This window comes from Variovorax sp. P1_H2, assembly GCF_056405295.1.
Genome location: NZ_JBFUCJ010000001.1, coordinates 55,761 through 112,559, shown reverse-complemented (window position 1 = coordinate 112,559; position 56,799 = coordinate 55,761). Strand labels below are relative to the sequence as shown.

At 67.4% G+C, this 56,799-nt stretch carries 54 protein-coding genes and 2 pseudogenes (2 of these 56 running past the window's edge); 15 read left to right on the top strand and 41 right to left on the bottom strand.

Translation table 11 applies throughout. From position 1 onward, the window contains the following. Positions 1 to 29 carry the 3' end of an ABC transporter ATP-binding protein gene (locus tag AC1D2E_RS00570; protein ID WP_478195584.1) on the top strand. Its footprint begins 844 nt before the window's first position, so the window shows 29 of its 873 coding nt (coding positions 845–873); its start codon lies off the left edge, out of view; the stop codon is at positions 27 to 29. Positions 30 to 153: 124 nt separating this feature from the next. Here the strand turns inward: AC1D2E_RS00570 and AC1D2E_RS00565 are convergent, their stop codons facing one another. From AC1D2E_RS00565 to AC1D2E_RS00550, 4 genes are all read right to left on the bottom strand, one after another. Then, positions 154 to 1,386 (bottom strand): class I SAM-dependent methyltransferase, encoded by a 1,233-nt coding sequence (locus AC1D2E_RS00565; RefSeq protein ID WP_478195583.1) that lies wholly within the window; start codon positions 1,384 to 1,386, stop codon positions 154 to 156. Positions 1,387 to 1,391: 5 nt separating this feature from the next. Further along, complete coding sequence (locus tag AC1D2E_RS00560; RefSeq protein WP_478195582.1) at positions 1,392 to 2,873, bottom strand: arylsulfatase; 1,482 nt, start codon at positions 2,871 to 2,873, stop codon at positions 1,392 to 1,394. Positions 2,874 to 3,466: 593 nt separating this feature from the next. After that, positions 3,467 to 4,657, bottom strand: a complete 1,191-nt coding sequence (locus AC1D2E_RS00555) for a cation:proton antiporter (protein WP_478195581.1) — start codon at positions 4,655 to 4,657, stop codon at positions 3,467 to 3,469. Between the two features lie 124 nt (positions 4,658 to 4,781). After that, positions 4,782 to 5,105 carry a cell envelope biogenesis protein TolA gene (locus tag AC1D2E_RS00550; RefSeq protein WP_478195580.1) on the bottom strand — a complete coding sequence of 108 codons (324 nt, stop codon included), beginning with the start codon at positions 5,103 to 5,105 and terminating at the stop codon, positions 4,782 to 4,784. Positions 5,106 to 5,348: 243 nt separating this feature from the next. On the opposite strand from AC1D2E_RS00550, the gene AC1D2E_RS00545 reads away from it, so the two are divergent. Together AC1D2E_RS00545 and AC1D2E_RS00540 are read left to right on the top strand one after the other, a co-directional pair. After that, complete coding sequence (locus tag AC1D2E_RS00545) at positions 5,349 to 6,971, top strand: arylsulfatase (protein ID WP_478195579.1); 1,623 nt, start codon at positions 5,349 to 5,351, stop codon at positions 6,969 to 6,971. 6 nt (positions 6,972 to 6,977) lie between these two features. Then, entirely contained in the window at positions 6,978 to 8,345 is a 1,368-nt protein-coding gene (locus AC1D2E_RS00540) for an anaerobic sulfatase maturase (protein WP_478195578.1), read from the top strand. Positions 8,346 to 8,521: 176 nt separating this feature from the next. Here the strand turns inward: AC1D2E_RS00540 and AC1D2E_RS00535 are convergent. Beyond that, positions 8,522 to 8,695, bottom strand: a pseudogene (locus AC1D2E_RS00535) (MBL fold metallo-hydrolase); the annotation flags it as partial. A 53-nt stretch (positions 8,696 to 8,748) separates the two neighbouring features. Here AC1D2E_RS00535 and AC1D2E_RS00530 point away from each other — a divergent pair. From AC1D2E_RS00530 to AC1D2E_RS00510, 5 genes are all read left to right on the top strand, one after another. Then, positions 8,749 to 9,150, top strand: coding sequence for a hypothetical protein (locus AC1D2E_RS00530; RefSeq protein WP_478195577.1), 402 nt, complete (start codon positions 8,749 to 8,751; stop codon positions 9,148 to 9,150). 14 nt (positions 9,151 to 9,164) lie between these two features. Further along, a complete protein-coding gene (locus tag AC1D2E_RS00525) occupies positions 9,165 to 9,356 on the top strand; it encodes a hypothetical protein (protein WP_478195576.1) in 192 nt (63 codons plus the stop codon). A 62-nt stretch (positions 9,357 to 9,418) separates the two neighbouring features. Continuing rightward, a complete protein-coding gene (locus AC1D2E_RS00520) occupies positions 9,419 to 10,234 on the top strand; it encodes a creatininase family protein (RefSeq protein WP_478195575.1) in 816 nt (271 codons plus the stop codon). Positions 10,235 to 10,345: 111 nt separating this feature from the next. Continuing rightward, positions 10,346 to 11,461: a YncE family protein gene (locus tag AC1D2E_RS00515; protein ID WP_478195574.1), complete on the top strand. Its 1,116-nt coding sequence runs from the start codon at positions 10,346 to 10,348 to the stop codon at positions 11,459 to 11,461. A gap of 37 nt (positions 11,462 to 11,498) precedes the next feature. Next, on the top strand, positions 11,499 to 11,639 hold the full coding sequence (locus AC1D2E_RS00510; protein WP_478195573.1) for a hypothetical protein: 141 nt from the start codon (positions 11,499 to 11,501) through the stop codon (positions 11,637 to 11,639). A gap of 9 nt (positions 11,640 to 11,648) precedes the next feature. Here AC1D2E_RS00510 and AC1D2E_RS00505 read toward each other — a convergent pair whose 3' ends face one another. The 32 genes from AC1D2E_RS00505 to AC1D2E_RS00350 form a co-directional block, all read right to left on the bottom strand. Then, entirely contained in the window at positions 11,649 to 13,055 is a 1,407-nt protein-coding gene (locus tag AC1D2E_RS00505; protein WP_478195572.1) for an amidase family protein, read from the bottom strand. A 10-nt stretch (positions 13,056 to 13,065) separates the two neighbouring features. Then, on the bottom strand, positions 13,066 to 14,349 hold the full coding sequence (locus AC1D2E_RS00500) for an aspartate aminotransferase family protein (protein ID WP_478195571.1): 1,284 nt from the start codon (positions 14,347 to 14,349) through the stop codon (positions 13,066 to 13,068). A 12-nt stretch (positions 14,350 to 14,361) separates the two neighbouring features. Then, a complete protein-coding gene (locus tag AC1D2E_RS00495) occupies positions 14,362 to 15,441 on the bottom strand; it encodes a phosphotransferase (protein WP_478195570.1) in 1,080 nt (359 codons plus the stop codon). A gap of 56 nt (positions 15,442 to 15,497) precedes the next feature. After that, complete coding sequence (locus AC1D2E_RS00490) at positions 15,498 to 16,526, bottom strand: histone deacetylase family protein (RefSeq protein WP_478195569.1); 1,029 nt, start codon at positions 16,524 to 16,526, stop codon at positions 15,498 to 15,500. Between the two features lie 16 nt (positions 16,527 to 16,542). Continuing rightward, complete coding sequence (locus AC1D2E_RS00485) at positions 16,543 to 17,250, bottom strand: GntR family transcriptional regulator (RefSeq protein ID WP_478195568.1); 708 nt, start codon at positions 17,248 to 17,250, stop codon at positions 16,543 to 16,545. A gap of 37 nt (positions 17,251 to 17,287) precedes the next feature. Next, positions 17,288 to 18,196 (bottom strand): DMT family transporter, encoded by a 909-nt coding sequence (locus AC1D2E_RS00480; protein ID WP_478195567.1) that lies wholly within the window; start codon positions 18,194 to 18,196, stop codon positions 17,288 to 17,290. Beyond that, positions 18,193 to 19,557: an aspartate aminotransferase family protein gene (locus AC1D2E_RS00475; protein WP_478195566.1), complete on the bottom strand. Its 1,365-nt coding sequence runs from the start codon at positions 19,555 to 19,557 to the stop codon at positions 18,193 to 18,195. The genes AC1D2E_RS00480 and AC1D2E_RS00475 overlap by 4 nt, the downstream gene beginning before the upstream one ends. A gap of 13 nt (positions 19,558 to 19,570) precedes the next feature. Beyond that, positions 19,571 to 20,509: a 2-hydroxyacid dehydrogenase gene (locus AC1D2E_RS00470; protein WP_478195565.1), complete on the bottom strand. Its 939-nt coding sequence runs from the start codon at positions 20,507 to 20,509 to the stop codon at positions 19,571 to 19,573. Continuing rightward, on the bottom strand, positions 20,509 to 22,161 hold the full coding sequence (locus tag AC1D2E_RS00465) for an ABC transporter ATP-binding protein (RefSeq protein WP_478195564.1): 1,653 nt from the start codon (positions 22,159 to 22,161) through the stop codon (positions 20,509 to 20,511). The genes AC1D2E_RS00470 and AC1D2E_RS00465 overlap by 1 nt, the downstream gene beginning before the upstream one ends. Then, a complete protein-coding gene (locus AC1D2E_RS00460) occupies positions 22,158 to 23,006 on the bottom strand; it encodes an ABC transporter permease (protein ID WP_478195563.1) in 849 nt (282 codons plus the stop codon). Before AC1D2E_RS00460 ends, AC1D2E_RS00465 begins: the two co-directional genes overlap by 4 nt. After that, on the bottom strand, positions 23,003 to 23,977 hold the full coding sequence (locus tag AC1D2E_RS00455) for an ABC transporter permease (RefSeq protein WP_478195562.1): 975 nt from the start codon (positions 23,975 to 23,977) through the stop codon (positions 23,003 to 23,005). The genes AC1D2E_RS00460 and AC1D2E_RS00455 overlap by 4 nt, the downstream gene beginning before the upstream one ends. A gap of 18 nt (positions 23,978 to 23,995) precedes the next feature. Then, positions 23,996 to 25,564, bottom strand: coding sequence for an ABC transporter substrate-binding protein (locus AC1D2E_RS00450; protein ID WP_478195561.1), 1,569 nt, complete (start codon positions 25,562 to 25,564; stop codon positions 23,996 to 23,998). A gap of 55 nt (positions 25,565 to 25,619) precedes the next feature. Beyond that, positions 25,620 to 26,411, bottom strand: coding sequence for a class II aldolase/adducin family protein (locus tag AC1D2E_RS00445; RefSeq protein WP_478195560.1), 792 nt, complete (start codon positions 26,409 to 26,411; stop codon positions 25,620 to 25,622). A 308-nt stretch (positions 26,412 to 26,719) separates the two neighbouring features. Beyond that, positions 26,720 to 26,833, bottom strand: a complete 114-nt coding sequence (locus tag AC1D2E_RS00440; RefSeq protein WP_478195559.1) for a carbohydrate porin — start codon at positions 26,831 to 26,833, stop codon at positions 26,720 to 26,722. 310 nt (positions 26,834 to 27,143) lie between these two features. Further along, a complete protein-coding gene (locus tag AC1D2E_RS00435; RefSeq protein ID WP_478195558.1) occupies positions 27,144 to 28,367 on the bottom strand; it encodes an acyl-CoA dehydrogenase family protein in 1,224 nt (407 codons plus the stop codon). A gap of 110 nt (positions 28,368 to 28,477) precedes the next feature. Continuing rightward, entirely contained in the window at positions 28,478 to 30,187 is a 1,710-nt protein-coding gene (locus AC1D2E_RS00430) for a flavin-containing monooxygenase (RefSeq protein WP_478195557.1), read from the bottom strand. 74 nt (positions 30,188 to 30,261) lie between these two features. Then, a complete protein-coding gene (locus AC1D2E_RS00425) occupies positions 30,262 to 31,071 on the bottom strand; it encodes an SDR family NAD(P)-dependent oxidoreductase (RefSeq protein WP_478195556.1) in 810 nt (269 codons plus the stop codon). A gap of 17 nt (positions 31,072 to 31,088) precedes the next feature. Then, the gene (locus AC1D2E_RS00420; protein ID WP_478195555.1) at positions 31,089 to 31,859 is read right to left on the bottom strand and encodes an SDR family NAD(P)-dependent oxidoreductase; all 771 of its coding nucleotides are present in this window, start codon (positions 31,857 to 31,859) and stop codon (positions 31,089 to 31,091) included. Between the two features lie 33 nt (positions 31,860 to 31,892). Then, entirely contained in the window at positions 31,893 to 32,894 is a 1,002-nt protein-coding gene (locus AC1D2E_RS00415; protein ID WP_478195686.1) for a branched-chain amino acid ABC transporter permease, read from the bottom strand. Positions 32,895 to 32,949: 55 nt separating this feature from the next. Further along, positions 32,950 to 33,834, bottom strand: a complete 885-nt coding sequence (locus AC1D2E_RS00410; RefSeq protein ID WP_478173668.1) for a branched-chain amino acid ABC transporter permease — start codon at positions 33,832 to 33,834, stop codon at positions 32,950 to 32,952. Positions 33,835 to 33,872: 38 nt separating this feature from the next. Next, positions 33,873 to 34,586 (bottom strand): ABC transporter ATP-binding protein, encoded by a 714-nt coding sequence (locus AC1D2E_RS00405; protein ID WP_478195554.1) that lies wholly within the window; start codon positions 34,584 to 34,586, stop codon positions 33,873 to 33,875. Further along, on the bottom strand, positions 34,579 to 35,349 hold the full coding sequence (locus AC1D2E_RS00400) for an ABC transporter ATP-binding protein (protein WP_478195553.1): 771 nt from the start codon (positions 35,347 to 35,349) through the stop codon (positions 34,579 to 34,581). Before AC1D2E_RS00400 ends, AC1D2E_RS00405 begins: the two co-directional genes overlap by 8 nt. Next, on the bottom strand, positions 35,346 to 36,227 hold the full coding sequence (locus tag AC1D2E_RS00395; RefSeq protein WP_478195552.1) for an SMP-30/gluconolactonase/LRE family protein: 882 nt from the start codon (positions 36,225 to 36,227) through the stop codon (positions 35,346 to 35,348). Before AC1D2E_RS00395 ends, AC1D2E_RS00400 begins: the two co-directional genes overlap by 4 nt. Positions 36,228 to 36,249: 22 nt before the next feature. Beyond that, positions 36,250 to 37,482: an ABC transporter substrate-binding protein gene (locus tag AC1D2E_RS00390; protein ID WP_478195551.1), complete on the bottom strand. Its 1,233-nt coding sequence runs from the start codon at positions 37,480 to 37,482 to the stop codon at positions 36,250 to 36,252. Between the two features lie 43 nt (positions 37,483 to 37,525). After that, on the bottom strand, positions 37,526 to 39,847 hold the full coding sequence (locus AC1D2E_RS00385) for an acyl-CoA dehydrogenase (protein WP_478195550.1): 2,322 nt from the start codon (positions 39,845 to 39,847) through the stop codon (positions 37,526 to 37,528). A gap of 39 nt (positions 39,848 to 39,886) precedes the next feature. Further along, positions 39,887 to 41,548, bottom strand: coding sequence for a 3-(methylthio)propionyl-CoA ligase (locus AC1D2E_RS00380; RefSeq protein WP_478195549.1), 1,662 nt, complete (start codon positions 41,546 to 41,548; stop codon positions 39,887 to 39,889). A 178-nt stretch (positions 41,549 to 41,726) separates the two neighbouring features. Then, a complete protein-coding gene (locus tag AC1D2E_RS00375) occupies positions 41,727 to 42,491 on the bottom strand; it encodes an SDR family NAD(P)-dependent oxidoreductase (RefSeq protein ID WP_478195548.1) in 765 nt (254 codons plus the stop codon). 4 nt (positions 42,492 to 42,495) lie between these two features. Next, entirely contained in the window at positions 42,496 to 43,539 is a 1,044-nt protein-coding gene (locus AC1D2E_RS00370; protein WP_478195547.1) for a tripartite tricarboxylate transporter substrate binding protein, read from the bottom strand. Positions 43,540 to 43,542: 3 nt separating this feature from the next. After that, a complete protein-coding gene (locus AC1D2E_RS00365; protein ID WP_478195546.1) occupies positions 43,543 to 44,247 on the bottom strand; it encodes a TetR/AcrR family transcriptional regulator in 705 nt (234 codons plus the stop codon). A gap of 43 nt (positions 44,248 to 44,290) precedes the next feature. Continuing rightward, positions 44,291 to 45,064: an enoyl-CoA hydratase/isomerase family protein gene (locus AC1D2E_RS00360; RefSeq protein WP_478195685.1), complete on the bottom strand. Its 774-nt coding sequence runs from the start codon at positions 45,062 to 45,064 to the stop codon at positions 44,291 to 44,293. Then, positions 45,064 to 47,184 carry an acetate--CoA ligase family protein gene (locus AC1D2E_RS00355; protein ID WP_478195545.1) on the bottom strand — a complete coding sequence of 707 codons (2,121 nt, stop codon included), beginning with the start codon at positions 47,182 to 47,184 and terminating at the stop codon, positions 45,064 to 45,066. The genes AC1D2E_RS00360 and AC1D2E_RS00355 overlap by 1 nt, the downstream gene beginning before the upstream one ends. A 13-nt stretch (positions 47,185 to 47,197) precedes the next feature. Then, positions 47,198 to 47,956: an SDR family NAD(P)-dependent oxidoreductase gene (locus tag AC1D2E_RS00350; protein ID WP_478195544.1), complete on the bottom strand. Its 759-nt coding sequence runs from the start codon at positions 47,954 to 47,956 to the stop codon at positions 47,198 to 47,200. Between the two features lie 83 nt (positions 47,957 to 48,039). On the opposite strand from AC1D2E_RS00350, the gene AC1D2E_RS00345 reads away from it, so the two are divergent. Next, positions 48,040 to 48,612 carry a nuclear transport factor 2 family protein gene (locus AC1D2E_RS00345; RefSeq protein WP_478195543.1) on the top strand — a complete coding sequence of 191 codons (573 nt, stop codon included), beginning with the start codon at positions 48,040 to 48,042 and terminating at the stop codon, positions 48,610 to 48,612. Positions 48,613 to 48,664: 52 nt separating this feature from the next. Here the strand turns inward: AC1D2E_RS00345 and AC1D2E_RS00340 are convergent, their stop codons facing one another. After that, a complete protein-coding gene (locus tag AC1D2E_RS00340) occupies positions 48,665 to 49,336 on the bottom strand; it encodes a TetR/AcrR family transcriptional regulator (protein WP_478195542.1) in 672 nt (223 codons plus the stop codon). A 170-nt stretch (positions 49,337 to 49,506) separates the two neighbouring features. Then, positions 49,507 to 49,714: pseudogene (locus AC1D2E_RS00335) on the bottom strand (DDE-type integrase/transposase/recombinase); the annotation flags it as partial. 62 nt (positions 49,715 to 49,776) lie between these two features. Between AC1D2E_RS00335 and AC1D2E_RS00330 the strand changes: the two are divergent. Continuing rightward, a complete protein-coding gene (locus AC1D2E_RS00330; RefSeq protein ID WP_478195684.1) occupies positions 49,777 to 50,469 on the top strand; it encodes an IS6 family transposase in 693 nt (230 codons plus the stop codon). Here AC1D2E_RS00330 and AC1D2E_RS00325 read toward each other — a convergent pair. Both AC1D2E_RS00325 and AC1D2E_RS00320 read right to left on the bottom strand, forming a co-directional pair. Beyond that, positions 50,429 to 51,235 (bottom strand): tripartite tricarboxylate transporter substrate binding protein, encoded by an 807-nt coding sequence (locus AC1D2E_RS00325; protein WP_478195541.1) that lies wholly within the window; start codon positions 51,233 to 51,235, stop codon positions 50,429 to 50,431. The two genes, AC1D2E_RS00330 and AC1D2E_RS00325, sit on opposite strands and share 41 nt — an antisense overlap. A 91-nt stretch (positions 51,236 to 51,326) precedes the next feature. Then, entirely contained in the window at positions 51,327 to 52,109 is a 783-nt protein-coding gene (locus AC1D2E_RS00320; protein WP_478195540.1) for an IclR family transcriptional regulator, read from the bottom strand. Between the two features lie 147 nt (positions 52,110 to 52,256). Here AC1D2E_RS00320 and AC1D2E_RS00315 point away from each other — a divergent pair, with 147 nt between their 5' ends. The 5 genes in view from AC1D2E_RS00315 to AC1D2E_RS00295 are tightly spaced (at most 22 nt apart) and all read left to right on the top strand, a layout consistent with a single transcriptional unit that may run on beyond the window. Further along, positions 52,257 to 53,570, top strand: a complete 1,314-nt coding sequence (locus AC1D2E_RS00315; RefSeq protein WP_478195539.1) for an ABC transporter substrate-binding protein — start codon at positions 52,257 to 52,259, stop codon at positions 53,568 to 53,570. Between the two features lie 22 nt (positions 53,571 to 53,592). After that, complete coding sequence (locus tag AC1D2E_RS00310; protein WP_478195538.1) at positions 53,593 to 54,489, top strand: branched-chain amino acid ABC transporter permease; 897 nt, start codon at positions 53,593 to 53,595, stop codon at positions 54,487 to 54,489. Further along, positions 54,486 to 55,430, top strand: coding sequence for a branched-chain amino acid ABC transporter permease (locus AC1D2E_RS00305; RefSeq protein WP_478195537.1), 945 nt, complete (start codon positions 54,486 to 54,488; stop codon positions 55,428 to 55,430). Before AC1D2E_RS00310 ends, AC1D2E_RS00305 begins: the two co-directional genes overlap by 4 nt. After that, a complete protein-coding gene (locus tag AC1D2E_RS00300) occupies positions 55,427 to 56,212 on the top strand; it encodes an ABC transporter ATP-binding protein (RefSeq protein ID WP_478195536.1) in 786 nt (261 codons plus the stop codon). The genes AC1D2E_RS00305 and AC1D2E_RS00300 overlap by 4 nt, the downstream gene beginning before the upstream one ends. Then, a protein-coding gene (locus AC1D2E_RS00295) for an ABC transporter ATP-binding protein (RefSeq protein WP_478195535.1) crosses the window boundary here: on the top strand, positions 56,209 to 56,799 show its 5' portion. 93 nt of this gene lie beyond the right edge of the window; only the first 591 of its 684 coding nucleotides appear in the window; its start codon is at positions 56,209 to 56,211; the stop codon falls past the right edge of the window. The genes AC1D2E_RS00300 and AC1D2E_RS00295 overlap by 4 nt, the downstream gene beginning before the upstream one ends.

Sequence of the window (56,799 nt, the reverse complement as noted above, 5' to 3'; positions counted from 1 at the left end):
TTCTCGGCGCCCGGTCGACCGATTCCTGATTGCAACCGCGGGTGGTGTTGACTGGAGCTGGCCGGTGTAGAGCACCCAGAGGGCGCTGCTGAAGTCCTTCACGTCAGGAAGGCATACGGGTCGGCGACCAGCGGGTCGAGAAACCGGTGCCTGTCACATCTGCCTCCTGATGCGAGAACGTGATCGGTCGAACACGACCTGGTCGTACCACCAGAGCCCCTCGAACAGCACGCGCGCAACGTTGCGCAGTGCGGGCTCCGGCGCGATCTCGGCGATGGTGCGCCGGCCGTCGACGGCTTCCACGAGCTTCTTCTGCTGCGCATTGACGGGAAGATAGAGATCGGTGAACGCGTGGTGCCTGTTGATGAGCACCGCGGCCGCGCCCGGCTGCAGCCGCTCCTGGACCATGACCGTGTCGGGCAGGCGCAAGGGCACGTAGTCCAGCCATGCATCGCCCTGGAAGCTGACAGGGGCATGGTCCGGCCGGTCGTCGCGGTATGCCACCACGCTGTGCCGGACCATCGACCCGCGAAAGAGTTCGACGGCGGCGTACTGATCTTCCTTCGGCAGCCGGGACAGCAGTGGCTGGTGCGGCGAGGACGCCAGGCCGCCGCACTCGGGCAGATAGGCCGCCTGCCCCAGCCAGCGGCCGAAGCGCAAGCCGCCGGCTCGCAGGAAATCGAACAGCTGCGGGACGGAGTAGGCCCGGTCCTGGGGGTGGAGCAGCGCGTCGGCGATTCCCGCCTCGCTCTTGAAGTCGGGCGCGCTGCGCAGCAGCGGCATCAGCGGGTGGTCCGGCGGCAGCGCACGAAGACTCGCCGCGAGCGCCTTGATCTCGTCGGCCGTCGTGCCGATGCCGAGCCGGCGGCAGTAGTCCTGCAGCAAATAGACGCCGGCGCGGCCGTAGGGCGCGTAGACCATGAGGTGCATCGCGCCGCTCGGCGCCAGCACATCGCGAAGGGCCCGCAGGCCCGCGTCGGGGTCCGGCAGATGGTGCAGCACGCCGGTGCAGACCACATGCTCGAAAGTGCGACCCAGCTCGGCCGCGCGCTCCACCGGGAGCTGGTGGAGCTCCAGGTTGTCGAGGCCGTACTTGCGCTTGAGCACGCCGGTCTTCTCGATGCTCGTCGCGCTGACATCGAGGCCGACCACCTTCGCGCGCGGCCAGCGCATCGCATGCTTGGCGGCTTGCGACGTGCCGCAGCCGGCGACCAGGATCGTCCGGTCATCGCGAAAGGGCTCATCCGGCCAGAACAGCAGGGTCTCGCTGCGCCGCCGGTCATCGCTCCCCGATGGCCGGTAGCGCTCCAGGTCGTCGACCGGCGGTGGGTAGGGGTGGCGCTCGTAGAAAGCGCTCACCTCCTGCGCCACCTTGCGGTCTCCCATCGCGCTCAAGAGTTGCCGTGACCCGACACCTGCGCCAGCACCGCGTCCAGGTTGAACGACGCGGGCTTCTGGCGCGGCGGGAACTTGGCGAAATCCGCGATCTGCCCCGCGATCACCGCCTGCATCTGGTACATCTGGGGCACGTGGTCGACCATCCAGTCCATGTAAGTGTTCGAGTTCAGTTCGGCCCGCTCGAACGGGTCGCGGCGCATGTTCATGATGTACGGCACGCGCAGCTTCACGAAAGGCTCGGCCCACTGCCTCATCGTGTTGGCGCGTTGCATCGCCAGATGGAACTTGTAGTCCCCCACGCGCACCGCAATCACGTCGCCGTCGTCGCTGAAGTACACGATGACGTTTCTCGCGCTCTCCTTCGCCGCGCCGGTCAGGTAGGGTATCTGGTTGTAGCCGTCGAGATGGACTTTGAACGTCTTGTCGCCCACCTTGCAGCCGTCGTAAAGCTGCTTCGTGACGTCCGCGTTGCCGGCGGCCGCGAGCAGTGTCGGGAACATGTCGATGTGGGAGACGATGCCGTTCAGCACCGAGCCGGCCTTGATCTTGCCCGGCCAGCGCATCATGCACGGCACCCGCCAGCCGCCTTCCCAGTTGGAGTCCTTCTGGCCGCGGAACGGGGTGCTGGCGCCGTCGGGCCAGGTGTCGTTCTCCGGGCCGTTGTCGGTGGAGTACATGACGATGGTGTTGTCGGCGATGCCGAGTTCGTCGAGCTTGGCCAGGATCTGGCCGATCTGCTCGTCGTGGACGACCATGCGGTCGCTGTAGGGGTCCTGCCCGCTCTTGCCGAGGTTCTTTTCCGCGACGTGGGTGCGGAAGTGCATGGCCGTCGCGTTGTACCAGAGGAAGAAGGGCTGGTCCGCCTTCGCCTGCTTCTCCATCCAGGAGATCGCGGCGTCGGTGATCTCCTCATCGATGGTCTCCATGCGCTTCTTGGTCAGCGGGCCGGTGTCCTTGATCGTCTGCCCGCCTTTGCCGTCGGCAATGCAGTGAAGCACGCCTCGGGGGCCGAACTGCTTCTTGAACTCAGGATCCTTCGGGTAGTCAGGAAGCTCCGGCTCCTCCTCGGCATTCAGGTGATAGAGATTGCCGAAGAACTCATCGAAGCCGTGCACGGTCGGCAGGAACTCGTCGCGATCGCCCAGGTGGTTCTTGCCGAACTGGCCGGTGGCGTAGCCCAGCGGCTTGAGCAGCTCGGCGATGGTCGGGTCTTCCTTCTGCAAGCCGACGGTGGCGCCGGGCATGCCGACCTTTGTCAGGCCGGTGCGTATCGGGTTCTGGCCAGTGATGAAGCAGGCGCGACCCGCCGTGCAGCTCTGTTGCGAGTAGTAGTCGGTGAAGGTCACCCCTTCTTCCGCGATGCGGTCAATGTTGGGCGTCCTGTAACCCATCATGCCCCGGCTGTTGTGGCTGATGTTCCAGAAGCCGATGTCGTCGCCCCAGAGAATCAGGATGTTGGGTTTCTTCGTGGTCATGTCGATGCCTTTCGGTTGAAAAGTTGAAGTGCATGGCAAGGTCGTTCAGCCTTGCTCTCCGTTCCGCATCCCCCTGTGACCGCGCTCCGGCCGAGCGCAGTTCCCGACTGAATCGCACGATTGGATCAAGTGGAGACGCGGCGCCATTGCCCCTACCTGCTGCCCGATGGCTCCGGCGGCGGCTTCACCATGTCGCCAGCGCCCCTCACCCGCATCGGCTTCTGCGAGGGTTGCTGAGCGATCGATGGTCCGGAAAAGGCCAGGACGGCGCCGAGTGCGGCTAGTCCGAAGTGGAAGCTCTTCATTTGACGTTTTCCTTGCGTACAGATCGCGCACAGTCTTCGCGCGCGGCGACTCCATGCGCAGCATTCTTCCCCGTCGCCATGCCTTGCGCCATCCCGGCGCGCACGCAACGCCACGTACGTGGCGGCGCGGTCGGAATTCATCGCACGCGCCTGGGCAACTCGAAGCTCATTCCAGCATCGGCCGGGCACGCCTCTTGCTTCTGAACTCCCGGGCCTGGCCACGCCCCGGCTGATTCAATACCCATAGGACCACCGTCGTGCGGCGGTTCAGTCCAACGGGATGGGCAGCTACTCGTCGCTCGCCCTCAGGGGGCCGGCCGCCGGAGCAGCCAACAGGGAACTCGCGATCGCCGCGAATAGCAGCAGCGCAAGCAAGGCGGCTGCGATCATCGCGGCGGCGATGTCTGGGTTCATTGCCTTGGTCTGGACACCCAATTCGGCGATGACGATGACGATGGAGAGCGACGGAACCGCCGAGGACAGGATGAACGTCAAGCGCTCGCCCTTTGCGAGCGCTTGACGGTAAAGCAGTACGGGCACGCCGCGAACGAGCAGGAACAGCGCCGTGAACGCGGGCACCAGGAGGATCGTCGTCAGATCGGCGCCGAGCGCCGCGACGTTGAACTTGATGCCCGCGCCGACGAAGAAGAACGGGTAAAACCAGCCGAACGCCACGGCGTCGACCTTCTCCCGGAATGACTCGCCGGACTCGCCGTGCGTGGCCTGGCCGATGATCATCCCGGCCGCGAAGGCGCCCAACATGCTGTCGAATCCGAACCGATCTGCAAGGAGGAACAGGCCCCCAAGCAGCAGAAGCGAAAGTCGCACGGGCAACTGCGTGCTCGCGTGGAGATGGCGGCTCAGGATTGTCAGAAGCTTCGGCGGCCTCGCGCGCACCCCGATTGTCGTCGCGGCGCCAACGATCGCAAGGAACACGACCAGGAATCCCATCTCCTGCCAAGTGCTGTAGCGTGTCGAAAGCACCAGTGACATTGCAATGATCGGTCCGAGTTCCCCCAGGGCGCCCGCAGCCTGCACCATCCGCCCGAGCGACGTATCGAGCTGGCCGCTGTCGCGAAAGATCGGAATGAGAACTCCGATTCCGGTTGTAGATAACCCGACCGCGACCAGCCACGGCGAATGCACTTGCGGCAGGACATGCAGCAACGCGATCGCAATGAGGGCGAGCAGCGCCGAGAGCATCCAGCCGGCCAGGGCCAACGTCAGGGGGCGGCCGCTGACCTCCTTGAAGTCAAGTTCCATCCCAGCCATGAAGAGCGTGACGGCCATGCCGAAGCTGAACATCGTGGTGATGAATCCCTCGAAGCGTGCGAGATCGAGTACCTCCGGGCCGATCACGATCCCGAGCAGCACTTCGAGCACGACAGTCGGCACGCGCACGCCGAGCGGAATCTCAGCCAGTAGCGGCGCGGCCACTGCGACCAGCAGCAGCCAGAAAACAGGATGGCCGGTCGTCATCTCGATCTATTTCGGGAAACGCTCATTTCGACATGCGCCGAAGCGTGCACCATTGCTGCAGCGAAGGCGGCCGAGGCCAGCCAACCTGACTGGGGGGCCAACTCAGCCCGGTCGTTTCGGATGCTTACTTGGCGCCCGGCATGTCAGGCGTGCCGCCCTGCTTGGACGTCGTCCGCGTTGGATGGCGGGCGTCACGGGTGTTGACGCGCGCTTCTCCGGCTGCAGCTGCCTTGCCTGTGCCGATGGCATCGTTCTCGGTYGACTGCGCCTCGTCGCCGACAGGTTTCTTCACTTTGCCCTGTGGCCGCGCATCGACCTTGGCCTGAGCTTTGTCCTGTTGCTTGCTGTTGGTGATCACCTGCTCCTGCGACGTCGTGCCCGCAGGGTTCTGGGCGTAGGCACCGGTTGCGAACAAGCCGGCGATCATGACGGCAGCCAATTTGCTCATTGTGCTTCCTCGGTCTGGATTGGTTGAAAGGACTTCATCGTGAATCGCGCGACGACTTGGCAATTGACAAAGATCAACTGCGTCGTCGATCTGACGAATTTGGCATGCGCGGAATTGACCAAAGACCAACAAGAACGACCTCCGTATACACGTCGGCATTTGATCCAACTCAATCGGCGTGCATCGCGTGCAAGGCGTAATCGCGCTTCAACAAGATGATCCAGCGCGATCCGAGGAGCACGCATGAACCCCGCCTTGACCCCCCGCAAACTCGTCGGCGCCCTGGTCGCCGCCGCCGCGCTCAGTGCCCTGCCCGCCTTGGCGCAGACGCCCGCGAAGCCGCCGAACATCGTCGTCATCATGGGCGACGACATCGGCATCTGGAACATCGGCGCCTACCACCAGGGCGTGATGGCGGGACGCACGCCGAACCTCGACAAGCTGGCGACCGAAGGCATGCGCTTCACCGACTACTACGCCGAGGCCAGCTGCACCGCCGGCCGCGCCGCCTTCATCACCGGCGAACTGCCGATCCGCACCGGCATGACCACCGTCGGGCAGGCCGGTTCGCCGGTCGGACTGCCGGCGCAGGCGCTGACGATGGCCACCGCCCTGAAGGCCTCGGGCTACGCCACCGGCCAGTTCGGCAAGAACCACCTCGGCGACCTCAACGAGTTCCTGCCCACGGTGCACGGCTTCGACGAGTTCTTCGGCTATCTCTATCACCTCGACGCCATGGAAGACCCGGCGCACCCCAACTACCCGCAGAAGCTGCTCGACCGGGTCGGCCCCCGCAACATGGTCCACAGCTGGGCCACCAGCACCGACGACACCACCGTGATGCCGCGCTGGGGCAAGGTGGGCAAGCAGAAGATCGAGGATGCGGGCACGCTCTACCCGAAGCGGATGGAGACCGTCGACGACGAGATCCGCGACCTGTCCTTCAAGTTCATCGACAAGGCCAAGACCGACGGCAAGCCCTTCTTCCTGTGGCTCAACCCGACGCGCATGCACGTGGTCACCCACCTGTCGCCCAAGTACGAGGCGATGCGCACGGCCGAGAATGGCTGGTCGCTGCAGGAGGCCGGCATGGCGCAGCTCGACGACGACGTCGGCCTGGTGATGAAGAAGCTCAAGGACATGGGCGTGGACGACAACACCATCGTGCTGTTCACCACCGACAACGGCACCGAGACCTTCACCTGGCCCGATGGCGGCAACACGCCCTACCGGGGCCAGAAGGGCACCATCTACGAAGGCGGCTTCCGGGTGCCGGCCATCCTGCGCTGGCCCGGCAAGGTGCCGGCCAACAAGATCGAGAACGGCATCATCTCGGGCCTCGACTGGTTCCCGACTTTCATGGCCGCCGCAGGGAACCCGAACATCGGCACCGAGCTGCTCAAGGGCAAGAAGGTGGGGGACGCCACCTACAAGGTGCACCTGGACGGCTACAACCAGCTGGACATGATCACCGGCAAGGGCCCGTCGAACCGCCACGAGATCTTCTATTTCGGCGAAAGCACGCTGGGCGCGGTGCGCATCGACGACTACAAGTACCGCTTCATCGAGCAGCCCGACGGCTGGCTCGGCAGCAAGGACCACGTCGATGCCCCGAGCATCACCAACCTGCGCCTCGACCCCTTCGAGCGCCTGGGCACGCCCAAGAATGGCACCCTCGACGGCGCGCAGGGCTTCTTCAACCAGTGGTTCATGTACCAGTTCTGGCGCTTCGTCTTCGTCCAGGAGCAGGTGGCGAAGCTGGCCCAGACCGCCATCGACTACCCGCCGATGCAGCGCGGCGCGAGTTTCAACCTCGATGCGGTCAAGGCGAAGATCGAGGCCGCACGCGCGGCGATGGCCAAGTAGGAACCCTTGAGCGAACTCGCAACGGCGCCTCAGGCGCCATCGGGCTTCCACCTGCTCGCCAAGCCGAGCGGGTCGACCTGCAACATCGACTGCGCCTATTGCTTCTTCCTTTCGAAGGAGGCGCTGTACCCGAACGACAAGCAGCGGATGTCCGAGCAGACGCTCGAGACCTACATCCGCCAGTTGCTCGAGTCGCACCGCACGCCCACCGTCACGGTGGCCTGGCAGGGCGGCGAGCCGACCTTGATGAAGCTCGACTTCTTCAGGCGCTCGGTCGAGCTGGTGCGCAAGTACCTTCGACCCGGGCAGACGGTGGAATACACCTTCCAGACCAACGGCCTGCTGATCGACGAGGACTGGTGCGAGTTCTTCAAGCAGCACGATGTCCTTGTCGGCCTCAGCGTCGACGGTCCGCGCGAGCTGCACGACCGCTATCGCGTCGACCGCCGGGGGCATGGCACCTTCGGCCTCGTGATGCGGGGGTTGAGCCACCTGCAGCGGCACGGCGTGAGGTACAACATCCTGTGCACCGTCCATGCCGCCAACCAGGCCCATGGCCGCGACGTGTACCGCTTTTTCCGCGACCAGCTCGATGCCCGCTGGATCCAGTTCATCCCGATCGTCGAGCGCGCCACCGAGCAGACGATCCAGATCGCCAACCAGGGCTGGAAGGCGCGTCCCGGCATGCCGCGGCTGTTCTACACCCAGACCGGCGACCGCGTCACGGACCGCACCGTAGGCTCCCTGCAATACGGGCAGTTCCTGGTCGAGGTGTTCGAGGAATGGGTCCGCCACGACGTCGGCCGGGTGTTCGTGCAGCTCTTCGATGTCACGCTGGAGGCCTGGCTGGGCCGCCACCTGCTGTGTATCCATGCGCCGACCTGCGGCGAGGGCCCTACGCTGGAGTCCAACGGCGACCTCTACGCCTGCGACCACTTCGTGGAGCCGGGCTACCTGCTGGGCAACATCCACCAGACGCACATGCGCGAGCTCGTGGCCTTGCCGGCCCAGCGCAAGTTCGGGCAGGACAAGCGCGACACCCTGACCGCGCAGTGCCAGCGTTGCGAGGTCCGGCAGGTCTGCAACGGCGGCTGCCCCAAGGATCGTTTCCGCATTTCCAGCGATGGCGAGCCGGGCCAGAACTACCTCTGCGCGGGACTGGAGCACTTCTTCAAGCACACGCGGCCCGCGATGCGCGTGATGGCGGGGTTGCTCGCCAGGCAACGACCGCCGGCCGACGTGATGAAGCTGATCGCCGTCGACGACAAGCGCCGCGACCCCTACCAGCCCTGCCCCTGCGGCAGCGGCAGGAAGTTCCGCTTCTGCCATGGCCACGGCGCGCCCATCACCTCGACTCCCCCGGTCCGCGCCTAGCCTGGGACACTTTTGCTGAGGCCCCATTCGCAGGGCTCGATGACGGTACGGCGCAGGTCATCCTGCAAGGCGGCCGCCTGCGAGAGAGGTGGCCCCGGTTGTCTGAACACCAATTTCCGGCGCCACCTCTTGGCCCGCCAAGCATTCCGAGCTGCCTGCGCTGAAGCTCCACTTTCTTACAGCAAATCGACAGGTATCTTCAGATACGAGGTGCCGTTCGCATCGGGAGGAGGCATGCGGCCGGCGCGCATGTTGACTTGCACCGACGGCAACATCAGCGCTGGCAGCGCAAGCGTGGCGTCACGAGCTTGACGCAGCGCCACAAAGTCGGCCTCGGCCGTTCCGTCTCTCGCGCCCGCCTACCGTTTGGTGGCGAAGAATCCTGGATAGACGCGATTCGCTCTTGTTCCAGATCAAGGCCAACACCGGCGCTGCACTTACCGTCGCTGTTGTGAAATCCGATTCCTTCGCCCACACATGGTATTCGTCGCCAGATCGGCCGTTGGCCGCGGGAACGATCTTCACGATCGTCGACGCAGCTCGGCGCCTAAGGGCAGTTGCGCAAGCGAGGGCACTGAGCGGCAGGAACCTGGCGTTGCTGGTGACGGTCACCGATCAGGAACCATCCACCCTCAAACGCGCCGCGCAAGACCTGGGCGCCCGGGTCTCCGAGCTCCGCTTCATCGAGACGGAAGAGTCGATGCAGCGCGACTTGGCATCAATGGCCCGGCTTCTACGTCAGCGCCCGAATCAACCATCCTTTTTCTCGGTGACGCGCAGACGAGGCGCGGCTGCGCTTTCGTAGCAGCAGCCAGGGAAATGGGCTTCAGCTTGAGTGTCGAGGATCGCGCCCGCGCCGCGTTGAACGAATCAGTTTTCGTGGTCGATGCCACGTACTCGCCCCTCTGGTCCTTGCATGGGCCAGTCACACCGATCGACGAGGCACGCCGCTCGGCAAATCACCGTTTCGTGATACAGGCGGTGCTGCTCGAGACGATCGCCAGGGCGTGAACGGGTCCGAGCGGAAGATCCCTCGACAATAGCGAATGCGTCGATTTCCAAGGAAGCCATCCATGCGTCTGTCTTTGCGTTGGGCCCTGGCCCCCGCCATCCTCCTGGCTTCGATGCACGCCGCCTGGGCCCAGGCGCCACGCAGCGTCGAACTGGAAGACCTGACGTGGACCGAGCTGCGCGACGAAATCCGCGCCGGCAAGACCACCATCCTCATCCCCATCGGCGGCACCGAGCAGACGGGGCCCTACGTCGCGCTCGGCAAGCACAACGCGCGGGTCAAGGTGCTCGCGCAACGCATCGCCGAGGGGCTCGGCAACGCCATCGTGGCACCGGTGATCGCCTATGTGCCCGAAGGCAGCTACGCGCCACCGAGCTCGCACATGCGCTTTCCGGGGACCATCACGGTGCCCGACGACGTATTCGAGAAAACGCTTGAGTCCGCGGCCAACAGCTTCAGGGTCCATGGCTTTCGCAACATCGTGTTCTTGGGCGACCACGGCGGCTACGCGAACGACCTGCGCAATGTCGCGGGCCGGCTCAACAAGAGCTGGGCCAGCGCGAACGCCCGGGCCGTCGTGCCCGCGGCCTACTACGGCACCAGTTCGACCGGTTACAACCAGATCCTGCTCGACCATGGCGTGCCGCACGACGAGGCCGGCACGCACGGGGGCCTGGCGGACACCTCGCTGCAACTGGCGATTGCCCCGAAGATGGTGCGCGTGGAAAGCCTCAAGAATGCCCCCAAGCCCGGGGCCGCCGATGGAATCTATGGCGGCGACCCGCGCCGTTCGACCGCGGCCCTCGGCCAACTCGGCGTGGACGCGATCGTTTCGCGGACCGTCGATGCCATCCGACAGGAAATCGCGGCCCGCTGAGGTGGCCGGATGCCCTGCCGCCTCACTGTTTGAATTTGACTTGCGGAGATACTCATGCGCTTGTTCCTTCGTCGTTCATCGGGACTGGTTTCAGCGACAGTGTGTTTGGCAATGGGCCTTTGCGCTGCCGGCAACGGCATGGCGGCATCTGCCGTCACAACCGTAGCGGGCATGCCGCCAGTGGTCGATGCATCCAACCTCTACGGCGAGGCGGCCGCCGGCCACCTGTCCGCCGCGGTCGCCGGTGCGCTCCCGCGCATTTACGTGCCCAACCTGCGCTCGAATGACGTCTACGTCATCGATCCCGTCACGCTCAAGGTGGTCGACAAGTTCAAGGTCGGCCTGAGCCCGCAGCATGTCGTGCCGGCCTGGGATCTGAAGACACTCTGGGTCGCCAACAACGCCGAGGGCCGGGCCGACGGCAGCCTGACGCCGATCGACCCGCTGACCGCCAAGCCRGGCAAGCCGGTGCAGGTGGATGACCCGTACAACATGTACTTCACGCCCGACGGCAAGGAAGCCATTGTGGTGGCCGAAGCGAAGGCGCGGCTGGACTTTCGCGACCCACGGACCATGACGCTGATGTCGAGCCTGCAGGTGCCCGGATGCAAGGGTATCAACCACGCGGACTTCTCGATCGACGGCAAGTACGCCCTCTTTACCTGCGAGTTCGGCGGCCGCCTGGCCAAGATCGACATGGTGAACAGGCAGGTTGTGGGCTACCTGGACATCGACAAGAAGGGCATGCCGCAGGACATCCGCGTGTCGCCGGACGGCAAGGTGTTCTACGTCGCCGACATGATGGCCGATGGCGTGCATCTGATCGACGGCGACGCCTTCACCAAGATCGGCTTCGTGCCAACCGGCGTCGGCGCGCACGGTCTCTACCCGAGCCGCGACGGCACGCGCCTGTATGTGGCCAACCGCGGATCGAACCACGTGCACGGCAGGCGCCACGGCAAGGGCAGCGTCTCGGTGATCGACTTTGCGACCCGCAAGGTGCTGGTGAACTGGCCGATTCCCGGCGGCGGCAGCCCCGACATGGGCAACGTCAGCGCCGACGGGAGGATGCTGTGGCTGTCCGGTCGCTTCGACGACGTCGTCTACGCGATCGAAACGACAAGCGGTGCCGTGACATCGATCCCGGTGGGCGCGGAGCCGCACGGGCTGACGGTGTGGCCGCAACCGGGGCGGTATTCGCTGGGGCATACGGGGAACATGCGATAGGCACGCCTGAAGCAAAGTTGCATCCATCTACGGGCCGGTGGCGCGCAACATCCACGGCATCGACGAAGCCGTTTCGCTCGACAGCATGAAACGCGTGGCCGCGACCATGGCGCAATTCATGGTCGACTGGTGCGGCCTCGAACCTGTCCAGGCGACGAACACGCGTTCGTCTTCGTAGCGATCGGGCTCAGGCGGCGCCGAGGTCAGCCGGCATCGGCGGCACGCCGCGCGCCTCGATGGCCTCGCCCGCGGCGAGACAGAGGTCTTCGCGAAAACGCCCTGCCACCAGCTGCACGCCGACCGGCGCACGGCCCGCCAGACCGGTCGACACGACCAGCGACGGCAGCCCGGTGAGCGGCAGTCCGATCATCGTCATCTGCGCCTCCCATACGCGCGCATACGCCTCGGCCCCTTGCAGGTCGAGATCGGTGGCGAAGGCCAACTCCGCGCACGCCGGCAGCAGCACGACCGGATAGCGCTCCAGGAACAGCTGCCACTTGCGCGTGATGGAGGCCCGCCGCACCAGTGCCGCGGAAAACTTCTCGAGCGTCATCGAGCGGGCGATCGCGGCCTGCCCGGTCAGCGCGGCGATGGCGCCGGCATCGCCCTCGCGTCGGGCGGCGGCCAGCAGGGCCTCGTAGCCGTCGCCCATCCACAGCGTGACCTGGGCGGCCACAGCCTCCTTGATCGGCGGCAGTGCATCAACCTCGTCGACCGTCCAGCCCGCATCGCGCAAGCGTTCGGCCGCGTCGAGCAGGGCAGCGACGACGGCCGGCTGCGTGGCCATCCCGTCGGGCCGCAGGCAGAGCGCCACGGTGCGCGGCGCGTCCGGCCCGGCCAGCGGCGCCGGCACCCACCAGGGATCGCGCGCGTCGGGCCCGGCCATGGCGGCGAGCGCGAGCCGCAGGTCGTGCACTGTGCGCGCGAGCGGGCCCGACACGGCGGTGATCTGGCCGCCGATGACCCGCTCGGGGCTCGATGCGTTGAATGCCGCGACGCGGCCCAGCGTCGGGCGCAGGCCGTGCACGCCGCAGGCGTAGGCCGGATAGCGAATGGAGCCCGCGATGTCGGTGCCGTGCGCGATGTGGCCGATGCCGGCAGCGACCGACGATGCCGCGCCACCCGACGATCCGCCGGGGGTGAGCGTCGCGTCCCTCGGATTCAGGGTGCGGCCATGCAACAGGTTGTCGGTGAACCAGCGGTAGCTGAACGCCGGCGTGTTGGTGCGGCCGACGATGACGGCACCCGCCTTCAGCAGGTTGTCGACCACGGGGCTGTTGTCGGTGGCGATCAGGTCCTTCTGGAAGCGCACGCCATTGCTGGTGGCGAATCCCTTCTGGTCGATGTTGATCTTGACCGTGACCGGCACGCCTGCCAGCGGCCCCGCCTCGTCGCCGCGGGCCAGCGCCGCGTCGATCGCGCGGGCGCGCGCCAGCACCTCGTCGGACCGGTGATCGACCACGGCGTTGAGCCGCGGATTGACGGCATCGAGCCGCGACAACGCCGCCTCGGCCGCTTCGACCGAGGACAGCTTGCGCTGGCGAATCAGGTCGGCGACGCGGGATGCGGAAAGACGCCAGATTTCTGTGGACATGGGCGCGTGTTTACAGCGTCTTCAGCACATCGTCCAGCGTGCCGACCAGAAGGTCGGCGTTCTCTTGCGAGAACACCAGCGGCGGCCGGATCTTGAGGATGTTCGCATGCTCGCCGGTGCCGCTGAGGAGCACGCCGCGCTCGCGCAGTCCGTTGACGATGCGCACCGTCTGCACGGTGGCCGGCACGCGCGTGGCGCGATCCGTCACCAGTTCGACGCCGGTGAAGAGGCCCGCACCCCGAACGTCCCCGATGAGCGGATGGCGCGACGCGAGTTCGACGATCCGTCCGCGCAAGTGGCGGCCGACGCGCCGGGCATTGGCCATCAGCCCTTCGCGCTCGATCACGTCGAGCACGGCCATGCCGGCGGCCATCGACACCGGGTTGCCRCCGAAGGTGTTGAAGTAGCGGCACTCGCGGCCGAAGCCGGCCAGCACCTCGGGCTTGGCCGCGAGGCCGGCCAGCGGGTGCCCGGCACCGAGCGGCTTGCCCATGGTCACGATGTCGGGCACCACGCCGTGCCGCTGGAAGCCCCAGAAGCTGTCGCCCGTGCGGCCCAGTCCCGGCTGCACCTCGTCGGCGATGAAGATGCCGCCGGCCTCGCGGATCGCGTCGACCGCCTCGGCCATGAAGCCCGGCGGGTCGGTGAAGATGCCATCGCTCGAGAACACCGTGTCGACCATCAGCGCCGCGGGCCGGATGCCCTGCGCCGCGAGATCGGCGATGGCCTCGCGCACACCCGCCGCGAAGGCCTTGCCCAGCTGCCCGGGCGGGATGCGGTAGCTGTCGGGCGCGGGCACGGTCCGCACCGCCTCGCCAAGCTGCACGAACTGGCCGAGCGAAGGCGATGCCTCGGCGATCGATGCCGTCACGCCGTGGTACGCGAAGTGCGTGACGATCAGGCCGCAGGCCTTGGTGTGCGAGCGTGCGATGCGCATCGCGAGGTCGTTGGCCTCGCTGCCGGTGCAGGTGAACATCGCATGCCCGAGTTGCGGCGGCAGCGTCGCCAGCAGCCGCTCCGCATAGTCGAGCACGCCGTCGTGCAGATAGCGCGTGTGCGTGTTGAGCACGCCAGCCTGGCGCGCGATCGCCTCGACCACATGCGGATGGCAGTGGCCCACCGATGCCACGTTGTTGTAGGCATCAAGGTAGCGCTTGCCGTCGGCGTCGTACAGCCACACGCCTTCGCCGCGCACCGGATGCAGCGGGGTTTCGTAGAACAACCGGTAGGCCGGGCCGAGCACGCGCGCACGGCGCTCCATGAGCGCCTGGCTCGCGGGAGAGATCGAGGGCATGGCGTCTGTTCCTCAGTGAAGGCCGCAGGCGCGGCGAAACGCGGCCGTGGCGGCGACTGCGCCGACGCGTTCGCAGGCTTGCAGCCGCGCCCACGAGAGCCGGTTGTTGCGCAGCAGGTAGGCCGCGTTCTCGGGGTAGCGCGCGGCGCGCCAGCCGCTGATGGCCACCACCATCACGAGCCGCGCGGTGATCATCGTGAACAGCACGTCGACCTCGGCCGTGGACACCGGCCGCACCGCGTGGTAGGCCGCGACGAAGGGAACGATGTCGGCCAGCGGATCGTCGCCGGTGCCGATCTGGTAGGCGGCGGCCACGGCCAGGTCGTCGATCACCGGCGCGCGGACCATGTCGCCGAAGTCGAGGATCGCCGCGATGCGGTCGGTATCGACCGGGTCGACCAGCACGTTGTAGATGTTGAAGTCGTTGTGGATCGGTTGCACCGGCAGCGTGTGCAGCACCGGCTTGGCGTCGCGCTCGAAACGGTCGAGCGCCGCCTGCGCCAGCCCGCGGCGTTCGGCGTCGGCAATGTGCGCGAGCAGGCCGCGCACGCTGTCGGCGCGCTGGATGTCCCACGGCAACGGCAGGTCGCCGGCGGGATGGTCGAAGTGGCGCAACGCGACGTCCAGCCGGGCCAGCATCCGCGCCAGGTTCTGCTGCTGCAGCGGCGTGCGCGGCGCTTCGGGCAGGGGCAGGCCCGGAAGGTAGGTGAAGAGGCGCACCACGCGTGGCAGGCCGTCGCCCGGATCACAGGCGAAGGACGGCGCTCCATCGAGTGTCGGCACGATGCGCTGCACCGGCAGGCCGGGGTCGTGCGTCGCGATGTGCAGCAAGGCCTGGGTCTGGAAATCGGCGACCAGCGCGGTCTCGGACGGGTGCGAGATCTTCAGCATGAAGCGTGCGCCGTCGCGCGTGGATTCGATGCGGTAGTTGCGGTCGCGTTCGCCAGTCAGCGCCTTCATGTCGCCGGCAATGCCGTAGCGCTCCAGCGCCAGCGCACGCACCCAGGCATCATCGAGTTCGGGCGAAGCTTCGCTCAGGACCTGCGCGTCGTCGAAGTCCACCGCAGTCATTGGAGCGGCTGGGCGGCTCATTGGATGACCTTCGCGCAGCAGCGCTTCGGTATTCGCCTTCGGAGCGGCCGAGCGGCTCATGCCGCGCCCGCGAAGCCGCGCAATGCGCTCGCGATGTTCGGACCGAGGTCGTCCGACAGGTAGCCGCCCTCCTGCACCAGCACGGTCGGCAGCCCGAGGCGGGCGATCTCGGCCATCAGCACCGCGAAGCCGGGTGTTCGGATCTTCATGCCCTTGTACGGGTCGTGCTCATGCGCGTCGAGGCCCAGCGCCACCACCAGCGCACCGGGCGCGAAGGCGCGAACGCTGTCGCAGGCGTCGCGCAGCACCGGCAGGTAACCCTCGAGGTCGGTGCCCAGCGCCAGCGGCTTGTTGATGTTGTAGCCCAGGCCTTCGCCCTCGCCGCGTTCGTGGGCATGGCCGGTGAAGAAGGGCGTGAAGTTGCGTGGGTCGCCGTGCAGCGAGATCGTCAGCACATCGAAGCGGCGGTAGAAGATCCCTTGCGTGCCATTGCCATGGTGCACGTCGATGTCGAGGATGGCCACGCGCTGATGCATGCCGCGCAGATGCTGTGCGGCGATGGCCACGTTGTTCAGGTAGCAGAAGCCGTTGGCGCGGTCGGCGTAGGCGTGATGCCCCGGCGGGCGGCACAGCGCATAGGCGGCGCGTTCGCCGTCGAGCACCAGTTGCGCGGCATGCGTGGCCATATGGGCCGATGCGATGGCTGCCTCCCAGGTGTGGGCGCCGATCGAGCAGGCGTTGTCGCCCATGTGAAAGCCGGCCTGCCCGACCACGCTCTCGGGGTAGGTGCAGGGCTGGCCCGGGAAGGGATGGATGTTGGGCATCACCTCCTCGGAGGGGTCATCGAGCAATCGCCAGCGGGCATGGGCCGTCTGCAGGAAGCGCAGGTACTCGGGCGTGTGGATGGCCGCGCGCGGCGCAGCGCCGTAGTCCTGGCATGTGACGATCTCGTGCCCTTCCTGCTCGACCGCCTTCAGCAGCCGGAAGGCGCGCTCGGGCTGCTCGTTGCTGCGCTTGAGCTTGCCGCGCACCATGAAGAGCTGCGGATCGTGGTCCTTGTGCGTGTCGGTGTAGACGACTTTCATCGATGGCTTTCGCGGATCAGGTGGGGGAAGGCGTGCCGTGTTGCTCGACGAACAGGGCGCGGACGTGGCTCCATGCGTCTTCGAGGTGCACGCGCATGGCGGCCTTGGCGGCTTCGGCGTCGCGCCGCAGCAAGGCGTCGACGATCGGACGGTGGGTGGCGGCGACCGCGGCCGGGTCGTGGTAGACCGCGTCGATCAGCGCGATGACCATGCGCATCTCGGTCTGCGTGTTCAGGAAGATGCGATGCAGGTGCGCGTTGCCCGAGAGCTCGCAGATCAGCGTGTGCAGCTCGAAGTCGGTCGCGATGCGTTCGTGCTGAGGCTGCGTCGGCGCGAGCCGCACCATCTCCTGGACCAGCGCCTGCACGCGCGCGAGCCCCGCGTCGTCGGCCTTGCGGCAGGCGAGTTCGATGGACGTCAGCTCGAGGCTCAGGCGCACCTCGTACAGGTCGTCGATCTCCTGCACGCTGATGCTGCGCACCGCGAAGCCGTGGCGCGGYCGCGCGACCAGCACCCCTTGGCGCTCGAGCCGGCGCGCGGCCTCGCGCACCGGCGCGCGACTGATGCCCATTCGGCGCGCGATGTCGGCCTCGACGATGCGGCTGCCCGGCCCAAGGTGGCCTTCGACGATGGCGCGCGTGAGCTGCGCTTCGACCAGGCCGACCAGGTCGACCGATTCGACCGATTCGAAGAGGGCGTTGTCCGGGGATGTGGAGAGGGCCATTTCTTTTCCTGTCTCGCTTTCGTTCTTGCTCTTCGTTCTATGCCTCGGCGCGGGAACGCGCGAGGTAGATGCCGGCGCACATGATCAGGGCGATGCCTGCCGTCGCCAGCCGGTCCGGCGGCTTGTGGAACCAGAGGGTGCTGAAGGCCACCGCCAGCAACAGCTGGAAGTAGTTGAGCGGCGCCAGCGTCGACGCCTCGACGCGCTCAAAGGCCGCGAGCAGCAGCCACTGCGCGAGTCCGCTGCACGCACCGCCGGCCAGCAACAGGAGGACATCCAAGGTCGGCGGCCAGCGCGCGGGCAGGAAGAACGGCGCCGGAACCAGCGTCACGACGAGGCAGACCAGGGCCGTGTAGGCGTATTGAACGGGGCTCGGCACGAGACCGGTCAGTCGTCGCGTGAGCAGTTGGAAGATCGCATAGCAGACCGCCGACACCGCCATCAGCACGGAGCCGAGCAAAGGCAGGTCGCCGCCGGGCCGCACGATCAGCAGCATGCCGCCGAAGCCGACGATGACGGCGATCCAGCGGCTGCGCCGCACCTGTTCGCCGAGCAGCCAGGGCGACAGCGCCACCATCAACAGCGGCGCGGTGAAGTAGATGGCGGTGGCCTCGGCCAGCGGCATCCAGATCAGCGCGGTCATGAAGCAGGTCGCGACCGTCGCCAGCATCGCGCCGCGCAGCACCAGCAGCTTCTTCTGCGGCGCCTGCCAGATGCGCAGGTCGCCATGGCGCAGCAGCATCGCGAAGGCGATGCCGATGACCGACACGTAGCGCATCACGTTGACGAAGGGCGCCGGATAGAACTGCAGCATGAACTTGCAGAACGCGTCGTAGGACGCGAAGGCGATCAACGCACAGAAGAAGAAGCCGACGCCCGCGGCCCGGGTCGAACTCGCGCGCCCGCGGCCGGCCGACGGGTCCAGCGCGACGAGGAAGGCCTTCACCCCTGTTCTGCCTCGAAGCGAAGCATCGCGCGGTCGAGGCGTTCGAACATCTCGTCGACCTGAGCGGCCGTCGTGATCAGCGGCGGGCAGAAGGCGATGGCATCGGCCAGCGAGCGGACGATCAGGCCCTGCGCCAGCGCGAGTTCGGTCAAGCGTGCGCCGGCTTTCTTCGCGGGATCGAAGGGCGTGCGCCCGGCCGGATCCGCCGCGAGCTCGATGGCCCCGATGAAACCGACGCCGCGCACCTCGCCCACGAACGGACGCGACGCATAGCGCCGCAGCCCTCGCTGGAACTTCGGCGCCAGCGACTGCACGTGCGCAAGGATGTTCTCCTCTTCGTAGATCCGCAGCGTTTCCAGCGCAATGGCGCAGGCCACCGGATGGCCCGAATAGGTGAAGCCGTGCCCGAAGGTGCCGATCTTGCCGCTGTTGGCCGCCACGGCGGCATGCACCTTGTCATTGACCAGCACGGCCGAGATCGGCACGTAGCCCGACGACAGGGCCTTGGCCGCCGTCAGGATGTCGGGCTTCAGGCCGAAGGTGGTCGAGCCGAACATCTCGCCGGTGCGGCAGAAGCCGCAGATCACCTCGTCGGCGATCAACAGCACGTCGTACCTGGCGAGCACCGCCTGCACCTTTTCGAAGTAGCCGGCCGGCGGCACCAGCACGCCGCCCGCGCCCATCACCGGTTCGGCGATGAAGGCGCCGACCGTCTCGGGGCCTTCATCGAGGATGCGTTGCTCCAGCGCGCCGGCCAGCCGCGTCGCGAAGTCCTCTTCGCTCTCGCCGGCTTCGGCATGGCGATAGTGGTGCGGGCATTCGACGTGCAGGAAGCGATCGATCGGCAGGTCGAAGTCGCGGTGATTCGAGGGCAGGCCGCTGAGGCTGGCGGCCGCGACCGTGACGCCGTGGTACGCGTTCTTGCGCGCGATGATCTTCTTCTTGCCGGGCTTGCCGATCGCGTTGTGGTAGTACCAGACCAGCTTCACCGCCGTGTCGTTGGCCTCCGAGCCCGAGTTGGCGAAGAAGACCTTCGACATCGGCACCGGCGCCATCGACAGCAGCTTGTCGGCCAGCGCGATGGCCGGCGGGTTCGACCGGCCGTTGAACATGTGGTAGCAGGGCAAGGTGCGCAAGGCGTCGCTTCCCGCCTTGGCCAGGCGCTCGTTGCTGAAGCCCAGCGAGGCGCACCACAGGGCCGACATGGCCTCCAGGTAGCGGCGGCCCTGGTCGTCCTCGACATAGATGCCGTCGCCGCGCTGGATGACCAGCGGGCCGACCTGCGGATGGGTCGCCAGGTTCGTGAAGGGATGCAGCACCGACGCGATGTCGTGGGCGGCGGCGGAGGTGGATGTGTTCATGTCGCCTCGATTCTCAATAGCCGCGCTCGATGTCGACCTGGTTGACGGGACGAATCCCTTGCCGGAGCGACGCCAGGTTGGCCAGCGTCTGTTGCGCGATGACCGTCGCGTCGGTGCGCGTCGCGATATGCGGTGTCACGAGAATGCGCGGCTCCTTCCAGAACGGATGCGTGGCCGGCAGAGGCTCCTGCGAGAACGCGTCGAGCGTGGCCCCCGACAGCCGGCCCTGCGCCAGTGCCTGCAGCAGATCGGCCTCGACCAGATGGTCCCCGCGGCCGACGTTGACGATGTGCGCGCCACGCGGCAGCCTGGCGAAAAGATCGGCATCGAGAAAGCCCTGTGTCTGCGGCGTCAGCGGCAGCAGGCACACCAGCGTGTCGCAGCCCGAGAGGAATTCATCGAGCTGGTCATCGCCGTGGAATCCAGCCACGCCGGCCGGCAGGCCGGCCTTGGCGCTGCGGCTCCAGCCGCGCACCTGGTAGCCGATGGCGGCGAGCGCATCCGCGCAGGCCAGGCCCAGGGTGCCGAGGCCGGCGATGCCCACCCGGTGTCTGCCCGGCGACACCACGGGCTGCTCTTGCCAACGACCGGCGGCCGAGTTCGCGACGTAGGCGCGCATGCCGCGATGCTGCTGCACCACCGCCCAGCAGACGTAGGCCTTCATGCCGGCCGCCATGCCGGGGTCGACGATGCGGCACAAGGGCAATGCACGCGGCAGGTCGGGGTCGGCCAGCACGTGATCGACGCCGGCCGCCAGCGACTGCACCAGCCGGAGCGCCGGCATCTGCGCCAGCCGGCCGTGCGGCGCGAACCAGCAGACCGCGACGTCGATCTCGTCCAGCGCGCCGAGGTCCGCGCCCTGCCTCACTTCGACGCCGGGGTCGACGGCACGAAAGGCGTCCGCCACGTAGCCCAGGTCGAGCACTTCGCTCAGCAATGCGACGCAGGTCATCAGGCCGCCCTCAACATCCCGGCCTCGGCTGGCGCGGCCAGCCTCGGAACCGCATCGATCAGCTTGCGCGTGTATGCGTGCCGCGGGTCGCCGAGCACCTTGTGCGTTTCGCCATACTCGACGACCACGCCGCGCTGCATGACGGCGATGTGGTCGCACATCTGGCCGGCCACGCGCAAGTCGTGCGTGATGAAGACCATCGCGAGCTGGAACTTCTCGCGCACCTGCGCGAAGAGCTCGAGCACCTGCGCCTGGACCGACACGTCGAGCGCCGACACCGGCTCGTCGGCGACCAGCAGCTCGGGCTGCATCGCGAGCGCCCGGGCGATGCCGATGCGCTGCCGCTGCCCGCCCGAGAACTCGTGCGGATAGCGCTGCGCCGCATCGGCGCCGAGGCCGACCAGCTGCAGCAGTTCCATCGTGCGCGCCATCGCTTCGGATGGGCCCACGCCCTGCGCGATCGGTCCGCCCGCGATCGCCGCGCCCACGCGGTGGCGTGGGTTGAGCGATGCGTACGGGTCCTGGAACACCATCTGGATCTTGCCGGCCGCCGCCCGACGGAACGCTTCGCCCTGGGCCAGGTTGCGGCCCTTGAAGAGGATGCGCCCGCTGTCGAAGGGCGCGAGACCGACGAGACAGCGGCCGAGGCTCGACTTGCCCGACCCCGACTCGCCGACCACGCCCAGCGTCTGGCCGCGCAGCAGGTCGAAGTTGATGTCCTTCGCGGCTTGCGTGGTGCGGCCGCGCGAGAACAGGCCACCGCCGGTGCGGTAGGTCTTGCACAGGTCCTGCACCTGCAGCACGCGGATCGCGTCGCCGGAAAGCGTCGCGCGCTGCGCCTGCCCGTTCGGAATGGCGGCGATCAGCCGGCGCGTGTAGGGATGCTCGGGCGCATCGAGCACCCGCCGCGCCGGGCCCGCCTCGACCACCTTGCCGGTCTGCATGACGACCACGTGATCGGCGATCTCCGAGACCACGCCGAAGTCGTGCGTGATGAAGAGCACGGCGGTGCCGCGGCGCTGCTGCAGCTCGCGCACCAGCTTCAGGATCTGCGCCTGGGTGGTCACGTCGAGCGCGGTCGTCGGCTCGTCGGCGATCAGCAGCACCGGCTCCAGCACCAGCGCGCAGGCGATCATCACGCGCTGGCGTTGCCCGCCCGACAGGCGGAACGGGTAGCTGTCGATCAGCAGTTCGGGGTCGGGCAAGCCGACGTCGGCGAGCGCGGCCACGATGCGGCGCCGCTTCTCGGCGGCGGGCACGGTGCCGTGCGCGTCGAGCACCTCGCCGATCTGCTCGCCGATGCGCATGACCGGGTTCAACGCCGTCATCGGCTCCTGGAACACCATGCCGATGCGGCGCCCGCGCAGCTCGCGCATCTGCGGCTCGGTGAGCGCGAGCAGGTCGACGCCCTCGAACAGGATCCTGCCGCCGACCGGCGCGACGTGCGGGCGCGGCAGCAGGCCCATCACGGCGTTCGCGATCATCGACTTGCCCGATCCCGATTCGCCCACGACGCACAGCGTCTGGCCCGGCAGCACCGACAGCGTCGCGCCTTCGACCGCCAGCGCGCGGTCGGCACCCCGGGGCAGGCTGATGCTCAGGTCGACGACGTCGAGCACCGGCTGCACGGGTTTTTCGATGGTGTTGCTCATTTCGTCCTGCCGTCGAGTCGCGTATTGAGCCCATCGCTCATGCCTTCGCCGACGAGATTGAGCGCCAGCACCGTGAGCACGATCGCCAGACCCGGGAACAGCGCCATCCACCAGGCCTGGCGCAGCACGGTCCGGGCCGAGCCGACCATGTAGCCCCAGCTCATCTGGTTCGGGTCCCCCAGGCCGAGGAAGCTCAGGCTCGATTCGAGCAGGATGGCCGTGGCGACCATCAGCGACGCCATCACGATGATGGGTGACATGGCGTTCGGCAGGATCTGCGTGAGGATGATGCGCGGCGTCGACTCGCCGGCCAGCAACGCGGCCTGCACGAAGTCGCGCTGCCGCAGCGTGAGGAACTCGCCGCGCACCAGCCGCGCCACCGGCGGCCACGACACGATGGCGATGGCCGCGACGATCGATTGCACCGAAGGCTGGAAGATCGCGACCAGCACGATCGCCAGGGCGAAGCTCGGCACCGCCTGGAAGATCTCGGTGAAGCGCATCAGCGTCGCGTCGATCCAGCCACCGAAGTAGCCGGCGACGGCGCCGAGCGTGACGCCGATGAGCAGCGCGACGACCGTCGAGACGAGTCCGATCAGCAGCGAGATGCGCGCGCCGTAGATCAGCCCCGACAGGATGTCGCGGCCCAGCGTGTCGGTACCCAGCGCGAAGCCGGGTTCGGTCCAGGGTCGCAGGAACGGTTGCTGCACCATGCCCCATGGATCGTTGGTTGCGATGGAGGGTCCGGCGAGCGCGACGACCGCGACCACCAGCAGCACGAGCAGGCCCGCCACTGCGCCCTTGTTGCGCAGGTAGCGTTGCCAGAAAGCATTCTTGATCKTCATGCGAGTTCGATTCTTGGATCGACCAACGTGTAGACGAAGTCGGTGATCAGGTTGAAGAGCACCGCCATCGCCGCAGTCACCAGGAAGGCGCCGAGCAGGAGGCTGTAGTCGCGCTGCAGCAGCGCGTCGAACATCAGGCGGCCGATGCCGGGCCAGGCGAACACGGTCTCGGTCAGCACCGCGCCGCCGATCATCCCGCCGGCCTGGATGCCTGCCAGCGTGACGACCGGCAGCAGCGCGTTGCGCAACACGTGGGCGCGCAGGATACGGCCGGGCTTGACGCCTTTGGCGCGCGCCGTCTTCACGAAATCCATCTGTGCCACGTCGATCATCGCGGCGCGCGTCATGCGCGCATACACCGCCATGTAGAAGAGCGCCAGCGTGAGTGCCGGCAAGAACAGATGCTGCGCCACGTCCCACGCCAGCGCGAAGCCACTGGCGCCCGAGCCGACGGTGCTGAAGCCGAAACCCGGCAGCCAGTCGAGCTGGACCGTGAACACCAGCACCGCCATCAGCGCGAGCCAGTACAAGGGCGTCGCGTAGAACACCAGCGCCACCACCGTGATCGCGCTGTCGATCCAGGTGCCGGCCCGCCGCGCCGACAGCGCGCCGAGCGTGATGCCGAACAGCAGCGACAGCGCGAAGGCGCTGCCGGTGAGCAGCAGGGTTGCGGGCAGGCGGTCCACGATCAGCTTCAGCACCGGCTGCTGCTGCCGGTAGGAATAGCCGAGGTCGAGCCGCACGACCTTGCCGATGTAGGTGGCAAGCTGCGTCGTGATCGGCTGGTCGAGCCCGAACTGCGCACGCAACTGGGCCACGAACTGGGCATCCGAGGCGCCCGCTTCGCCGGCCAGCACCGACACCGGATCGCCCGGCGCCGCGCGCACCAGCATGAAGTTGACGGTCGCGATGATCAGGATGGCCGCCAGACCCTGCAATGCGCGGGTGAGCATGAACTGCGTGCGCTTCATGTCAGTGCCCGCCCTGCTTCATCCGACCGATGCGCCGGCGAGGCTGTCGTTCAGGCCGATGCCGGAGCTCACGACATTGCTCAGCCTGGTGCGGTAGAGCGTCGGGAAGTTGATCTCGTACAGCCATGCGACCGGCACCTCGTCGAGCAGGATCTTCTGCGCCTGCAGGTAGATCGCCTTGCGCTTCTCGGGGTCGGCTTCCTTGGCGCCGGCATCGAACAGTTCGTCCAGCTTCGGGTTCGAGTAGCCCTCGACGTTGTTGAACGGCGATCCCTTGGCGATGTTGGCCGTCGTGTAGTTGCGCGCCACGCCGAGCGCCGGGTCGCCGTACTGGTACACGTAAGTGAAGGCGAGGTCGTAGTCCCACTCATTGAGCTTCTGGTTCCAGCCCGCCACGTCGGTGGCGACCATCTCGATCTTCACGCCGGCCTGCAGCAGGTTCTGGCGCAGGATCTCGGCGGCGCGCGTCCAGGTCTCGCCGTACGGCAGCGGCAGCAGGCGCAGCGTCTCACCCTTGTAGCCGGCTTCGGCGAGCAGCTTCTTCGCGGTCTCGACGTTGCGCGGGTACTTGGCGACCTCGGTGCTGTAGAACTTGATGTTGCTGTTGAAGGGCCCGGTCGCCGGCTTGGCGAAGCCCTGCCACGCGACCTTGCAGATCGCCTCGCGGTCGATCGCGAACATCATGGCCTGGCGGAACTTCACGTTGTCCATCGGCGCCTTGCGGTTGTTGATCCACATCCACGCGTGCGGCGCAAAGAACTCCCATCCCTTGGTCGTGACCGCGGCGCCGGGCAGCTTCGAGAGGCGCAGCACGTCGAAGTATTCGACCGCGCCGCCGGGTACCAAGTCGACCTTGCCCGATTCGAAAGCCGCGGCGCGCGAGGCCGCGTCGGGGATCACGTGGAAGTACACGCTCTCGACCAGCGGCAGGTCCTTCACGTGGTACTTGTCGTTCGCCACCAGATGGATGTACGAGCCCTTGACCCATTCCTTGAACTTGAACGGGCCGGTGCCGATCGGCGTGGCGTTGGCCGGGTTGGTGAGGAAATCCGTGCCTTCGTAGATGTGCTTGGGCACCATCGGCATGCTGCCCACTTCGAAGATGCCGATGAAGGGGCCGAACGGGTACTTGAGCTTGAACTCGACCGTCAGGGGATCGATGGCCTTGATGCTCTCGACGGCCGCCAGGTTGGCCCGCAGGCGCGCGTGTGTCTTGCGCAGGAACACGTCGGCCGAGAACACCACGTCGTCGGCCGTGAAGGGCTTGCCATCGTGCCAGGTGACACCGGGCTTGAGCTTGAAGGTGAAGACCGTGCCTTCCTTGTTCTGCGTCCACGAGGTGGCGAGCGACGGCAATGGGTTGATCTTTTCGTCGTAGCGCAGCAGGCCTTCGTAGATATTGCCGGCCACCAGCTGGGTCGGGCCGTTCTGCGTGATGCCGACCATCAGGCCGGGCGGCTCCGGCTGCACGACGGCGTTGATGACGCCGCCTTTCCTGCCTGCGGCCAGGACATGCAGGGGCACACCGGCCAGGGTGATGCCGGCACCGGCGGCGACGCCCATTTGAATGAGGCTGCGACGTTTCATGAGATCTCCTGATGGCTCGGACGAGGTTGGGGGAAACAGGGGGAAGGCAAAGGAATCAATCGCGCAACGAGGTGACCGGCGCCGGCTCGATGCGCTGCAGCAGGGCGCGCCATTCGCGCGCGTTCGGGTCGGGCTGGCCGGGCAGGCGCGTGCTGTCGCCRCTCTCGTACTGGCGCGCGGTTCTTTCGCAGACCTCGGCCGCCACTGGATGGATCGGCTGGCCGGTCGACTGGATCGCGACCTGCACGCGGCAGGCGCGCTCCAGGTTCAGCATCAGGATGAACGCCTCGGACACGGTGCGGCCCAAAGTGACGAGGCCATGGTTGCGAAGGATGAGCGCGCGCGACGTCGGACCCAGGTCGGCCACCAGCCGCTCGCGCTCGTCCGCGTCGAGCGCGATGCCCTCGAAGTCGTGATAGACCACGCGGTCATGGAACTGCAGCGCCCACTGGTTGCACGGCTGCAGCCCGCCGGCCAGCGACGACACCGCCACCCCGGCCACGGTGTGCGTGTGCAGCACGCAAGCCGCGTCATGGCGCGCTGCGTGGACGGCGCTGTGGATGGTGAAGCCGGCGGGGTTCACGTCGTACGGCGAGTTGCCCAGGATGCGGCCATCGAGGTCGATCTTGACCAACGACGATGCCGTGATGTCACGGAACAGCATGCCGAAGGGGTTGATCAGGAACTGGTCGTGCGTCCCGGGCACCCGCGCCGAGATGTGCGTATAGATGCTGTCGTCCATGCCGTAGTGAGCAACGAGTCGGTAGGCGGCGGCGAGGTCGATGCGCACCAGTCGCTCGGCATCGGAAATGGCGGAAAGATCGGCGCTCGCGGCGTTCGGTGGCATGTCTGGTCCTCCTTTTTGGCTGCCGTGCAATCTGTCGACAGTCAACACTGGACAGCCATGAGCAAAATGCGGGCCAGCCCGCGCGTCGCCTCCGATTCATTCGAGCGCAAGACGCTCGCAAACCCCGTCCCACAGGGGTTTGCCAGTCACCGTCGCCGCAAAGCCAGTGAGACAACGACTGCGCGGTGCGTCGGCGCAAGCGCGTTTTTGGGTCTTTGATCAACCAATTCGGTGCGGAAGCTACTTGCGCTGGGTTTGGACGCCCGGCCGATCTCGGCCAGCTTGGTGACGCCGTATCGCCTTGATGTCTAAGAGGCAAATTCGAAACGCAGCTGAACAACCCACGCGTTGCGCAACGCCGGGTCGGCGTCTGGGTGCACGACGTATTGGAGATCGGGCTGCACAGCGACCCACGGGGCCACCCGCGAGGATCAGGTGCCTTGATAGTGGCTGCGGAACCTCTTCAGGAAATTGGGCGGGATGGGCGTGCTGCCGCGGGACAAACTGGTCCATGAGGTGTACATAGTCCAGGCCACGCTTTGAGATTTGATCGGCGATGTACAGATAGGACTGCGCCACGTCGTTGTACAGGCCCGTGTCGTACAGGCCGCCGTAGGGCGACAGGTTCAGGTCGCTCGACCTGAATACCGGGTCGCCGCCCCCGAGTCGCCAGGCCGCGCTCAGCAGTGAAGCAGCCTCTTTTGGCCCCGGGTGACGCCGAAGCCTTTTCCTTTACGCCACAGGCCGCTTGGACAATTCAAGCTTGGCGATGGCATTGCGGTGCACTTCGTCCGGACCGTCGACGATGCGCACGGTGCGCTGGTGCGCATACGCCTCGGCCAGCCAGAAGTCCTGGCTGACACCGGCCGCGCCGTGCGCCTGGATCGCCCAGTCGACCACCTTGCACGACATGTTGGGGGCCACCACCTTGATCATGGCGATCTCGGCACGCGCTTCCTTGTTGCCGACCGTGTCCATCTTGTACGCAGCGTTCAGCGTCAGCAGCCGCGCCTGATCGATCATGCAGCGCGACTCGGCGATGCGTTCATGCCAGACGGATTGCTCGGCCAGAGGCTTTCCGAAGGCGATGCGCGAACGAAGCCGGTCGCACATCATCTCCAACGCGCGCTCGGCAGCGCCGATGGAACGCATGCAATGGTGGATGCGTCCCGGGCCCAGGCGGCCCTGGGCGATCTCGAAGCCACGGCCTTCGCCCAGCAGAATATTGCTGACTGGCACGCGCACGTTTTCCAGCAGGACCTCCATGTGGCCGTGCGGTGCATCGTCGTAGCCGAACACCGAGAGGTGCCGCAGCACGCTCACGCCAGGCGTGTCGCGCGGCACCAGCACCATCGATTGCTGCGCATGGCGCGGCGCCTCGGTGTCGGTCTTGCCCATCACGATGAATATCTTGCAGCGCGGACTTCCCGCGCCGGACGAGAACCACTTGCGGCCGTTGATGACGTATTCATCGCCTTCCCGCGTGWTGGTGCACTGGATGTTGGTGGCGTCCGAGGATGCCACGGCCGGCTCGGTCATCAGGAAGCCCGAGCGGATCTCGCCGGCGAGCAGCGGCTCGAGCCACTGGTCCTTCTGTGCCTCGGTGCCATAGCGCTCGATGGTTTCCATGTTGCCGGTATCGGGCGCCGAGCAGTTGAACACCTCGCCCGACCACGAGACACGCCCCATCACTTCACACAGCGGGGCGTAGTCCAGGTTCGAAATTCCCGGCACGCCGCGGTAGTCGTGCGGCAGGAACATGTTCCAGAGTCCGGCGGCGCGGGCCAACGGCTTGAGTTCCTCGATCAGCGGCGAGACCTGCCACGCATCGCCTTGTCGACGAAACGCATTCATCTCTTCGTGATAGCGCGCTTCGTTGGGATAGATGTGCTGGTCGAAGAATTGCCGCAGGCGCTGCAACAGATCGCGTGTCTTGGGGGAGGGTTCGGCAAACATGGTGTGTCCTTCGATCTTGAGGGTGGCGTCCGGTCCTGGCGCTCGGTGTCCGCGATTAGAACGCGGCCGGCGCCAGGATGCCGTCTCGCGTGTGACGCGACGGCCAGGCCCTAGACCCCCGCCACCGGATCCGCCGCAGCGAATCGCGGTTCGCACTCCGCCTCGGCCTTCGCCGGCCCGAAACTGAAGCTGGCGTACCCGTCCTGCACGGCCGCCGCCGTGTACTGCCGGTAGGCATGGAAGCCCCCGGTGAACAGCGTCAGCCCTTGCGGCTTGTCCTTCACGTTCGCACCGACCCACCAGGTCTTGGCCTTGTTGATCAGCGAGCGCTTGGCCAGGTTGCGCACGACGCCCATCCAGTCCTCTTCGGCCTTGGGGGTCGGCTCGATCGTCTTGAGGCCGTTCTTGTGCATGTGCGTGATGGCCCCGGCGATCCAGTCCACGTCGTGCTCGCTGATGCGGATGATGTTGGCGAGCGCCGCCGGACCGTTGGGGCCGGTGGTCATGAAGAGGTTCGGGAATCCTTCCATCATCAGCCCCAGGCACGAGCGCGCGCCCTCCTTCCATTTGTCGTTGACCGTGCGGCCGTCGCGCCCGATCACGTCGAAGGCCATCATGGCGCCTGTGAGTCCGTCGTAGCCGGTGGCGAGGATCAGCATGTCGAGTTCGACCTCGCCCGACTCGGTGCGCACGCCCTTTTCCGTCACCTCGACGATCGGGTCGGTGAGGCAATCTCTCAGATGCACGTTCGGCAGGTTGTAGGTCTCGTAGTAGCTGGAGTCCAGGCAGGGCCGACGGGCGAAGATCGGATAGCCCTTGGGCTTGAGCTTCTCGGCGGTCACCGGGTCCTGGACGACCTCGGGGATCCTGTTGCGCACGAACTCGGCCACTTGCTCATTCGCTTCCTCATTGAGCATCAGGTCCGAGAAGGTGCCGAGCATGGCCAGCCCACCCTGCTTCCAGGCGTCTTCGAGCAAGGCCTGGCGCTGGGCCCTGGTGACGCTGAAGAAGGCCCGCGTCGATTGCGGCCGCGTGCCGCCGACGGCGCTGTTGCGTGCGGCTTCGCGGATCCCCGCGTAGTGGCGCTTGACCTCGGCCATGTACTCGGCGTCGAGCTCGACATTGCGCATTGGCATGGTGAAGCTTGGCGTGCGCTGGAAGACGAAGAGTTCGCCGGCCTTCGGCCCGACCTCCTGCACGATCTGGATACCGGTCGACCCGGTGCCGATCACGCCCACACGCTGGCCCTCGTAGCTGACGGGTTCGTGCGGCCACCTGGCGGCATGCAGCAGGCGGCCCTTGAAGCGCTTCACGCCGGGGATGTCCGGCTCCTTCGGGACCGACAGCGGGCCGGTCGCCATGACGCAATACGGCGCCTCCCAGGTCTCGCCCCGGTCGGTCCGGAGTACCCACAGCGCGCGCGCCGCGTCCCAGCTGGCCCGGTTGACGCGCGTGTTGAATTGGAAGTGCGGGCGCAGGCTGAGTTTTTGGGCGACGAAGTCGATGTAGCGCAGCAGCTCGGGCTGGGCCGCGAACTGCTCCGACCAGGTCCATTCCTGCTCGATCTCTGGCGAGAAGGAATAGCTGTAGTCGATGCTGGGCAGGTCGACCCGCGCGCCCGGGTAGCGGTTCCAGTACCAGACGCCACCCACGTCGCCCCCGGCCTCGAAGGCCTGCAGGCTCAAGCCCATCTCGCGAAAGCGGTAGACGGCGTACATGCCGCCGAAGCCGCCGCCGACCACGAGGACGTCGACGCGTCGGGTGCCTGGCTCGCTCTGACCGAAGGCGGCGGGGGAATTCTTTGCAGTGTCGGCGTTCATGCGCATCTCCATGGAGGTTCTGGTCAACAAGTGGTTTCCGCGCCAGGGCGGTTTCGTACGGGCACGAGGCCGGGTCAGCCGGAACTCCAGCCGGCCATGTTCAAGCTGCCCATCAGCACGCTGGACAGCGCGCCATCGACCAAGAGGTCGATGCCGCTGACGTAGCCGGCGTCGGGGCCGACCAGGAAAGACAGCGCGTTCGCCATGTCCTCGGCCCGGGCGATGCGACGCAGCGGCACGCGGGCTTCGCGCTGCGCGCGGGCCTGGGGATCCGCATAGACCGCCGCGGTGCCCGGGGTTTCGGTGATGCCGGGCGACAGCGCGTTGACGCGGATGCCGTCGGGCCCCCATTCGAGCGCCATCTGCCGCACCAGCATCAGCGCCGCCGCCTTGCTGGGGCTGTAGGCGGCCAGCGGCGCGGTCGGGTGGCTGCCCGAGATCGACGTCGTGACCACCATGCTGCCCCGGGCGGCCTTGAGCAGGGGGTGGGCCGCGCGTCCCAGCAGCCAGGCGGCGCGCACGTGCAGTGCAAAGACCTGGTCCCAGTCCTCCAGCCGCGCCTCGAGCAGGGATGCTGGCATCGCGGCGCCGGCATTGCTGACGACGGCATCCAGGCCGCCGAATTCCGCCGCGGCCGCGACCAGCCGGGCCGGCGTCGCCGGGTCGGCCATGTCGGCGCCGATCGCCTGCACCTCGGCGCCGTCCTGGCGCAACTGCCGGGCCAGCGATTCGAGTTCATCGCGATGAAGATCGGCCAGCACCATGCGCGCCGGCCAGCCGTGCCGCTGCAGCGAATCGCGCGCCAGCCGCTCGGCCATCGCCCGTCCGATGCCGCGCGCCGCGCCGGTCAGGACGACCCGCATTCCGCAGCATGGCTCGATCATGTCCTCGGGTCCTCGCGTCATGCGGCCAGCACCCCGCCATCCACCGGCAGGGTGACGCCCGTGATGTAGCTGGCCATCGGCGAAGCCAGGAACAGCGCCGGCTCGGCGATCTCTTCCGGCTGGCCGACGCGGCCCAGCGGCGTGCGGCGCAGGAAACCCTGCAGACGCTGCGGATCGGCACGGGTGGCATCGGTCATGGCCGTGTCGATCACGCCAGGTGCGATCGCGTTGACGCGGATGCCGTCCGGCGCGAGGTCGACCGCCATCGACTGCGTCAGCATCTTCACGGCGCCCTTGGAGCCCGAGTAGCCGATGCAGCCGGCCTGCGCGATGAAGGCCGCGCCCGAGGCGATGTTGATGACGCAACCCCGGGTCTGGCGCAGCGCGGGCAGGAAGGCGTGCAGCACGTTGAAGCCGCCCAGCACGTTGACGTCGAACACGCGGCGGATCTTGCGATGCGCGTCGGGCGTGTCGATGCCTTCGCGCAGCAGGATGCCGGCGTTGTTGACCAGCACGTCCAGCACGCCGATCTCGCGTCCGATCCGTTCGGCCAGGTCGGCGCAGGCCTGCACGTCGGTGATGTCCAGCGCGAAGGCCCAGGCGCTGCCACCCGCTTCGGCGATCTGGCGCACGGCGGCCTCGCAATCCTCGGCGCGCAGATCGGCCAGCACCACGCGGGCGCCGGCTCGTGCGTAGCGAATGGCGATGGCGCGGCCGATGCCGCCGGCGGCGCCGGTCACGAGGGCGAGCCGGCCATGCAACAGGGGGACGTCGGACAACTCAGTCATGGACAGCTCCAATGCGTGTGGCGACAAACAGGGTCATGGGGTCCCCTCGGGCGCCGTTGCGGAAGTGGACGGGCCGGCGCGCGAGGTCCGGGGAGGCATCGCGGACGCCTCGGGGGGCGCGCCGAGTCTCGCGCGCCGGGCCAGGAAGGCATTGATCTCGCCCACGATGCCCCGGCGGAAGAGCATGACCACCACCACGAAGACGGCGCCTTGGACGATCAGCACCGCCTCCGCAAAGGCGGACAGCTGGTTGGCCATGGTCACGACCACCATGGCGCCCACCACCGGGCCGAGCATGGTCTGCAGGCCTCCGACGATGCCCATCAGCAGGGCTTCGCCCGAGGTGACCCAGCTCACGTCGGTGAGCGTGGCGATCTGGAACACGATGCTCTTCATGCCGCCGGCCAGTCCGGCCAGCGCCGCCGAGATCGTGAAGGCCAGCAGCTTGTAGCGATTGACCCGGTAGCCCAGCGAGATGGCACGCGGCTCGTTGTCGCGGATCGCAGTCAGCACCTGGCCGAAGGGCGAATGCACCACGCGCCAGATCAGCCAGAAGGCGGCCACCACCGTGACCATGACCACGTAGTAGAGGGTGAGGTTGTCCTGCAGGCTCAGCAGGCCGAGCAGCTTTCCGCGCGGCACGTTCTGGATGCCATCCTCGCCGCCAGTGAAGGGCGAACGCAGTGCGATGAAGTAGACCAGTTGCGCGCAGGCCAGCGTGATCATCGAAAAGGCGATGCCCGCGCGACGGATCGCCAGCACGCCGGTGGTGGCGCCGATCGCCGCCGCCACGGCCGCACCGAAGAGCACGCCCAGCGCGGGCTCGAAGCCCCACACCTTGACCGCATGCGCCGTCGCGTAGCCGGCCGTGCCGAAGAACATCGCATGTCCGAAAGACAGCAGCCCGACGTAGCCGACCATCAGGTTCAGTGAGGCCGCGAGCAGCGCGAAGCACATCAGCTTCATCAGGAAGATGGGATACGCCACGAACGGCGCCAGCAGCAGCACAAGCGCGGCGGCGACCAGCAGGGCCATCCAGTGACGCTCGAAGAACGAGGGGGTTGCGGTCACATTGTCTCCTTCTACCGGTTCAGCGCAGGCTGCCGAAAAGGCCCTGCGGACGCACGGCAAGCACGATCAGCATCACCACGAACACCACCATGCCGGCGCCGTCCGGGTACACCAGCTTGGTGATGCCTTCGATCACGCCCAGCCCGAAGCCGGCCACGATCGCGCCCATGATCGAGCCCATGCCTCCGATCACCACCACCGCGAACACGACGATGATCAGCTGGGAGCCCATGAGCGGATTGACCTGGTAGATGGGCGCAGCCATCACGCCGCTGAAGCCGGCCAGCGCCACGCCCAGGCCGTAGGTCAGCATCAGCATGCGCGGTACGCGCACGCCGAATGTCCGCACCAGATTCGGGTTCTCGGTGGCGGCGCGCAGGTAGGAGCCGAGTTGGGTCCGCTCGATGACGAACCAGGTCAGGATGCACATGCCCATGGACGCGACGATCACCCACAGCCGATACCACGGGAAGAAGGCCATCGGCGTGTCCAGCCCGCCCGCGATCGGGTTCGGATAGGGCTGGCCGGTGGCGCCGAACTTGTAGCGGAACACGCCTTCGAGGATCAGCGCGAAGCCGAAGGTCAGCAGCAGCGCGTAGACATGGTCGACGTGATAGAGCCGGCGCAGCAGGGTGCGCTCCAGCGCGACGCCGCTCAGGCCGACCACCAGCGGCGCCAGCACCAGCGCCCACCAGTAGTTCAGGCCCAGGTACTCCAGGAGGCCCCAGGCGACGAAGGCGCCGAGCATGTACTGCGCGCCGTGCGCGAAGTTCACCACGCGCAACAGCCCGAAGATGATCGCCAGGCCCAGGCTCATCAACGCATAGAGCGAGCCGTTGATCATGCCCACCAGCACCTGGCCGGCGACGGCGGCCAGTGGGAATCCAAACAAGGTGTCGGGCATAGGTGTCTCTTTGTTCTGTCTTCTCTTGTCGATTCGCGTCAGACGCCGAGCAGCGCCTCGATGCGCGCGTGGTCGCTGGCCAGCGTCTGCCGGTCGAATTGCTCGGCGACCCTGCCTTCCTCGATCACATAGAAGCGGTCGCCGACACCCGAGGCGAATCGGAAGTTCTGCTCCACCATCAGGATCGTGAAGCCGCGCTGGCGCAGGATGCCGATGGCCTCGCCGATCTTCTCGATGATCACCGGTGCCAGGCCTTCGGTGGGTTCGTCCAGCAGCAGCAGCTTGGCGCCGGTGCGCAGGATGCGGGCGATCGCCAGCATCTGCTGTTCGCCGCCCGAGAGCCGCGTGCCGGGGCTCTTGCGACGCAGCTTGAGGTTGGGGAAGAGCGTGTAGATCTCGTCGATCGTCATGCCGCCGGGCATCAGCACCGGGGGCAGCAGCAGGTTCTCTTCCACGTCCAGGCTCGCGAAGATGCCGCGCTCCTCGGGACAGTAGGCGACGCCCAGGCGGGCGATGTCCTCGGGCGCCATTCCCTGGGTAGGACGGCCGTTGATCGCGATGTGGCCCCGGCGCTTTGTCAGCAGGCCCACCACTGCGCGCAGCGTGGTGGTCTTGCCGGCACCGTTGCGCCCGAGCAGGCACACCACCTCCCCCGGCTGCACCACGAAATCGATGCCGTGCAGCGCCTGCGTCTCGCCGTAGAAGCCGGTGAGGCCGCGCACCTCCAGGCAGGGCACGTTCTGCTCAGGCATGGGCGCCTCCCACGTAGGCTTCGCGCACGCGCGCGTCGTTCGAGACTTCGTCGTAGCTGCCCTCGGCCAGCACCTCGCCGGCCTGCAGCACGGTGATGCGGTCGCACAACTCGGCTACCACCTTCATGTTGTGTTCCACCATCAGCACCGTGCGGTCCCTGGCCACCTGCGCGATCAGGCGCGTCACGGGCCCGATGTCCTCGTGGCCCAGGCCGGCGATCGGCTCGTCGAGCAGGATGAGCTCGGGCTCCAGCGCCAGCGTGGTCGCCAGCTCCAGCGCGCGCTTGCGGCCGTACGACAGGTCGGCGGCCGAAAGGTTTGCGTAGGGCTCGAGGTTGACCGCGGCCAGCAGTTCGCGCGCGCGCCCGGTGTGGCGCTCCAGCACCCGCGCGCTGCGCCAGAAGGCGAAGGTGCCGCCGGCCTTGCGCTGCAGTGCCACCCGCACGTTGTCCAGCACGCTCATCTGTCCGAAAACCGCCGAGATCTGGAAGGAACGCACCATGCCGCCGATCGCCACGCTGGCCGGGTCGCTGCGCGTGATGTCGCGCTCGTTGTAGTAGATGCGTCCGGCGCTGGCCGGGATGAAGGTGGTCAGCAGGTTGAAGCAGGTGGTCTTGCCGGCGCCGTTGGGACCGATCAGGGCATGGATGCTGTGGCGCCGGATGTTCAGCGACACGTTCTTCACGGCATGGAAGCCGAGGAACTCCTTGCTGAGCCCTTCGGTGCGCAGGATGCAGTCGCTGGCGTGCGCCGGTTTCGTCACGCCAGGCTCCGGTCGTCGAAGAGCACCTCGGGCAGGCCGCGCACACCCAGCCCGTGGAGCGCGAACAGCGCGCCCGCATCCGGATGGTCGCTGCGCAGCAGGTTGCCGGTGTTGCGGATGCTGGTCAGGTACAGCACATCCAGGTCCGGCCCGCCGAAGCAGGGGCAGGTCGGGAACGGCGTCGGCACGTCGAGCAGCGTGAGCAACTGGCCGTCGGGCTGGAAGCGGCCCAGCTTGCCGCACTGGACCAGCGCGATCCACAGACAACCTTCGGCATCCACCGTGGCACCGTCGGGCGCCGAGCCGTGCGCCTGGGTGCTGAAGAGCGTGCGGCGCGGTCCGACCGCCCCGGTGGCCGGGTCGTAGTCGACCACGCTGACGTTGCCGCTCAGGCTGTCGGCGTGATAGAGCCGGCGCCCGTCGGGGCTGAAGCAGGTGGCATTGGCCAGCGCGATGCCGTCGAAGAGCGGCGTCGCGCTGCCATCGGCCTCCAATCGGTAGTAGCCGCCATCGGTGTCGTGCCGGCCCATCACCATCGAGCCCGCGACGAAACGGCCCTGCCGGTCGGTGCGGCCGTCGTTCATGCGCATGGCCGGGCCCTTGTGCCGCACCTCGGCCAGCCGCCGCACGGCGCCCGTGGACAGGTCCATCAGGTGGAAGCCGTCCTCGAGCGCCAGCACCAGCCGGCCGCTGCGCGCGAGCGCGATCGAGCCCACGTCGCTCGGGGTGGCCCATTCGCTGTACCGGCCCTGCGACATGCGCCGCACCAGCCTGGCCTTGGAATCGACCCAGTACAGCGACTGGTCGCGCACATCCCACACCGGACATTCGCCCAGCCTGTCGCGCGTGTCGCCGATGATCTCGTGTCGTACGCTCATGTGGACCCCCCGCCGGTCGTGCTTACTTCTTGACGAAATCGCAGCCGCCTTCGGACAGCGGACGGAACACCTTCTCGGCGGGGATGGCGGCGCCCACCGTGTAGAAGTCGTTCTTGCCCTTGGACTGCGCGGGGCTCTTCACTTCGACCGGATAGACCGGGCGCATCACCTGGCCGTCCTCACGGATCTTCACGTCCTTGGACATGAAGTCGTTCACCGGCGTGGCCTTCATCTTCTCCACCACCGCCGGACCGGCATCGGTGCCGGCCGCCTGCACGCCCTTCAGGTAATGCGTCACGGCGCTGTAGACGCCCGCCATGATGTAGGTCGGCACCACCCCGTTGTTGCGTTCCATGAAGCGCTTGCTCCAGGCACGCGAGGCTTCGTCGCGGTCCCAGTAGAAGGGCACCGTGATGTTCAGGCCCTGCGCGGTCTCCAGGCCCATCGCGGCGACGCTGTTGATCGTCATGCCGAACACGCTCACGCTCTGGCCGCCTTTGGTGATACGGAACTCGGCCGCCTGCTTGAGCGAGTTGGACAGGTCCAGCCCCGCGTTCAGAATCACGATCGCCTTGGCGCCGCTCGACTGCGCTTGCAGCAGGTACGACGAGAAGTCGGTGGTGCCCAGCGGATGCTTGACCGAACCCACCACCTTGCCGCCCGCCTGCTCGATGAAGCGCGTGGCCTCGGTCTGCAGCGCCGCGCCGAAGGCGTAGTCCACCGTCACGAAGAAGAAGGTCTTGATGCCCTTGTCGATCAGCGTCTGCACGCCGGCCTTGGGCAGCGAGTAGGTGTCGACCAGGAACTGGAAGGCCATCGGCGAGCAGGCCTTGCCGGTGAGGTCGGAGGTGACGGTGCCGGCGATCAAGTAGGGCTTCTGCTTCTCCTTCATCAGGGTCTGCACGCCCAGCGCAATTGACGAGGCCGATCCGCCGACGATCGCGTCCACCTTGTCCGCCTCCAGCCACTTGCGCGCGGCGTTCAGCCCGACGTCGGGCTTGTTCTGGTCGTCCATGGTCAGCAACTCGACCGGCTTGCCGTTGACCTTGCCGCCGAAGTCCTCGATGGCCATCTTGGCGGCGAGCACGGAGCCGGGTCCGCCGTTGCCGGAATACGGGCCGCTCAAATCGCCCATGAGGCCGATGCGAACCACATCGTCCGAGATCTGGGCATGGGCCAGGCCCGCGAGCGCGGCCAGGCCGGCCGTGGCGAGCACGGCACGCAAGGCCGCGATGGAGTGCCGAAAGTTCTTCATTTCTGTGTCTCCTGCTGTCGTTGGTGAAAGCTTGGCCGGGGTATCAGGCGCGGCCCGAAGGCAGCGCCAGGATCTGCTTGGCGAGGATGTTGCGCTGGATCTCGTTCGACCCGCCGAAGATGGCGGGCATGCGCGAGTCGAGGTACTGGTTCATCACGTCGGCCGCGATGCCGCCGATGACCACGTCGTCGATCTGGCCGCCGTGGTCGCCCGCGAGCTGCACGAGTTCGTCCGTGATGCGCTGGTAGGTCTCGGTGCCCCAGACCTTGAGGTAGGACACCTCCGGCCCGAGTTCTTCGCCGCCGCGCAGCCGCCCCATGAAGAGCTCGAACGCGGCCTTGAGATCGCGTACGTCGAGCACGAGCTGCGCATAGCGGTCGCGGAAGTCGCCCGTCGCGAGTGCGTTCGTGGCCTCGGCCAGTCGGTCGAGCTGGGCCAGTGCATATTCGCACTGGCGAGGCGTGCCGAAGAAGATGCGCTCTTCGCGAAGGAAGGAGTTGGCAACGCTCCAGCCGTCGTCGATGCGGCCCACGACGTTCGAGACCGGCACGCGCACGTTGTCGAAGAAGACTTCGCTGAACTCGCCCTCGCCCTTGAGGTTGACGATGGGCCGCACCTTCACGCCCGGTGTCTTGAGGTCGATCAGCAAGAAGGTGATGCCGCGCTGCTTGGCGCCGTCGACCTTGCTGGTGCGCACCAGCGCGAACATCCAGTCTGCCCCCGGACCCAGCGTGGTCCAGGTCTTCTGGCCATTGACCACCAGGACATCGCCGTCACGCTCGGCGCGCGTGCGCAGGCTGGCCAGGTCGGAGCCCGCGTTGGGTTCGGAATAGCCCTGGCACCACATGATCTCGCCGCTCAGCACGCGCGGCAGGTGGTAGTCGATCTGAGCGGGCGTGCCGTGCATCAGCAGGAGCTTGCCGATGGCGAGGCCGTGATCCGGAATGCGCGCGCAGCCATGGCGTGCGATCTCCTCGGCGTAGATCACCTGCTTGGTCGCCGACAGGCCCATGCCGCCGGCCGTCTTGGGCCAGGCGGGTGCGAGCCAACCCTTTTTCGACAACGCCTGATACCAGTCGGAGATGTCGGCGTAGTAGGCGCGCTTCTTCATGAAGCGCTTCTCGGGCGGATAGTTGGCGGCGATCCAGGTCGCCAGCACGCGACGGAACTCGTCGTCGGGCAGCTCGGCCACGTCGACGTTCTCGGGCGCCACCAGGGGCGAGTTGTCGGACTGGCGCACGCGGCCGCTCTTCATCAACTGGTCCAGGAACCGGGTGCGCTGCCACAGCGGATTGCCGAGCCAGGCCGACAGCGCCAGCGCCCGCTTCAAGCACAGGCCGATGTCGGTCTCGTCGGCGATGCCCATGCCCCCGTGCAGCTGGATCGCGCTCTTCGCGACCAGCAGCGCCGTGCCACCGGCGCGTGCGCGCGCCGCGCGGATCGACTGGATGCGCGTGGATTCGTCGGCCGGGCGCGCCCAGTCCAGCAATGCGTTCTCGGCCGAGGCGCGCGCCAGCTGGCAATGCATCCACATGTCCACCATGCGGTGCTGCAGCGCCTGGAACGACGCGATGGGCTTGCCGAACTGGACCCGCTGAGAGGTGTAGGCCACCGTGGCGTCCAGCGCGCGTTCGGCCACTCCGACGAGTTCGAAGGCGCTGGCCAGCCGGGCCAGTTCGATCGCCTGCGCGACGGCGTCGCGCACCGCCGGGCCGCTTGCGAGCCGGGCGTCGGCCGCAAGCGCAAGGCCCTCGACATCCACTTCGCCGAAGTTCAGTCCGTCGACGGTGCGGGTCGTGCGAATCGCGGCGGGCTGCGTGATCCAGAACAGCGCCGGATCGCCGTCCTCCAGCGCGTAGACGAGGAAGCCGTCGGCAGCGTCGGCCAGCGGCACGAAGCACTTGGTCGCCCCTTCCAGCTGCCAGCCCTCGCCCCTGCGGACGGCGCGCATCCGGACCTCGTCGATGTCCAGCGCGCCGGCGGCTTCCTGCCAGGCCAGCGCCGCCAGCGTCCGGCCGGCCAGCACCTGCTCGAGCAGCGCACGGGCCGGCGCCGAGCCGTTGGCGAGCGGCACGAGCGCCTGCACCACCATCAAGCCACAGGCGACATAGGGCTCCGGTGCCAGGCCGCGTCCCAGTTCGCTGGCGATCAGCATCGCCTCCGCCGCGCCCAGACCGTGACCGCCGAGCGATTCGGGAACCAGCACCCCGCTCCAGCCCGCCTCTGCCATGTCGCGCCAGACGTTTCGGTCGAAGGGGATGGCCTGGTCGCGCAGGCGTCGCACGCGTGCGGGGGCCGGATGCCTCTCATGGAATGCCTGCACGCTGTCGCGCAGCATCGTCTGGGTTTCGTCGAGATGAATCATGGGTTGGGAGCCTTGGTGCTGCGCGGAACGTCGCGCGCCTCATTCGGCGGGGCCGCTGGGGGCCACGTCCGTCGGAAGCTGGTGGAATCTGAACTGTTCGCGCAACTTGAGCTTCTGCAACTTGCCCGTGGCGGTATGGGGAAGCGCATCCACGAAGACCACGTCGTCGGGCATCCACCACTTGGCGACCTTGCCGGACATGAAGGCCAGGATGTCGTCGCGCGTGGGCTGCGTGTCGGGCTTGGGCACGATCAGGAGCAGCGGGCGCTCCTGCCAGCGCGAGTGAGCCACGCCGATCACGGCGGCCTCCTGCACGCCGGGATGCCCCACGGCGGCGTTCTCGAGGTCGATGGACGAGATCCATTCGCCGCCGGATTTGATGACGTCCTTCGAACGGTCGGTGATCTGCACGAAGCCGTGGGCGTCGAGCGTGGCGACGTCGCCGGTCGGAAACCAGCCCGCGGCATCGGTCGCGTCGCCGTCGGCGCGGTAGTAGCCCGAAGCAACCCAGGGCCCGCGCGCCTTCAGGTCGCCGAAGGCCTTGCCGTCGTGCGGCAGCGGCCGGCCGTCCTCGCCGAAGATCTCGATCTCCACGCCGTAGATCGCGCGGCCCTGCTTGGCCTGCACGTCGTAGCGCTGCGGCAGCGCCAGGTCGCTGTGTTTGTCGAGCAGCGTGCCGATGGTCGCGAGCGGACTGGTCTCGGACATGCCCCAGGCATGGATCACGTAGGCGCCGAAGAGCTCCTCGAACTTCTGGATCATGGCGCGCGGCGCCGCCGAGCCACCGACGATCAGCCGTTTGAGCGCAATCTCCGACAGGTCGAGCGAGGCGCGGTTGCGCTCGACGTAGTCGAACAGGCCCAGCCACACGGTGGGCACACCCAGCGAGAAATTGCAGCGCTCTTCCCGCAGCAGGCGATAGATGTTTTCGCCCGACAGATGCGGGCCGGGCAGCACCAGCTTGGCGCCGCACATCGCGCCCGCATAGGGTACGCCCCAGGCGTTGACATGAAAGAGCGGCACCACCAGCAGCACGCTGTCGCGCGCAGACATGGCCAGGCCGTCGGCCGTGCACGCGGTGAACGAATGCAGCACCGTCGAGCGGTGGCTGTACAGCACGCCCTTCGGGTTGCCGGTGGTGCCCGAGGTGTAGCAGAGCGACGAGGCGGTGTTCTCGTCGAAGACCGGCCAATCGAAATCAGGTGACGCGTCGGCCAGCAGTTCCTCGTAGCAAAGCAGGTTGGGCAGCTTCACATCCGGCATCTGCGAACGCTCGCAGAGCGCGACGAAGCCCTTCACGCGGCCCAGCTGGGGCGCCAGTTCGGCCAGCGTCGCGGCGAAGCTGTTGTCGAAGAAGACATAGCCGTCCTCGGCATGGTTGACGATGTAGGCGATCTGCTCCGGAAAAAGCCGTGGGTTGACCGTGTGCAGGATGGCCTGCATGCCCGAAACGCCGAAGTACAGCTCCAGGTGGCGGTGCGTGTTCCAGGCCAGCGTGGCGACCCGGTCGCCCGCGGCTACACCCAGGTGCGTCAGGGCATTGGCCAGGCGCTTCGCGCGCTGTTGCACTTCGCGCCAGTTGCTGCGGTGGGTGCTGCCGTCCGGCATGTGGCTGACGATCTCGCGGTCGCCGTGGAAGGCCGCGGCATGGTCGATGAGTCCGGACAGCAGCAGGGGGTGCTGTTGCATCAGGCCGTTCATGAAGTCTCCTTGGTCCGATTTGTCTCAGTGCTCCACCACGTGATCGCGTGACCCGCGACCCATGAAACCGGCGCAGCCAAATGCCAGGGATACCGCGGAACCGGCTTCGCCGGGCCGCTGGTATCGCCCCCCTTGAGGGGGGAGGCGCCGCAGGCGCTTCGGGGGGTGTTTCTCATTTCTAGTGATAGCTGCGCCCGCCATCGACCGCCAGCACGATGCCGGTGACGAAGGAGGATTCGGCGCTGCTCAGGTAGAGCGCAGCCAGCGCGATCTCGTGCGGCTCGCCGATGCGGCCCAGTGCGTAGCGCGGGCCGACCTGCTCGCGCAGGGCCTCGGGGCTGTAGCCGCCGCGCACCATGGGTGTATCGACCGCGCCAGGGCAGACGGTGTTGACGCGCACTTGCGGTGCCCATTCCATCGCGAGCGAGCGGGTGAGCGAGATCACGCCGGCCTTCGAGGCCGCGTAGGCGCTGCGCTGCTTGAAGGGCGCCAGGCCCTGGCCCGACGCGAAGTTGACGATGGTGCCCGCGCCGGCCCCGCGCAGCTGCGGCAGGCAGGCGCGGCAGACGATGAAGCTGCCGGTGAGGTTCACGTCCAGCACGCGTTTCCAGTCCGCCAGGCTCACCTGGTCGGCCCAGTCGGTGTTGGCGATGCCGGCGGCGTTGACGAGGCCGTCGAGGCCGCCGAAGGCATCGGCGGCTTCGGCCACCGCGCGTTCCACGGCGTCGGGATCGGTCACGTCGGCTTCGAGGCAGAGCGCCTCGCCGGGCAGACCGGTCGGCCGGTGCCGGTCCAGCGCCGCGACGCGCGCCCCGGCGCGCAGGAAGAGCTCCGCCACCGAGCGGCCGATACCGGAGGCCGCGCCGGTGACGAGAATGCGCCGGCCGTTGAGGCGACCTTCGACCTTCAAGTCGGCGAGCGCCAGGGGTGCGTGTGCTTGCATGATCTCAATCCGACTTGATGTTCTTGTCCCGGATCACCGGGCCCCAGCGTTCCGCTTCCGACTTCAGGTAGGCGGCGAATTCGGCCTGGGTCATGGGCAGCGGCTCGACGCCCGCGCGGTCGATGGCCTCGCGCATGTCCGGCCTGTCCAGCACCGCCCGGATGTCGGCGTAGAGCCGGTTCTGGATCGGCTTCGGCGTGCCCTCGGGCACCAGCACGCCGAACCAGCTCGCGGTCGTGAAGTTGGCCAACTCGGGCACGCCCGATTGCGCGATCGGCTTCAGATCGGGTGCCAGCGTTGACGGCTTCAGCGAGCTGATGCCGAGCGCCTTGAGCTTGCCGGCCTTGACGAAGGACAGCGCAGCCTTCGAATCGAACATGGCCTGCACCTGGCCGCCGATCAGATCGTTCAGGCCCGGCCCGTTGCCGCGGTAGGGCACGTGGACAATGCTGACGCCGATCTGCGAGGCGAAGAGTTCGGCACCGATGTGGGGGCTCGAGCCGTTGCCCGACGAAGCGAAGCTGAAGGGCTTGCCCGAGGTCCTGATGTACTTCACCAGCGACGGCACGTCGTCGGCCGGTACCGAGGGATGCACGAACAAGATGGCCGGGGCGACGGCGATCATCGCGAGCGGCTCCAACGCGCTCTGCTTGTAGGGCAGGTTGGGCACCATGAACGGGTTGGTCGTGAAGCCGAAGCTGGTCACCAGGAGGGTCCGACCGTCCGCCGGCGCACGGGCCGCGGCCGCCGTGCCGATGACCGTGCCGCCGCCCGCGCGGTTGTCCACCACCACCGGCTGGCCCCAGCGCTCGGCGAGGCGCTGGCCCAGCGCGCGGGCCAGGTTGTCGGTGAGGCCGCCCGCCGCATAGGGCACGATCAGCGTGACAGGTCCCCCGGGAAACGGCGTGGTCTGCGCCATCGCCGGCAGCCCGGCCAGTGCGGCCAGTGCGGCGGCAGCCCTCAGTGCGGTCGCCGCAGCCCTGCGCGCAAGATAACCTGCCGGCCGGTCAGTGACGAAAGCAAGGAAGCTGGAAAGCATGGTTTTCATGGGTCAGACCTTGGCTGGACGGGCCGCGCGCGGGCCCCGGGCGTTGCGCGGCCTGGCGTCTGCCGCTTCTGCCGGACGCGCTTCGACGAGCAAGCCGTTCAGCGCCATATCCAGGAACTGCAGCATCACCTCGGTGACACCCAGGCGGCCATCGGGCCGGTGCCAGTTGGTCATCTGGTTCAGGCCGGAGAGCAGGAATCGGCCCGCGATGGCTGGATCGATCGCGCGCACCTCGCCGCTGGCGATGCCTTCGGCGATACATTGCCGCAACAGGCTCTCGTAGCGGTCGCGCAGCGCGATCGCGGCCAGGTGCTGGCCTCCGCTGCCGCCTTCGCGGAAGGCCCGGGAGCCGGCGATCCACCGGTCGCGCGCCAGGTCGAACACATCGGCCGAGGACTGCATGAAGGCGCGGATGCGCGCCGTCGGCGAGACCTCGGCGGCCACGGCGGCGCAGACATCGTCCACCAGCGACTGCATCGACTCCAGCACCACCCGCTCGTACAGCGCCTCCTTGTTCGGGAAGTAGTAGTACAGCGCGGCCTTGGTGATTTCCGCGGCTTCCGCGATGTCCCGCAGCGAGGTGCGCTCGTAACCGTCGCGCGCGAACAGGCGGCGCGCGATGGCCAGCAACTGGTTCTCGCGCGTGTCCGGCGCGCCGGCCGCGCCCGCGCGGGCGGGTGGCGATGAAGCGGTTCGGCGTTGGGACATGGCGATGCGAGGGGAACGGTGGAATGTGGACGAAGTGCCTGGCTCAGCGTCCGGTGAAGACCGGCTTGCGCTTCTCGAAGAAGGCCCGCTGTGCTTCCTTGGTGTCTTCGGTCTTCGACAGCGCCACCGTGTTGCCCTGCTCGTAGCGATAGGCGTCGCGCGGCGGCATCGTCAGCGTCATGCGCGCGGCTTCCTTGGCCAGGCGCACGGCGATCGGGCTCTTGGATGCGATCTCGCGCGCGATGCCCATCGCATAGGGCATCAGCTCGGCGRCCGGCAGGCAGGCTTCCACCAGGCCGAGCCGGTACAGCTCCTGCGCCGACACCTGCATGCCCGTATAGAACATGCGGCGCGCGCGCGACTGGCTGAAGAACTTCTGCAAGAAGGTGACGCCGCCGGCCAGGCCGACGTTGATCTCGGGCATCGAGACATAGGCGTCCTCCGAGGCGACCCAGATGTCCGATCCCATCACCAAGCCGAAGCCCGCGCCGAGCGCGGCGCCGTTGATGGCGGCGATCACGGGCTTGGCGCATTCGACCACCGCGTAGTACGACTCGCGCACCAGCCGGTTGTGCCGGCCATAGGCGCCTGGCGTGGCCGCCAGGTTGGGCCGCTCGCGGATGTCGGCGCCGGCCGAGAACAGCTTGCCGGTGCCGGTCAACACGATGGCGGCGACCTCGTCCATGTCGCTGAGCGTGTCGAACACTTCCGTGATCTCCGCGCGCATCTCGGCGTTCTGTGCATTGACCGGCGGGCGGTTCAGCGTGACGACGGCGATGCCGTCCTCGATCGTCAGAAGGAGTGTCTTGAGGTCCATCATGTGTGTTCTCTCGGGCTGGGGTTGACGGGAGCTTGGCGCATGGAGATCAGGGCATCCAGGCACACGCCCCCCTGGGGCTTGACGACGAAGGGGTTGATGTCGATGCCGGCCAGGTGGTCGGCATGGCGCACCGCGAATTCCGACAGGCGGCTGAGCGCATCGGCCAGGGCCTGCGTGTCGTAGGACGGCCCGCCGCGCCAGCCCTTGAGCAGGGCCGACGATCGCACTGCGTCGACCAGCGACATCGCCTGCGCGGGCGTGAGCGGCGCGGAGGCGAAGGCCACGTCCTTGAACAACTCCACTGCGGTGCCGCCCAGGCCGAACATGACCATCGGGCCAAACACCGCATCCATGTGGATGCCGATGATGGTTTCGACGCCGCCGCGCACCATCGGCGCGATCAGCACGCCGTCGATGCGGGCCTGCGGCGCACGCTCGGCCGCACGGGACATCAGCGTGTCGTAGGCAGCAGCGACCGCGCAGGCATCCGGCAGGTCCACGAGCACGCCGCCGACCTCGGTCTTGTGCGGGATGTCGGCGGAGACGATCTTCGCGACCACCGGGTAGCCCATGCCGTCCGCGGCACGCGCGGCCGACTCGGCACTGGTGCAGGTCTGTTCTGGCAGCACGGGGATGCCGGCCGCGCCGAGGATCGCTTTGGCCTCGGCCTCGGTCGCGGCCTGCGGCAGGGGCAGCGAGCCGCTTGCGGCTGCGCTGTCGCCGCGCATCCCGCGCCGCAGTCTGGCCATGCGCGCCGCACCGGCGACCGCGCGCACCGCGCGGGACGGATCGGCGAACACGGCGACGCCCGCGGCCTCGAGCCGTTCGGTCACGCCCTGCTCCGACAGCATCACCAGCACCAGCGGCCGGTCCGGATGCGCCGCCCGTATCTCGACCATGCGCTGCTCGGTCGACGCGAAGCGCGACGGCGACAGGCCGACATGGGCCAGGTAGGCGAACAGGGTGCCGAAGGGCGAGCCGGGCAGCAGCATCGCGTCGAGCACGCGGGCCACGCCGTCGGGAACCGCCGTGACCTGCGCGGTGGTGTCGTAGGGGTTGGCCGGCACCGCGAAGGGCAGCAGTTCGCGCAGGGCGTCGGCCGACTCGGTGGTGAGCGGCGGCAGCGCCATGCCGAGATCGGACGCGTCGTCCGCCATCAAGATGCCGATGCCGCCCGAGCCGGTCATGATGCCGATGCGCTCGTTGGCCGGCAACCGGCCGGTGACGGCGCACAGGTGCGCGATGTCGAGCATCTCCTCGATCGAAGCCGCGCGGTGCGCGCCGCATTCGGCGAACACGGCGTCGTAGATCGCATCATTGCCTGCCAGGGAGCCGGTGTGCGTTGCGGCAGCGGCTGCGCCGACCTCGGTCCGGCCGATCTTCATGATGACCACCGGCTTGCCGGCGGCGGCGGCCTTGCGCAGTGCCGCGCGCAGTCGAGCGCCGTCCTTGCAGGCCTCCAGTGCGGCGCAGATCACGCGCGTGTCGATGTCGTCGACCAGGTAGTCGATGCATTCCGCCACGTCCACGTCGGCCTCGTTGCCGGTCGCGATCACGCGGCTCAGCCCGATGCCGCGCAAGGTCGCCATGCCGTACGCGGCCGAGCCGAAGGCGCCGCTCTGCGTGGCCATGCCGATCACGCCCGGCTTGGGCCGCAGGCCGTTCAGGGCGGTGGAGAAGGTCGCGTAGAACTTCGCCGACGGATTGAGCAGCCCCAGCGCATTCGGGCCGACCATGCGCATGCCCGCTTCGCGGCAGATGCGCACCAGCCGGGCCTGCAGCTCGGCCCCCGCGGCATCGGCCTCCGCGAAGCCCGCGGTGAAGACCTGGACCACCTTCACGCCCTTGCGGGCACAGTCCTGCAGCGCGGCCTCGACCCCCGGCACGGGCACCGCGACGATGGCATGGTCCACCGCGCCGGGCACGTCAGCCAGGCTGGCGAAGGCGGGCAGGCCCTGGATCTCGGCGGCGCCGCTGCGGTTGACGGGGTACAACGCGCCGGCGAAGCCCGCCTCGACCAGGAAGCGAAGCGGCCGCCCGCCGATGCGCTCGGGGTCGGACGACGCGCCGATGATCGCCACCGACGACGGAAAAAAGAGAGGATGGAGCGAATGCATGGGCGATGCCTGATCAGAGGAATGCGTGGGTCACACCGCCGTCGATCAGCATCGATTCGCCGGTCATGAAGCCGCTGTCATCGCCCGCCAGGAACACGGCGGCATTCGCGATGTCCTCGACCTGACCCAGGCGCCCTACCGGCGTGCGAGCGATGCGCTTCGCCATGCCGGCTTCGTCGACGTTGATGCTCACGCCCTCGGTCATGATGGTGCCGGGCGCGATGGCGTTGACGCGAATCTTCTTCGGCCCGAGCTCGACCGCCGAGGCGCGCGTCAGGCCCAGCACGCCGGCCTTGACGCCGCAATAGATCAGCCCGTTTGGCATGCCGAGGAAGCCGGCGGCCGACGCGATGTTGATGATGGAGCCGCCACGGCCCTTGGCCATCAAGGCGGCGGCGACCTGCGTGCCCCAGACCACCGACTTGAAGCCGGTGCCGACCATGCGATCGAGCACCTCGGGCGTGATCGCGTCGATGGGGCCGTAGCGCACCCAGATGGCGTTGTTGACCAGCACGTCGAGCCGGCCGTACAGACGTTCGAGGGTGGCGACCGCCGACTCGAAGGTGGCTCGTTCGGCCACATTGCCCGTGCAGGCCACGGCCTGCCCGCCCCGCTCGCGGATCGCCTGCGCAGCGCGCTCGGCATTGTCGGCCTTGATGTCGAGCACCGCGACGATCGCGCCTTCGGCCGCGAAGCGATCGCAGATGGCGCGCCCAATGCCTTGCGCGCCGCCTGTCACCAGGGCAACCTTGCCTTCCATGCGTAAAGCCATGCTTGTCTTCCGTGCTCTATTTGCAGAAAATTCTACCGGCCGGTTAGTAAGTTCGCATAGCCTTAAAGATCAGGAGATACCCTATGGACAGTAACGAGATGATCCAACGCGTGGCCGAGTTGATGGACCGCGAGGCCATCCGCGAGTGCATGTTTCGCTATTGCCGCGGCATCGATCGCCAGGACGAGGCGGCCCTGCGCAGCGCCTACTGGCCGGACGCGACGGACCGCCACGGGCCCTATCAGGGCAGCGCCACGGGCTTCATCGACTGGGCCTTGGAGAAGTTGCGCACCCAGGGCGAGCGTTCGGTGCACAACGTCGCCAATCTATCGATCACCCTGCGCGGCACGCAGGCCGCGGTGGAGACCTACTTCACGGCGCTGCAGCGCGACCGCGATGCGCAAGGCACCGCGCGCGAGGTCTTCCTGGCCGGTCGCTACGTCGATCGCTTCGAAAAGCGCGCAGAGGAGTGGCGCATCGCGCAGCGCACGGTGGTGTACGACTGGGTGCGGCATCTGGGCACGCCGGAGGGGACGGAGGCGGAACGCTTCGGTCCGCGGCAGCCGATCGGTGGGGTGCGGGGCAACGATCCGATCCATGCACTGCTGGCTGCAACGGAGCAGCCACGCAGCCAGGACGACCCCGGGTCAGCGTGAAATCCCTGAATGGATGCGCCGTGCGGCGATAGCGCACGGCAGGACCCTGGCCTCAGGGCTTCGGCGCCGCCCGACGGCCCGTGGCCCTCACGCCCTTGGCCGCCCCTGGCGCCTTCATCCCGACCAGGATGATGTCGAGATACTGCTCGATCACCTGTCGCGGCTTCAGCCGCCCGTCCGGCTTGATCCATCGCGTCATCTGATTGAGTGTCGACAGCAACAGGCGCCCCGCTGTCGCCGCCTCGACCTCGCGAAACTCGCCCGAGGCAATCCCTTTGGCGATGCAGGCGCGCAGCAGCTTCTCGAACCTGTCTCGGCGGCCGACCGCGGCTTCGCGGATCTGTGGGCCCATGCTGGACCAGAAGACATTGGATGCGGCGATCCAGGCGTCGGGCGCTTCCGCAAAGACGTCCGCCGCGGTGAGCATAAAGGCGCGCACCTGCTCGGTGGCCCCATCGGCCTGCTCTACCGCGTCGCTCACGCGATCGATCAGGGCCTGGAGGTTGTCGACGACGATCTGCTCGTAAAGCGCTTCCTTGTTGGGGAAGTGGTAGTAGAGCGCAGCCTTGGTGATGTTGGCTTGCTGCGCGATGTCGCGCAGCGAGGTGCCGGCGTAGCCATGTGTGGCGAAGAGGCGGGACGCGATCTCGATCAGCTGGGTCGGGCGGTCCTCGACCGCGGCGCCACCGCTCGCCTTCGTCCGTGCTGCTCTATCAGTTGCCATCCAAGCCTTCGTTGATGGCCTTGAATATACTTCATGGCCTCGCGACGGCAAGGGGCCGCGGTGCCCGCCAATTCAGCTTCAAACCGGCCTGCTTGCCGAGGACCTCCACACCTCGGCGCTGGTGCAAATTTTCTGCGTGCCCGAACGACTTCGTGAGCGCGTTGCGCCGGTCAAGCCGAAAGCACCGCGTTCCAGATCGCGGGCGCGGCTTGGCCCGCAGTGCGCAGCCGGCCCAGATGGAACTGGCCCTTGCGGATGCGCTGCACCAGTTCGACTGCCGGCGATTGTCACCGCCGCGCGGTCGAAGACCTTGAAACCGAGCATGGGCCTGATGCGCGACTTCACGCCTCGATGGTCCTGCTCGACCATGTTGTTCAAGGGTTCTGTCGCGGTAACGACGCACGGTAACCTGCGCTGAAATGAAAAACGAAGCGCCGACGATGATCGACGCTCTGCGCAAGGTGATCAAGCGGCTGCACTATCCCTTGGATGTGATGCTCACCTGCGTGCGCTGGTATGCAGCCTACCCGCTGAGCCTGCGGCACATCGAAGAGATGATGGCCGAGCGCGGCGTGTGCGTCGATCACGCCACGGTCCATCGTTGGGCCATGAAGATCTTGCCGGTGCTGGCCGCAGTGTTCCGACGACGCAAACGCCCGGTGAGCGCGAGTTGGCGCATGGACGAGATCTACATCAAGGTCGCCGGCCAGTGGAAATACCTGTACCGGGGGGTCGACCGCGATGGCGACACCATCGACTTTCTGTTGCGTGCCAAGCGAGACCACACAGCTGCGCGGCGATTTCTGGAGCGCGCCATCGGCCTGCACGGTATGCCCGAAAAGATCACCATCGACAAGAGCGGCGCCAACACGGCTGCCATCCAAAGCGTCAACGATGACTCTGGCGCGGACATCGAATTGCGTCAGAGCAAATACTTGAACAACATCGCGGAGCAGGACCACCGCGCGATCAAGCGCATCGTGCGGCCCATGCTCGGATTCAAGACCTTTCGTTGCGCACGCATTCTCATTGCCGGCATTGAGTTGATGCACATGATCAAGAAGGGCCAGCTCGATTGCGCTGAAGGCCAAGTCACGCCCGCAGCATCGAAGTTCTACTCGCTGGCCTTTTGAGCGGCAGGCGATAGTCTGGCTCCACTGGGCTCCGCGCCGTTACCGCGACAGAACCCTCGCGCGTCGCGGGCTGCGCCATCACTTTCAGCGCGGCTTCACGTAGCCGGTTCTGCGCCGCGGCCGGCACGTCGGGCGTGACCCACAGGCCCTGCCAGCCCGTCGCCTCGAGCTGCGGGTAGCCAAGTTCGGTGAACGTCGGCACATTGGGCAGCAGTGGCGAACGCTGGGGCAGGCTGACGGCGTAGGGCACGATCTTGCCGGCCTTGATCATCGGAAGCGCGGTCGGGATCCCGTCGAACATCAGCGGCACGTGCCCACCCATCACGTCGGTGAGCGCGGGGGTCGAGCCCTTGTAACCGACATGCGACATGTCGATGCCGGCGGCCTTGTTCAGCTGCAGCCCCATCACATGCGACAGGGTGCCGGCGCTGTAGGAGGCGTAGCTCACCTTGCCCGGGTTGTCCTTCACATAGGCGATCATCTCGCCCAGGTTCTTCGCTGGCACCGAAGGATGACCCACCATCACGATCCCTGCGCGCCCCAACTCGGCGATCGGTTTGATTTCCTTGGCCATGTCGAAGCGCAGCTTGACGATATGAGGGATCTCGCTGACCAGCGCATTGAGCGCGACGAGCACCGTGTTGCCGTCGCGCGGCGCCTGCATCAGGTCGTTGACCGCCACAGCGCCGCCGGCGCCCGGCTTCGGATCGACGATCACCGTCTGGTTCAGCTCCTTCTGCAGGCCGTCGGCCAGAAGGCGCGCCACGATGTCGGTGGCGGCGCCGGCCGGGCCGGCCGCGATGATGCGAAGCGGCTTGTCGGAGGAAGCCTGGGCGAAAACGGCCGGCGCGGCTAGTCTAAGGCCCGCTGCGCTTGCGCATCAGCACCTCGACATCCTGTGTTGCTTTGCGGAGCATCTCGCTGATCTGCTGCGTGCGCCGCTGATTCAGGCGCTGGGTCAAGGCGGCCACGCTGAGTGCGCCCACCGCGTGTGACATTGAATTACGAAACGCAACGCCCACCGCGCGCACGCCGAGGCTCACCCGGTTCTGAATGACGGCAGCGCCATCAGCTCGCGTCTGGATGCAAGCTTCCGCCAAGTCCTGCGCCGTCAACTTGCCGAACGCCGCCAGGTTCGGTGCAACGCGTTCGATGATTTCCAGACGCTCCTCCTCATCGATCGCGGAGAGGATCGCAAGCCCGCCTGCACCGACGCCCAATGGCCGCCGGCTGCCGACCTCGAGCACCAGCGCACGGATCGGGAACTCGCCTTCGCGCCGGTGCATGCACACGGCGTCGAAGCCGCTGCGCACTACCAGGTAGACCGTGTCGCCCGTCTCCTTCGCGAGTGAATTCATCGCGCCGTCGCACAGGTCACGGATGTCGTGCATCGTCGAGCCGGCCACCCCCAGCTCGAAGGCGAGCGGCCCCAGCCGGTAGCGACGCGTCTGAGAGTCGTGCACCGCCAGGTTCTCGGCAATCAGTTGCGCCAGCACCCGGTGTGCCGAGGGATGCGGCAACTGCGCCTTCGATGCCAGTTCGGTCAGCGCCAGGCCCTTGCGCCCGGCCGTCGCCAGCAGCTTGAGCAACGCAACCCCTCGTTTAAGGGAGCCTGCATCGGAGGTCGTTTTCGTGTTCATTTATCGGACAGGTATCTATTTTGTTTTCACCTATTAGAAAACAATCCGATGACCAGTGTACGGAGACATTCCGATAAACGGACGGTCGTGAAGGACGCTGCCGAGGCTCGACAAGCGCAGTCCGATCGACCACCAGGAGACAATGACATGAAATTCCAAAGCAACTTTCGCTGGATCGCCGTCGCGCTCGGCGCAGCGTCCTTGTTCAGCGCCGCGAGCACCATCGCACAGACCGGCAAGGTGCGCATCGCCGTCGTCACGCCATTGACCGGCCCGCTGTCAGTGGTGAACGGGCCCGGCCAGAACGCCGCACGCATGCTGGCCGAAGCTATCAACAAGGGCGAGTTGCCGGCCCCCTACAACACCGGCAAGGGGCTGGGCGGCAAGGAGGTCGAACTGATCTTCCTCGACGAGAACGGCGGCAATGCCAAGCAGGTCGCGGAGTTCCGCGCATTGGTGGAGCGCCAGGGCGCCGATGCGGTGATGGGTTTCGGCTCGGCCGCCACCTGCGTCGCGATCGCACCCGTGGCCGAGGAACTCAAGGTCCTCACGGTGATGTCCACCTGTGCCACCCCGCGCATCTTCGAGGACGGCAAGTACGAGTACGTGTTCCGCACGACGGGCTCGACCACGATGGACAGCGTCGCGCTCGCGCTCTACGCGCAGGCCCGCATGCCGGCCGCGAAGACGGTGGGCCACATCAACCCGAACTACGCGCTGGGGCAGGATGCATGGCGCGACTTCAGCGCCGCGCTCAAGGCGGTGATGCCCGGCATCGAGGTGGTTGCCGAGCAATGGCCGACGCCGGGCTCGGGCCAGTACGCGGCCGAGATCTCGGCACTCGCCACGAAGCGGCCCGACATCATCCACACCTCGATGGCCGGCGCCGACCTGGAGGCTTTCTTCACCCAGATGCGTCCGCGCGGCCTGCATGAGCCCTCGAAGATCTACGCGCCACTACTCGAACTGTCCATGTATCGGATGGGTGCGCAGATCCCCGACGGCGTGGTGTTCACCGCTCGCGGCACCAACGGCCTGTTCGCGCCCAAGTCGGCACTCAACGACTGGTTCACCACCAATTACCAGAGCCGCTACAAGGACGCACCGGTCTATACCGCCTACCAGTACACCAACACGCTGCTCGCGCTCAAGGCCGCCTACGACAGCGCCGCCAAGGCGGGCGGCACTGGCACGCCGGCGCTGATCAAGGCGCTCAAGGGCCGCAGCATCGAGACCCCGAGCGGCACCATCCGGCTCGCGTTGGGCAACGGCCATCAGGCGATCCAGGACATGGCCGTCGGCGAGGCGTTCTTCGACGCGGAAAAGAAGACGGTATCGGTACGCAACGCCATGCGCTTCCCGGCCGAATGCGCGAACCCGCCCGAGGGCATCAAGAGCGAGGCCTGGCTGGCAGGCGGGATGGCCGGGCGCAAGTGCGACGGCATCGTCGCCGCCAAGTGAGCGAGATTTCGCCGACCGTCCCATGTCGACACTGCTCACCATCCTCATCGACGGCCTGATCTACGGCGCTTGGCTCTTCCTCGTGGCCGCCGGACTGACCCTGATCTTCGGTGTGATGAAGGTCCTGAACATCGCGCACGGCAACCTCTATGCCATCGGCGCCTACGTCGCTGCCACGGCAATGGGCTACTGGTTTGCCGACCGGCCGCCCTCCTTCGCTGCGTTCGCGATCCAGCTCGGCACGGCCGTGGTCGCCGGTATCGTGATGGGCCTGGCCCTGGAGTGCGGCGTGCTGCGCCGGCTGCGCGGCCGCGACGAAGTGTCGCTGGCGCTCGCGACCTATGCCCTGCTGCTGGTGCTGGACGACGTGATCCAGTTCATCTGGGGCACCTCGGCCTACCCGGCGAGCGCACCCTACGGCTTGCTGGGCAGTTCCGAGATCAATGGCCTGCGCTTCAATAACTACGAGTTCGTGCTGCTCGCCGCTGCCATCTCGGTCGGCCTGCTGCTCTGGTGGCTGCTGCAGCGCACACGCACCGGGCGCTGCCTCGCGGCCATCATCCGGGACCCCGAGATGTCGGCCGCCATGGGCATCAACGTTGAACGGCTCTACCTGGGGACCTTCATCCTCGGCGCCGTCCTCGCCGCGCTGGGCGGGGCACTCACCGCGCCCATGATCCAGGTGGCACCGGGCCTCGGCGCCGAGGTCATCGTCGTGACCTTCGCGGTCATCGTGATTGGCGGCATGGGCAGCATCCCGGGCGCCGCCGTGGGTGCGCTGGTCGTCGGGCTGGCGCGCGCCGCAACCATCCATCTGTTTCCCTTTGCCGAAGTGTTCATCGTCTACGCGGTGATGGCGCTCGTGCTCGCCGTGCGGCCCGAAGGGCTGTTCCCCCAAGCCGCACTGAGAAAGATATGAATTCCCTTCGCCGATCCGACGCATCCCTGCTCGGGCTGCTGGCCGTGCTGGCCGCGGCCGCCTTCTTCACGCCAAGCTGGCTGATGAGCCTGCTGGCCGTGGCACTCGCCAAGGGCCTGGTCGCGCTCGGCCTGCTGCTGCTTTTGCGCGCCGGCCTGGTGCCCTTCGGTCACGCGCTGTACTACTGCCTGGGCGGCTATGTCACCGGACTCGGCACGCCCTGGCTCGGCATCCGCGACACGCTGTTGCTGCTCGCGCTGGCGAGCCTGCTGTCCGGCGGCGTGGCCTTCGTCGCCGGCTTCCTGATGCGCCGCTACCGCGGCATCTTCTTCGCCATGCTGTCGATGGCCCTGTCGATGATCCTGTACGGCGTGCTGCTCAAGTCGCAGAGCCTGGGCTCGTCGGACGGCTTCACGGTGGCACGCGCATCCTTCTTCGCGGTGCAGACCGCGGGCCTGGGCGCGATCCGTTCCGTCTATCTGCTGACGGCGGTGGTCACGCTGCTCGCGGCCTGGGGCGTCTCGCGCTACCTGGCGACGGCGATGGGCCACATCGGCACCGCCATTCGCGAGAACGAGGTTCGCATGGAGTACCTCGGCTGTTCGCCCAGCCGGGTGATCCACATGGAGTACACGGCGTCCGGCGCGCTGGCCGGCGGCGCGGGCGCGCTCGTCGCGATCCTGGTCGGCCAGGTCGATCCGGGCATGGGCTTCTGGATGACTTCCGGTGAGTTCGTGTTCATCGCGATCCTCGCTGGTGCGGGCGGCATCTGGGGCTCGCTGGCCGCCGCCTTCGTGCTCGAAGGCATCCATGCGCTGGCCTTCGAGTACGCACCGCAGTACTGGAAGTTCGTGCTGGGTGCGACCCTGCTGCTGCTGATCGTGCGCTTCCCAAGTGGGCTGTCCAGCATCCTGAAGACACGCGGGAAGGTCCATTCATGAGCACGGCACCGCTCCTCGAAACACGCGACCTCACCGTCCGCTTCGGTGCCGTCGTGGCCGTGAACAAGGTCAGTGTGCGCATCGCCAAGGGCGACGTCGTCGGCCTGATCGGCACCAACGGCGCCGGCAAGACGACCTTCCTCAACATGGTGACCGGCTACCTGCGCCCGACCGGCGGCGACATCCTGCTCGACGGCCGCAGCACCCTCGGGCGAAGTCCGCGCGAGCTCGTGGCGCACGGTATGGCGCGTTCGTTCCAGGTGCCGCAGCTCTTCCCCGCGATGACAGTGCGCGAGCACCTTCTCTTCGCCCTGGCACTGGCGGACGGCTCCACCGGGGGACTGCTGAACCCCTTGCATTCCGCGCAGAGCCAGGCCCGCGCCACCGAGGTGCTCGGGCGCTTCGGCTTGCAGTCCATCGGCGAGCGGYCGGTCAACCTGGTTCCCCAGGGGCAGCGCAAGTTGATTGATATCGCGATGGCCTTGTCGCTGAAGCCGAAGCTGCTGTTGCTGGACGAACCTGCCAGCGGCGTGTCGTCCGCCGAGAAGATGYCGTTGATGGAGGTCGTGTTCGACGCCATCCGCGCGCGCGGCGTCACCGTGCTCTTCGTGGAGCATGACATGGACGTGGTGCGCCGCTACGTGACGCGCATCCTCGCCTTCCGCGACGGGTTGATGATCGCCGACGGTGCACCCGACGCGGTCATGCGCGACGCCCAGGTCGCCTCCGCCGTGCTGCGTGGCAAGACCCCGGCAGTAGCCGGAAAGGCAGGTGCCGCATGATCGAGACGCGCAAGCTTTGCGTGGCTGTCGGGCCTGTATCGATCCTGGAGCAGGTCGATCTGGATGCACCCCAGGGCGCCGTGCTGGGCGTGGTCGGCCACAACGGCGCAGGCAAGACCACGCTGATGCGCACGCTGATCGGCGTGCTGCCCGCGGCCTCGGGCCAGGTCTGGCTCGATGGCATCGACGTCACCGGCTGGCCCACCCAGCACCGCGCGCGCCTGGGCATCGGCTATATGCCCGAAGACCGGCGGCTGATTCCCGAGCTGACGGTGCGGGCCAACATCGAACTGCCCCTTGAGGTCGCTCGGCTCGACGCCACGGAGCGCAACCGGCGCGTGGCCGGCGTGCTCGACATGATCCCGGAACTCGCTCCGCTGATTCAGCGGCGCGGCAACCAGCTTTCCGGTGGGCAGCAGAAGCTGGCCGCGCTAGCGCGCGCCATCTGCCAGGGACAGCGCCTGCTGCTGCTCGACGAGCCCTTCGAGGGCGTCGCGCCGGCCCTGGTGCAACGGCTCGCGGCGGTGCTGCGCGCCCTACGGCACCAGGGCCCGACCATCCTGGTCACCGACTCCGAGGGCGCGAAC

Coding starts and splice junctions, on each gene's coding strand:
- AC1D2E_RS00555 (WP_478195581.1), bottom strand. CDS start 4,657: ATGACGACCGGCCATCCTGTTTTCTGGCTGCTGCTGGTCGCAGTGGCC.
- AC1D2E_RS00495 (WP_478195570.1), bottom strand. CDS start 15,441: ATGAGCCGCCCAGCCGCTCCAATGACTGCGGTGGACTTCGACGACGCG.
- AC1D2E_RS00310 (WP_478195538.1), top strand. CDS start 53,593: ATGTCGACACTGCTCACCATCCTCATCGACGGCCTGATCTACGGCGCT.
- AC1D2E_RS00465 (WP_478195564.1), bottom strand. CDS start 22,161: ATGAGCAACACCATCGAAAAACCCGTGCAGCCGGTGCTCGACGTCGTC.
- AC1D2E_RS00405 (WP_478195554.1), bottom strand. CDS start 34,586: ATGCCTGAGCAGAACGTGCCCTGCCTGGAGGTGCGCGGCCTCACCGGC.
- AC1D2E_RS00395 (WP_478195552.1), bottom strand. CDS start 36,227: ATGAGCGTACGACACGAGATCATCGGCGACACGCGCGACAGGCTGGGC.
- AC1D2E_RS00370 (WP_478195547.1), bottom strand. CDS start 43,539: ATGAAAACCATGCTTTCCAGCTTCCTTGCTTTCGTCACTGACCGGCCG.
- AC1D2E_RS00560 (WP_478195582.1), bottom strand. CDS start 2,873: ATGACCACGAAGAAACCCAACATCCTGATTCTCTGGGGCGACGACATC.
- AC1D2E_RS00415 (WP_478195686.1), bottom strand. CDS start 32,894: ATGGCCCTGCTGGTCGCCGCCGCGCTTGTGCTGCTGCTGGCGCCGTTC.
- AC1D2E_RS00545 (WP_478195579.1), top strand. CDS start 5,349: ATGAACCCCGCCTTGACCCCCCGCAAACTCGTCGGCGCCCTGGTCGCC.
- AC1D2E_RS00305 (WP_478195537.1), top strand. CDS start 54,486: ATGAATTCCCTTCGCCGATCCGACGCATCCCTGCTCGGGCTGCTGGCC.
- AC1D2E_RS00340 (WP_478195542.1), bottom strand. CDS start 49,336: ATGGCAACTGATAGAGCAGCACGGACGAAGGCGAGCGGTGGCGCCGCG.
- AC1D2E_RS00380 (WP_478195549.1), bottom strand. CDS start 41,548: ATGAACGGCCTGATGCAACAGCACCCCCTGCTGCTGTCCGGACTCATC.
- AC1D2E_RS00525 (WP_478195576.1), top strand. CDS start 9,165: ATGGGCTTCAGCTTGAGTGTCGAGGATCGCGCCCGCGCCGCGTTGAAC.
- AC1D2E_RS00475 (WP_478195566.1), bottom strand. CDS start 19,557: ATGAACACATCCACCTCCGCCGCCGCCCACGACATCGCGTCGGTGCTG.
- AC1D2E_RS00375 (WP_478195548.1), bottom strand. CDS start 42,491: ATGCAAGCACACGCACCCCTGGCGCTCGCCGACTTGAAGGTCGAAGGT.
- AC1D2E_RS00390 (WP_478195551.1), bottom strand. CDS start 37,482: ATGAAGAACTTTCGGCACTCCATCGCGGCCTTGCGTGCCGTGCTCGCC.
- AC1D2E_RS00430 (WP_478195557.1), bottom strand. CDS start 30,187: ATGAACGCCGACACTGCAAAGAATTCCCCCGCCGCCTTCGGTCAGAGC.
- AC1D2E_RS00565 (WP_478195583.1), bottom strand. CDS start 1,386: ATGGGAGACCGCAAGGTGGCGCAGGAGGTGAGCGCTTTCTACGAGCGC.
- AC1D2E_RS00505 (WP_478195572.1), bottom strand. CDS start 13,055: ATGTCCACAGAAATCTGGCGTCTTTCCGCATCCCGCGTCGCCGACCTG.
- AC1D2E_RS00385 (WP_478195550.1), bottom strand. CDS start 39,847: ATGATTCATCTCGACGAAACCCAGACGATGCTGCGCGACAGCGTGCAG.
- AC1D2E_RS00350 (WP_478195544.1), bottom strand. CDS start 47,956: ATGGCTTTACGCATGGAAGGCAAGGTTGCCCTGGTGACAGGCGGCGCG.
- AC1D2E_RS00330 (WP_478195684.1), top strand. CDS start 49,777: ATGATCGACGCTCTGCGCAAGGTGATCAAGCGGCTGCACTATCCCTTG.
- AC1D2E_RS00420 (WP_478195555.1), bottom strand. CDS start 31,859: ATGACTGAGTTGTCCGACGTCCCCCTGTTGCATGGCCGGCTCGCCCTC.
- AC1D2E_RS00320 (WP_478195540.1), bottom strand. CDS start 52,109: ATGAACACGAAAACGACCTCCGATGCAGGCTCCCTTAAACGAGGGGTT.
- AC1D2E_RS00355 (WP_478195545.1), bottom strand. CDS start 47,184: ATGCATTCGCTCCATCCTCTCTTTTTTCCGTCGTCGGTGGCGATCATC.
- AC1D2E_RS00470 (WP_478195565.1), bottom strand. CDS start 20,509: ATGACCTGCGTCGCATTGCTGAGCGAAGTGCTCGACCTGGGCTACGTG.
- AC1D2E_RS00315 (WP_478195539.1), top strand. CDS start 52,257: ATGAAATTCCAAAGCAACTTTCGCTGGATCGCCGTCGCGCTCGGCGCA.
- AC1D2E_RS00410 (WP_478173668.1), bottom strand. CDS start 33,834: ATGCCCGACACCTTGTTTGGATTCCCACTGGCCGCCGTCGCCGGCCAG.
- AC1D2E_RS00345 (WP_478195543.1), top strand. CDS start 48,040: ATGGACAGTAACGAGATGATCCAACGCGTGGCCGAGTTGATGGACCGC.
- AC1D2E_RS00490 (WP_478195569.1), bottom strand. CDS start 16,526: ATGAAAGTCGTCTACACCGACACGCACAAGGACCACGATCCGCAGCTC.
- AC1D2E_RS00425 (WP_478195556.1), bottom strand. CDS start 31,071: ATGATCGAGCCATGCTGCGGAATGCGGGTCGTCCTGACCGGCGCGGCG.
- AC1D2E_RS00365 (WP_478195546.1), bottom strand. CDS start 44,247: ATGTCCCAACGCCGAACCGCTTCATCGCCACCCGCCCGCGCGGGCGCG.
- AC1D2E_RS00455 (WP_478195562.1), bottom strand. CDS start 23,977: ATGAAGCGCACGCAGTTCATGCTCACCCGCGCATTGCAGGGTCTGGCG.
- AC1D2E_RS00520 (WP_478195575.1), top strand. CDS start 9,419: ATGCGTCTGTCTTTGCGTTGGGCCCTGGCCCCCGCCATCCTCCTGGCT.
- AC1D2E_RS00450 (WP_478195561.1), bottom strand. CDS start 25,564: ATGAAACGTCGCAGCCTCATTCAAATGGGCGTCGCCGCCGGTGCCGGC.